We start from the raw sequence: 57,299 nt of genomic DNA, 5'->3' as shown, positions 1-57,299 counted from the left end.
GTTGCGGGAGACGTACTCGCCTTCGGCGATCACCTTCGCCACCCACTGGTGCGCGGACAGGAACGCGTGGAGATCGAGCCAGACCCGGATCAACCGCTCGCGGGGCGGAAGCTCGGGGTCGGCGGTGGGGAACTCGAGCGCGACGTCGTCGACCAGCAGGCCGAGCAGCTCATTCCGATCGGCGATGTGGCGGTACAGCGAGGCCTGCCCCGTCCCCAGTGCGTGCGCCAGTTCCCGCAGGGTGAGCGCGTCGAGCCCGGACGCGTCGGCGATCGCGCGCGCCTTCGTCACGATCAGCTCCCGGCTCAGCTTCGGCCGGGTACCACCTGGGGTCACCACGCGATCACCGTAGCCCACCTTCTCGACGCCGTGTCTTTATTAGGGTAGCCTTCCCTTGATGCGAACGTTGTTCGCATGGGGAGAATCGGGCGTCGAGCAGGGGATTCCATGGATGTGACAAAGGTGGCCGAGGTGTGCCGGCGGCCGGACGGAACGAGCCGGGGCACCGCGATCCTCGTCGCGATGTGTTTCGCGGTGCTGTCGTACTCGCTGATGCAGACGATGCTCGTCCCGACGATCACCACGCTGCAGCACGAGCTGCGCACCACCGCGGCGCTGACCGCGTGGGCGGTGCTGAGTGCGCCGCTGCTGGCGAGCGCGGTGCTGACTCCGCTGATCGGCAAACTCGGCGACCACCACGGCAAACGCCGGATCCTGATCGGGGTGCTCGTGGTCTATCTCGTGGGCACGCTCGGCGCGCTGGTGTCGTGGAACGTCGGCCTGCTGATCGCGTTCCGCGCGGTCCAGGGCGTCAGCCTCGGCCTGCTGCCGCTGGCGTTCGGCGTGCTCCGCGAATCCCTGCCCGCCGATCGCGTCGCTTCCGGTCTCGCGCTGGCCTCGGGATTGGTCGGTGGTTCGGCGGGGCTCGGGCTGGTCTGCGGCGGTCTGCTGGTGGACTACGTTTCGTGGCGCTGGCTGTTCGCGGTCGGCGCGGTGCTCGTCGCGGTCACCCTCGGCCTGGTACTGCGTTTCGTGCCGGAGAGCCGGGAACGGGGCGGTGGCAGGCTGGACGTCCCCGGTGTGCTGCTGCTCGCGACGAGCCTGACGGCGTTGCTGCTCGCGCTGACGCAGGGCCCGGCGCTGGGCTGGACTTCGCCTTGGGTATGGGGACTCTTCGCGGTGGCGGTGCTCGCCTTCGCCGTGTTCCTGCCGGTCGAGAAGCGCACCGCGACGCCGCTGATCGATCCGGAACTGCTGGTGCACCGCCGGATCCTGCCGACCCACCTCACCGCGGTGGCGCTCGGCGCCGCCCAGTTCGTCCTCTTCGTGCTGCTCCCCAAATTCGCCGAAACCCCGCGCGCCGGCGTGGTGGACTACGGGTTCGGGGTGAGCGTCACCGCCGTGGGCCTGATCATGCTGCCCGGCACCCTGCTCGTCCTGCCCGGCAGCTGGCTCGCCGGCCGCATCGACACCCGCGCCGGCCCACGTGTCCCGCTCGCCACCGGCCTCGGCTGTGTCGCCGCGGGTGCCGCCGCTTTGGCTTTGTGGCACGGGAAAATCTGGCAGCTGGTGGTGTTCTACGCCGTGGCCAGCGTGGGCTTCGGCCTCGTGATGGCGGTGCTGCCCCGCTTGGTGAACGCCGCCGTGGCCCCCGGCCAGATCGCCACCGCGAACGGCGTCAACACCGTGGCACGCACCGCGGGCGGTGCGGTGGGCAGCCAGCTCGGCGCGGCGATCCTCGCGTCGATGCCGATCGCGGACAGCACGATCCCGAGCGACACGGCCTACGGTTTCGCGTTCGGCGCCGCGGCCTTGGTGGCGTTGATCGGGGTGGGACTCGCCAAGGGTATCGCGGGTGAGGCCCGGCTTGGGCTTCCGGCCCGCCGGGGGTGAGGGCCGGGGTTCGGTTTCCTGGCGTGTGGCGCCTGACGCTGTGAAGGCCTCCTTACCGGCGTTAGGTGCCGGTAAGGAGGCCTTCGCTACCTCGAAATCGGTACCTTTGGCTTCAGCGCGTGGCTCGCCGTGGCGGGTTCGCTATCGACTGGGAGGGTCTGGGATGGCCAGTAAGTTCACCGAGCTCGCGATCGACTGCGCCGACCCTCAGGGCCTCGCCCGGTTCTGGTGCGAGGTGCTCGGCTACGAGGTGCGGGGCGAAGAGGACGGGCTCGTCACCATCGGCTCGTCCGCGGTGCCCGAAGGCAGAGACCGCGTCGGCCCGGTGCCGCCGACGCTGACTTTCGCGCGCGTGCCCGAGGGCAAAACCGTCAAGAACAGGCTCCACATCGACCTCAACGCGACCGACCGGGAGCAGGACGAAGAGGTCCGCCGCCTGCTCGACCTGGGTGCGAAACACGCCGATGTCGGACAGACGGGTGAGGAGAGCTGGGTGACGCTGGCCGACCCGGAAGGGAACGAGTTCTGTGTCCTCGCGGGCCGTTACCCCTGAACGGGAGCCGCGCCCAGTTCGCCGGGATGAGCGAGGCCCAGCTGGTCGCAGAAACCCGTGTGCAGATCGAGGATCTGCGTCAGCGGCGCCGGTTTGCGCGTGGTGGCGGCCATATCCTCTTGCGCTTCCTGCGACCACGGGAACGGGTACACCGTGATGCCGTCCCGCAAGCCGAGTTCGGCCACCTCCGTGCGCCAGGTCGGCCAGAGCAGGTCGTGGTAGTGCCCCGCGGCGCCGCCGTCCAGCAGCCAGGTGAGCCACTGGCTGTGCCCCATCTCCAGGTCTTCCCAGACCAGGCTGGTGGGCGAGAAGTACACGACGCTGCCGGGCGCGCCGGGCCTGCCGTGCTGTTCGTGCTCCATCCCGTTCAGCGTGAACACGCCACCGAGCACGTCGTGGGCGACGATCAGGCCCGCGGACGGTTGCCAGTCCGGTTCGACCGTTTCGGGGAACCCGTTGACCTCCGCCATACTGGGCAGTCCGGCCGGGCCGCCGCCCGACCCGCCGTAGACGCGCAGCCAGCCGTCGTGCACCAGGATGCCGCCGGTGTTCAGCGCGATCGCGCCCAGCGGCGAGCGGGCGGTCACCTGGAGCTGGAGCAACGTTGCCCGGCATTGCTCCGGATCCGGTGGCAGCACGACATAGCTGGTGAAGCTGCCGGCGAGTGCGTCGGCCAGCATCGGCCACGACGGGTAGGGCACGTCGACAAGTTCGGTGATGTCTCGCACGGCTTCGCTTCCTGGTTCGGCGTCTCGGGACGGAGCGACAGCGCTGTCCACAGTGGATAGTCATGCGCAACCGCGCCGCCCAGCGGCAGAACCTAACGCGGCGGGACGATTCGAGTAACCCCTCCTGCCCGTCGAGGCCGACTATCGTGCCCGTTCTGCCCCGGCAGCCGCGAGCGTGGCCGCGAATCCGATCGGCGAGGCAGCGGTCTGGTGCAGATCGAACACGACGAGTTCGTTGCGGCCCCGCCGCAGCCATGGCGCAGGGCAGAAGAGCCGGTGCTGCGGGCCGATCGTCCAGTAACGGCCGAGGTTGTGGCCGTTCACCCAGACCACCCCCTTGGTCCACCTCGACATGTCGACATAGGTATCGCCCAGTGCGGGCACGTCGAAGGCAAGCCGGAAGAACAGACCCGGCCTGCCGGGATCGCTGATGCGGGCGCGCAGCGTCTCGATGAACTTCGAGTCCATTGGCAGCGGGAACACTTCCCAGCCCGTCAGTTCGGCTCCGCGCAGTGAGACGGATTCGAGGATGCCCTTGCGGTCGACCAAGGCGTGGCCGAAGTTGGTGCGTCCCATACCTTCCACGGCGATGTCGAGCGTCGGTGCACCAGTCCCTGGTGGAAGGGTGAGCGGCGCGTTGTCGTTGGTGACGTTGAGCCGGGCGGCGAGGGCCGCCGGGATACCCGGGCGCGAGAAACCGCCGGTGTAGCGGCCGTCGACGAACACCGTGGCGTAGTCGTGCACCCAGCGGATGTCCAGCTTTCCGCCGGTGTAGCCGTCGAGCTTGGTGCGGTACAGGACGAAGCCGGAGTTCTGCCCGTGGGCCTCCATCGGCTGCGGTCGCGACGAGCGCAGCGGTGCCGGGAGGTTGTCCCACAGGGACGCGAAGGGTGTGGGGGTGAACGTCCTGCCCTCGGAGGTGTACGTCGGGATCGGCGCGGGGACCGGCGGAAGTGGATCGGGGACGGCACCGCCGACGATCGAGCGGTAGGCGTGGTAACGCGGTCCGGCGGCGCCTTGTTCGGTGATCGGCGCGTTGTAGTCGTAGCTGGTGATGTCCGGCTGGTAGGCGCCGGAATCGTCCCGCGCGTTGGCGCCCGCCCAGAAGCCGAAGTTGGTGCCGCCGTGGATCATGTACAGGTTGAACGACAGCCCGCCCGCCATGAAACCCTTGAGCTGCGCCGAAACGTCGCTGTCCTGGCCCGCGAACGCCGGTTCACCCCAGTGCGTGAGCCAGCCGGGATAGACCTCGCCGGCCATGGCGGGGACGTCCGGGAACGAATGCCGCGCACCCGCGATCTGCGCGGCGTCACCACCGCTGAGGCCGATGGCGCCGCCGGGGACAACGGTGTGGTTCTGCCGGACCTGTGCGAGCCCGTCCTGCGTGTAAAAGGGGCCTGGTACACCGTTCGAGATCCACAGCTGCCGGATTTCCTCGAGGTACGTGGCGTCGCTGCCGTACGAGCCGTACTCGTTCTCGACCTGGACCATCAGGATCGGCCCGCCGTTGGCGACGAGCAGCGGCCGGACGCGGCGGCTCAGCGCCTCGACGTACCGCTGCACCGCGGCGAAGTAGCGCGGGTCCTCGGAACGCCGGACCCGGAGCTTGATGTCCTTGTGGCGCAACAGGTAGGGCGGAATGCCGCCGAGATCCCATTCGGCGCAGACGTACGGGCCGGGCCGCAGCAGCACCCACATGCCCTCCGCCGCGCACAGCCGGATGAACGCGGTGACGTCGCGTCGCTCGGTCTCGAAGTCGAAGACGCCTTCGCGCTCCTCGACGTAGTTCCACATGACGTAGACCGCGATGGTGTTCATGCCCATCGCCTTCGCCATCCGGATCCGGTGCCGCCAGTATTCGACCGGGATCCGCGCCGGATGCAGTTCGCCGCTGCGGATCTGGAACGGCTTGCCGTCCAGCAGGAACGCGCTGCCGTCGGAGGCGAAGCCGAACCGGTGCCGTGCCGTTTCGTTCGCGCCGGCCGTGGTGGCGGGCAGCGCCATCGCCGCCGGGGTCAAGGCACTGAGGACCAGGAATTGACGTCGCCGCACGCTGGGCTCCTTTGCCGGGGAAAGGTCGGTTCTTGGTCCAGTCCAATCCTTGATCGAGAGTAACCCCGCCCCGTCGGACAAGGCAATGCGTGACTCGCCGGCTATGTCTACAGTGGACGATGTGAGGCGGCTCTCCCCGCTTCGGCGATTCGCGGTTCGCGATGCGGGGTACCGCCATACGAATGAACGCTTTCGCGAGGAGGTGCCGCCGATGAGGTGGAGTGTTGTTCCGGTTGTGGCCTTCGCGGCCTTTGCCGCGGTCGCTTGTTCGTCCCCGGCGGGCGATTCGGGTTCGTCGTCCGCTTCGACTCCGCCGCAGTCGAGCCCCGAAACCGATGTCGTGCGAGGCCCGGCCGCGAGCGGCGCCGACGCGCAGGTCAACATCGTGTACGCGAAGGGCGAGGTCTCGCCGCGGCCCGGGGTGCTCAAACTGCAGAAAGGTCAGCGAATCAAGATCAACGTGACCTCCGATGTGCACCAGAACATCGATGTGGCCGGGTATCCGGACAAGAGCGCGGACGTCGATCCCGGTGATCCGGAGGACATCGGGTTCACGCCGGAGCACACCGGCGACATCCCGGTGAAACTGCGCGAATCCGGCACGCTGCTCGTGACGATCAAGGTGATCTGACCGGCGATCCGTTACGCACTGCGCTTTTCAGGCGTTCCAAACTAGTCCGTTTGGTCCTGTCGTTTTTCCGGGGCACCTCATTACCCTCCAGTAAGGGTGGCGTCGATCACATCGCCGGTCCGAGGAGGCACCATGGGGTGGCGCGTGCGGCCAGTGATCGGAGACGGTCCGCGCGAGCGCAGGCTCAGACATGTCACCGCGTGCCTGACGTGCACCCTGCGCTGCGCGCACTGCGCGCTTCCGGTGCGGCTCACCGGAAAAGGCGATCACCCCGGCTACGGCGTCGTCGACGAACACGCCGTGGCCGACCTCGGCGGGCTCCCCGATCTGGGACTCCTCCACCGCTTCTGCCGGGACACCCTCGCCAGAAGCCTGACAGCCGAACTCGCCGTCCGGCGCGCGTATCTCGGGCACGTGACCGAGCTGTACGAAACGGGCGGGCGGATCCGGCGGTACGAGCGGCTGGGCGTGTGCCCGCCGCGGCCGGGAAATCCCGAGCTGTACCGGAAACGCTGGCGGGTGGCGAAGATGCGGTACGCGTGCAAGGCGTGCCGGTACTACACCGGCTCGCATTGAGCCACTCGCCGATCGCGTCACGCAGAAGAACCGCCGTGGAGGACTCGTGCTCGTTCGTCTGATTCTCGGTTTGCTCATGACCGTCGCAGGGCTGGCGTTCGCCGGCAGGCGGGTCGCGTTCCTCGTCCGGCTGATCCGGTCCGGCCAGCCGGACACCGGCCGGTCCGACGAGCTGGGCCGCCGCGTGGCCGCGCATCTTCGCGAAGTGTTCGGGCAGCGGAAGCTGCTGAAATGGTCCGTACCGGGGCTCGCGCACTTCTTCACGTTCTGGGGCTTCGTGATCCTCGCGTCGGTGTACCTCGAGGCGTACGGCGCGTTGTTCGACGAGGACTTCCACATCCCCTGGATCGGCCGCTGGTCCGTATTGGGGTTCCTCCAGGACTTCATCGCGGTCGCGGTCGCCGTGTCGCTGGGCGTGTTCGCGGTGATCCGGATCCGGCAGGCCCCGGAGCGCAAGGACCGGGCCTCGCGGTTCTACGGCTCGCACACCGGTGGCGCGTGGCTGATCCTGATCATGATCTTCAACGTCGTCTGGACGATGTTCCTGTTCCGTGGTGCTTCCTCGGCGGCGGGCCATTTCCCGTACGACTCGGGCGCGTTCGTCTCCCTCGGTGTCGGCGATCTGCTGCGGCCGCTCGGGCTCGGCGTCAACGAGCCGCTGGAGACGGTCGGGTTGCTGCTGCACCTGGGCGTGATGCTGTCGTTCCTGAGCATCGTGCTGTACTCCAAGCACCTGCACATCTTCCTGGCACCGGTGAACGTCACCGCGAAACGGTTGCCCGACGCGCTCGGCCCGCTGTTGCCGATGGAGTCGAAGGGCAAGCCGATCGACTTCGAGGACCCCGGCGAGGACGACGTCTTCGGGCGCGGCAAGATCGCGGACTTCACCTGGAAGGGCATGCTGGACTTCGCCACCTGCACCGAATGCGGCCGCTGCCAGTCGCAGTGCCCGGCGTGGAACACGGAAAAGCCGTTGTCCCCCAAGCTGCTCGTGATGGGGCTGCGCGATCACCTCTTCGAAGAGGCGCCGTATGTCCTGAGCGGCAAGGAGAATCCGGAAGCACGACCGCTGGTCGGCACCGCCGAGGAGAACGGCGTGATCGATCCGGACGTCCTCTGGTCGTGCACCACGTGCGGGGCGTGCGTCGAGCAGTGCCCGGTGGACATCGAGCACGTCGACCACGTCGTCGACATGCGGCGCTATCAGGTGATGATCGAATCCGCGTTCCCGAGTGAGCTGGGCGTCCTGTTCCGCAATCTGGAGAACAAGGGGAATCCCTGGGGCCAGAACAACTCCGAGCGCCTGGCGTGGACCAAGGATCTCGGGTTCGACGTCCCGGTGTTCGACGGTGAACTCCGTGAGGACGTCGAGTACGTCTACTGGATCGGCTGCGCGGGCGCGTTCGACGACAACGCCCGCAAGACCGTGCGTGCGACCGCGGAACTGCTGCACATCGCCGGTGTGGAATACGTCGTGCTCGGCACGGACGAGTCGTGCACCGGCGATCCGGCGCGGCGTTCGGGCAACGAGTTCCTGTTCCAGATGATGGCGCAGCAGACCGTGGAGACGTTGAACGCGGTGTTCGAGGGCCGGGAGCCGCGGCTGCGCAAGATCGTCACCACCTGCCCGCACTGCATGAACACCCTGGGCAGGGAGTACCCGCAGCTCGACGGGCACTACGAGGTCGTGCACCACACGCAGCTGCTGAACCGGCTGGTGCGCACGGGCAGGCTGACGCCGGTGAAGGCGGTCGATGACAGCGGCCCGAGCGTCACCTACCACGACCCGTGTTATCTGGGGCGCCACAACAAGGTCTACACGCCGCCGCGGGATCTGGTCGGGGCCGCGGGCGCCACGCTCGCCGAGATGCCACGGCACGCGGACCGGTCGCTGTGCTGCGGCGCGGGCGGGGCGCGCATGTGGATGGAGGAGCAGATCGGCAAGCGCATCAACCTCGAACGCGTCGACGAGGCCCTCACGACCGAAGCCGAGACGATCGTCACCGGCTGCCCGTTCTGCCGCGTCATGATCTCCGACGGACTGGTGCAGCGGCAGAGCGAGCAGCGCGGTGAGAACGTCGACGTCCGTGACGTCTCCCAGCTGCTGCTGGAGTCGGTGAAACGCGCGACGGCCATGCCCGAGGACGCCCCCGTCGTGCCCTGAGCGTGGGCTCAGCGGAAGGCTTCGGCGTGATCGGTGGCCCAGTCGGCGAAGGTGTGCGGGTCGCGGCCGGTGAGTTCGCGGAACGCCGGTGAGACCGTCTCCGGGTGCTCGACCATGTCCGCCCAGGCGTCGAGGACGGCGTCGACCAGCGTGCCCGGCCAGCCCTGTGCGAGCAGGTCCTCGCGGGCTTCGGAGCGGGACTGTTCCTCCCAGCGGACCGGGGTGCCGATCGCCTCGCCGATCGCGCGGACCTGGTCGCGCTGGCTGAGCGGTTCGGGGCCGGTGAGCGCGTAGGCCTTGCCGACGTGGTCATCTGTCGTCAGCGCCAGCACTCCGATGGCGGCGAGGTCCTTCTCGTGGACGAGTGTGCGGACGGCGGCGCCGTACGGCCAGTGGACGACGCGGTCCTCGCGGATCTGCGGTGCCCAGCCGAGCGCGTTGGCCGCGAAACCGCCACCGCGCAGGAAAGTCCACTGTAGACCGGAAGCGCGGATGACGGCTTCGAGCGCGGCGTGGGAGCTGGTGATCGGGTCCGCCGCGTCGTCGACCGCCGAGGACGACAGGTAGACGACGCGGGTCGCGTGCTCGGCGATGACGTCCACCACGGGCCCGGCCTGCTCGGCGGGGTGCAGCGGCCACACCAGGAACACGCTGTCGACGCCGGTCAGCGCGGTGTGCAGGCTCGCGGGGTCGCTCAAGTCGCCGCGCACCGCTTCGACGCCGTCCGGGAGCTTCGCGGCCTCGGGGCGGCGCACGAGGGCGCGCACGGTCACGTCCTCGCGTCCCGCGAGCTGGGCGACGAGCGCGCCGCCGACGGTTCCGGTGGCGCCGGTCACGAGAATCGTTTTCCTGGTCATTTCCCTGTTCCTTCGTCCGTTGGCTTACTCCGGCGAAGGTAGGACTTAAAGGGAACTTGAAGTCAACGCGACGCGGCCAGCTCGCCGCGCGAGCGCACCTTGAGCTTCCGCAGCACGCTCGCGACGTGCTGTTCCACCGTGCGCCGTGAGAGGAACAACACCTCGGCGATCTCCCGGTTCGTGTGTCCCTCGGCCAGCAGCCGCGCGACGTCGCGCTCGCGTGGAGAGAGTTCGTCGCCGTAGCCGCGCCGACCGCGTCGTGACGGCGTGACCGCGCCGGTCGATCGGTAGGCGTGGCGGCAGCGGGCGGCGTCGCGGGCGGCCCCGAGCCCGTCGAACACCTCGGCCAGCTTGGTGAACGTGGCGGCCGCGGCGGGATCGCCTTGGCGAAGCCGGCAGTGGGCGAGCCGCTCGGAGGCCAGCGCGGCGTGGTACGGCGCGGGCAGCCGCTCGTACTGGCCGCGGGCGTCGTCGAAGGATTTGACCGCATCCGGCAGTTCGCCGTGGTGCGCGGCCACGATGCCGCGGCAAGTGGCCAGCGCGGCGTGGGCCATCGGCGCGTCGAGCGTGCTGATCTCGCGTTCGAATTCGCCGAGCAGCGCACGGGCCGCGTTCGACCGCCCGCCGAGGCAGTACGCGTCGGCGGCGACCGGGAGCAGGTCACCGGCCCAGGCCCAGACACCCTTGGTGCGCAACAACTCCAGCCCGCGATCGGCCTGCGTCACCGCGGCCTCGACGGAGTCCTGGGCGAGCAGCATCGCGGCGATCCCGCCGTGCGCGGCGATCACCACGGGGGTGAAAGCGTTTCCCGGTTGGTCGACGGCGGTCGCGGTGAAATGCTCGGCCGCGCGGTCCCAGGCACCGCGCGCGGCGGAGAGCAGGCCGAGGATGAGGGACAGCTCGCTGGTCACCGGGAGCAGATCGCGGTATTCCTCGATCAGCGCCTCGGCGCGTTCGTCGAGCCCGGCCCAGTTGCCGGTGAGCCAATCCGTGTGCACCCCGGTCGACCGCGCGGTGCCCACGACATACGGTGCGCCGCAGTCGGCCGCGAGCCGCATTCCGCTGCGCAGCAGCCTTTCCGCTCGCTGATGGTGCCCGATCCACGAACACGCGTCGGCGACGTTGCAGTGCAGCCGGGCGAGCTGCCGCTGCTCCTCGGCGCTTCCGACACGGGCCGGAGCGGCGGCGAGCATGGTCCACGCGTGCGCGTCGCCGGTGTGCAGCCGCGACGCGACGTTGTTGGCCATCAGTGTCAGCGCACGGCCGCGGTCACCGGACGACGCCGCCGCCGCGATCAGCTCGTCGACGCGGTCCATCCAGCGCCGATGCTCGGCCAACGGCGTGTCGCTCACCCAAGGCTGGGCGAGCACCGCCATCCCGCGGCCGGCCAGCGCGGGCCGGTCGCCCAGCGCGGCGATCGCCAGCTCGATCTCCACCCGCGCGGCCTCCAAGCTGCCCGCCTGGCGGATCAGCATCAGCCCGAGCGTCAGCCGGACCTCGCCGGACAGCCGTCCGGACAGCCGCTCGTCGGACAGCAGCCGCTCCAGTGTCGCGACGACGTCCCGCTGGGACAGGCCGTTGCACGCCACCGTGCTCAGCTTGACCGCTAGTCTGTCCACATCGGACGGAGTGAGATCGGGGCCGGCCAGTGCCGTGCGGAGCAGGTCGATCGCGGCGGCGAGATCGCCCAGCGCGCCGGCCTGGTCGGCGGCGGCTTCGCCGTAGCGCAGCGCGCCCGCGTGGTCCCCGGCCTTGCGGCAGTGCTCGGCCAGCCGCACCAGCGGCGCCGGATCCCGGTCCCGCAGCAGGCGGACGGCGCGGCGGTGCAGCTCCTGGCGGTCCGGGCCCGCCAGCGTGTCGTACACGGCCTGCTGCGCCAGCGTGTGCCGGAAACCGTAGTGACAGTCGGCGGTCTCGACGAGGATGGCGCGGTCGAGCGCACGCACCAGCGCGTGGCGCGCACGGGCCTGGGCGAGGCCGGAGATCGCCGTCAGCAGGTCCAAGGGCGCCGGTTCGGCGAGCACGGCGGCGGCCTCGGTGATCCGGCGCGCGGCCAGCGGCAGCGCGGTGAGCCGTTCGACGATCGTGTCCCGGAGCAGGGCGGGAACCTCGACGGCGTCGAGAAGTCTTCGCGCCGCCGCGCCGTCCGCCTGCACGGCGCCTTCCGGATCGCGCAGCGCGTGCACGGTTTCTTCGACGGCGAACGGAAGTCCGGCCGTGCGTTCGTGCAACCGGGCGGCGAACTCGGCCGAGACGGCCGGGGTGCCGAGCAGCGCGCCGGTCAGCTGCCGGACGCCGTCGCGGTCGAGCGGTGCGAGCCGGACGAAGACGCTCGCACTGCCCGGCGCCGGCCGGTACGCGCTGCCCAGCGGGAGGCCGCCGGGCACCTCCTCGCCGCGGTAGCTCAGTAACAGGCTCAGCCCCGGCGGGGGATCGCCCATCAGGAACCGCAGCAACTGCCGTGATCCGTCATCGGCCCAGTGCACGTCCTCGACGACGAGCAGCACCGGGCCGAGCGCGTCCAGCAGCGCGCGGACGGCGCGGAACAGCCGGTGCCGGTCCGCCCGCGGATCGCCGAGCGGTGGCGGCGGAGCCGGGAGGTGGGTCAGTTCGGGGAGGTAGGGGGCGAGCGCGCCGGTGAGCGGGCTCAGCGGCCCGGCGGGCACGCCGTCGACGCCGCGCAGCGCCTCGATGACGACGCCGTAGGGAAACGGCTCGCGCAGCGGCTGGCAGCACCCGAGGAGGACCCGGTGCCGTGCCGTCTCCGGCCGCGCGACCAGCTCGCTCACCAGGCGCGTCTTGCCGACACCCGCTTCTCCTTCGAGCATCAGCACCGCGGGTGGCGCGGCGGCGGCGCGGGCCAGCGCGCGCAGTTCGGCCGCCCGTCCGATGAGGACCGGGGAACTCGTCCGGCACACGATCCCGTTGGTCATCGCCCTGCTCCCGATCTAGCGCACCCGAAAGCGGTACAGGCCCAAACCACCTTGTCCGGGTGAACGCAGCTTAGGTCGCGCGGCACCCGTCACGGAACAGATCCGAACGGTCACAGAACTTTCGTAGGGGGTAACGAGCCGGCATTAGTTAGGTAGCCATACGGGCCGCTACCTCGCTTGTTCCCGTGAGTGATTGTCCCCGACAGTGAGACCGAGGTGGCTCTCGGTCACCGCCGGAGCGCGGCCCGTTCGCGCTCCGCTTCTTCTGTTCGAGCGAACGGAGTTGGGTATGCACAACGTCTATCGCAAGGCGGCCCCCGTGGTGGTGGCCGCCTGCGCGATCTCGCTGGGGCTGGCCGCGCCGGCGCAGGCGCAAACCGGGCAGATCCGCAACGCGGGCGTCCCGGGCGCGATCGAGGGCAGCTATCTCGTCGCGCTCAAGTCCGGCGGAGCGCTCACGGCGGCCGCCGGTGACCTCACGCACCGCTACGGCGGACGGGTCACCTATACCTACGACACGGCACTGCGGGGCTTCGCGGCCTCGATGACCGAGGCACAGGCCCGCAAGCTCGCCGCCGACCCGGGCGTCGAGTACGTCGAGCAGGACGGGATCGCGCACGTCACCGGCACCCAGACGAACCCGACCTGGGGCCTCGACCGCGTCGACCAGAAGGACCTGCCGCTGGATCAGAAATACACCTACCCGAACACCGGGAACGGCGCCACGGTGTACGTCGTCGACACCGGGACCGACTACAAGCAGGCGGAATTCGGTGGCCGCGCGTCGAGTGGCCACGACTTCATCGACAACGACGACGACGCGTCGGACTGCCACGGGCACGGCACGCACGTCGCCGGGACGGTGGGCAGCAAGACCTACGGCGTGGCCAAGGAAGCCAAGATCGTCGCGGTGCGGGTGCTGAACTGCCAGGGCCAGGGCTCGTGGGCGCAGGTCGTCGCCGGGATCGACTGGGTGGCCAAGAACGCGAAGGCCCCGTCGGTGCTGACCATGAGCCTCGGCGGGGCCGCCAGCTCCACTGTGGACAATGCGGTGAAGAAGGCGGTGGCCGCGGGCGTCACGAACACCGTCGCGGCGGGCAACGACAACAAGAACGCCTGCAACACCAGCCCGGCGCGGGTGCCCGAGGCGATCACCGTGAACGCCTCGGACAACAAGGACAGCAGGGCGTCGTTCTCCAACTTCGGTAACTGCACCGACATCTTCGCGCCGGGCGTGAACATCACGTCGCTGCGCAACGGTGGCGGGACGCAGCAGATGAGCGGGACGTCGATGGCCACGCCGCACGTCGCGGGCGCGGCGGCGCTGTACCTGACGGCGCACCCGACGGCCAAGCCCGCCGAGGTCGAGAAGGCGCTCACCGGTGGCGCGAGCGCCGGCGTGGTGAAGAACCCGGGCAGCGGTTCACCGAACAAGCTGCTCAACGTCTCCTTCATCGGTACCGGGGCGATGTTCTGATGCGGCGCGGGATCCTGGCCCTCGGCGCCTGCGTGTCGTTGCTGGCACTCGGTGCCGGGCAGGCAGTCGCGGCCGAGGCGGAAGGTGTTGTCGTACCGGCGAAACAGCACTACGGCGACCAGTACATCGTGGTGCTCAAGGATGCCGGTGCGGCGTCGGCCTCGTCGGCGACGCTGGCCCAGCGGTACGGCGGCGAAGTGCGTTCGACCTACGAGCGGACGTTGCACGGGTTCTCGGTACGCGCGATGACGGACAAGCAGGCGCGGCGACTGGCCGCCGACCCCGCGGTGAAGGCGGTGTACGAGGACGGCACCGCCCGGATCGCCGACACCCAGACGAATCCCACCTGGGGCCTCGACCGCATCGACCAGAAGAACCTGCCGCTGGACCAGAAGTACACCTATGCCAACAGCGGGGCCGGGGTCACCGCGTACGACCTGGACACCGGTATAAACCCGGACAACCCGGAGTACGGTGGCCGCGCGTCGATCGGCAAGGACTTCGTCGGCGGCGACGGGAAGGACTGCAACGGGCACGGCAGCCACACCGCGGGCACCATCGCCAGCAAGACCTACGGGGTGGCCAAGCAGGTCAAGATCGTCGGGCTCAAGGTGCTCGGCAACGACTGCACCGGCAACGGGCCGGACTCCGCCGCGGTGGACGCGATGGAGTGGGTCACCGCGAACGCCGTCAAACCGGCCGTGGCGAACATGAGCCTCGGCATGGATCAGGTCGGCGTCGGCGACGACGCGCTGAAGAAGTCCATCGCCGCCGGGATCGTGTACTCGGTGGCGGCGGGCAACAGCTCGACGGACGCCTGCTCGGTCAGCCCGGCGCGGGTGCCCGAAGCGATCACAGTCGGCGCGACGGACAACCAGGACGGCCGTGCCTCGTTCTCGAACTACGGCACCTGCGTCGACCTCTTCGCGCCCGGCGTGAACGTGACGTCGCTGAGCACGTCGAACGGCGGAACGGCGAACATGAGCGGGACGTCGATGGCGACTCCGCACGTCACCGGCGCCTCGGCGCTGTACCTGTCCGCGAACCCGGGCGCCACCGCGCAGCAGGTGCGGGACGCGCTGGTCTCGAACGCCACCGACGGCGTGGTGAAGAACCCGGGCAGCGGTTCGCCGAACAAGCTGCTCAACGTGTCCTTCATCGGCGGTGGCACACCGTCGAAATGCGGCGTCAAGTCGAACACCACCCCGGTGTCCATTCCGGACGCCGGGGACGCGGTGACCAGCTCGGTGACCCAGGATTCGTGTGACGGCGCGGCTTCGGCCTCGCTGCCGGTGAAGGTGGACATCACCCACACCTACAGCGCGGACCTGACCATCGACCTGGTCGGCCCGAGCGGTGCGGTGTTCTCGCTGCAGAAGCCGGGCGGCGCGGTCTCGGCGAGCGGCGTGCACACGACCTACACGGTGAACGCCGCCGCCGAGCGGGCCAACGGCACGTGGACGTTGCGGGTCAAGGACGTCTACCGCTTCGACACCGGCACGATCGACGGATTCTCCATCACGTTCTGATCCTGCCACCGAGCCCCCTTCCCGAGGGGAGTCCGTGCCCCCGGCCACTTCCGGCCGGGGGCACGGCTTTACTCACGTAATCACGCGAGTTCTCCGTTCACGCACGCGAGACCTCTGTACATGCACGCGAGATCTCCGGCGGATCACGACGCCGGGGAATGCCGTGAAGGCCACCTTACGGGCATCAGATGCCCGTAAGGTGGCCTTGACGGAACGGAACCGCAGTGTCCTTATTGGACGGTCAGGGTGAAGGTGGTGGTGGCGGTCTTTCCGGTGGAGTCCTTCGCGGTGATGGTGATCGGGTAGGTGCCGGGCTGGAACGGGGCACCCGCCTGCATCTGCGAGCTGCCCCCGCTGGACACGGTGACGGGGCTGAAGAACGGCGCGAACGGCAGTCCGGAACCGGAGGCCGACAGCGTGATCGTGCCGGTCCCGCCGGAGGCGGTCACCGTGGCCGTGGCGAAGAATCCGGGCCGCACGGTGCCGCTGCCCGGGTTCACGCTCACCTTCAGGTCACCGGCGGGTGGTTCTCCCTTGCCCACGACCAGTTTCAGCGTCGCCGTACTCGTGTCGGTCGTGCCCTTGCCGGAGATCGTGACCGCGTACTCCTTCTCCGGCGTACCTGAAGCGGTTTCGATGGTCACCTTGGCCGTGTCGCCGGAGTTGATCGTCGACGGCTGGAACGTCGCCTTCGCGCCCTCGGGCAGGCCGGACGCGCTCAGTTCGACCTTCTCCGCGCCGTTCTTACCCGCCTTGCTGGTCACCGTCGCCGACACGTACTTGCCGGGATCGACCTTCACCGAACCCGGCGTCACGCCGACCGTGAACTTGTCCTGATCCGGTACCGAGCCGATCTGCTCCTTGACCCAGTCACCCATGTCGTTGTTGAGCCGGCCGTAGACGCTGTACCACTTGAAATCGCTGCGGCTCCACGACGCGACCCCGGTCACCTTGCCGTCCACGATCAGCGGGCCGCCGCTGTCCCCTGGCAGGATCGTGACGTGGCCGTCGCTGTAGCCACTGCAGATCATCGTGGCGTCCTGGAACCCCGCCCCGACACCCTGGCAGTTGCTGCCCGCCACGATCGGCAGGCTGAACTTGTGCAGCGTGACGTCCTTGGTGTCGTCGTTGAAGTCCTTCTTGCCGTAGCCGAGCCCGAGACCCGTCTTGCCCGGTTTGTTCAGGTCGGTGTCCGCGGACGTCGCGACCTTCGCGTACTGCCCGCCGGGCACCGGGATGTCGGCGTCGGTGGTCACCACGGCGACGTCGTAACCCTGATCGAAGTTGACGTACTTCGGGTGGGTTTCGTAGCTGACGACGCCGATCCGCGTGCCGCCGCCCGCGTTGAGGTCGTCAAGGCCGTAGAGGAAGGTCTTCTTGCCCTCGGCGGCCTTGCAGTGCGCGGCGATGAGGATCTTGCGCGGGGCCACGACCGATCCCGTGCAGGTCTCACCCTGCGGCCGTGGCCCGCCCTCGCGCAGCCCGGCGATGATGAACGGGTAGTCCTTGACCGACGCCGGTGTCCCGCCGATGGACGAGGGCTGGACGTCGCCGCCGGGGACGGTGGTGCCGCCCAGCGGCGCCACCGCGGGCGGGTTCCCCGGCGCGGCGGCCGCCACGTTCGGCCACGGCGTGGCGAGGACGGCGAGGCCGACGGCGAAACAGCCCAGTATGCGGTTTCTTCTGCTCACGACAGCTCCTTCGGTTCGAGTAGCTGCCCGTCACTTTCCGGTGACCGCTGGTGGGGTAACAACCCGGGAGCACACCCGTATGGGTACGGAACTATTGCGGCGAAAGGGTTTCCCGCGTCAGCCGAGCGCGCCGAGTACCGTGATGGCCGCGAGGCTGAGGCAGATGCCGAAGTTGACCACCTTGTGGTCGAGGAAGACCGCGACGAACTCGCGGATCGTCGCGCTGGGCCAGAAGTACCACGCCGTCGGCGCACCGATGACCTGGCCGTCGACCTTCGCCCGCCGGGCGGTGAGCGCGGCACGCAGGACGTGGAAGTTGTTGGTGACCACCACACACCGGTAGCCCGGCCGCAGGCCCGTCATGATCTCGCGGCTGAACGTGAGGTTCTCCCAGGTCGTCTTCGACCGGTCCTCCAGCAGGATCCGCTCGCGGGGCACACCTCGTTCGACGAGGTAGTCGGCCATCGCGTGGGATTCGGGCACGTCCTCGTCGGGGCCCTGACCACCGGACGTCACGAGCAGCGGCTGTCCGCCCCTGGCCACGCCCGCCTCGAAGACCGCGCGGGCGCGGTCGAGCCTGCTCGCCAGCAGCGGCGGCACCTTGGCGCCGATCAGCCCGGAGCCGAGGACGACCACGAAATCGACGGCGCGGCGTTGCCGGATCCGGCCATACACGATGGCGTACAGCAGAAAGCAGACGAACAGGAACGACACGTACGCCAGGATCAGCGTCAGCACCGTCACCGCGACCTTCGCCGGGGTCCACGGGATCCGGTTGATCGCCGCGGTGAACGGGAGGTAGGCGAGGATCCCCGCACCGAGCAGCAGCGAGAGCAGGTTGGCCAGGCGCCTGCCTTCGCGGCGGATCATGGTGACGCCGTTGAAGACCAGGAAGATCGCCAGCGCCAGGATCGCCAGCGGGATCAGCAGGAACCCCGACACGACCACGATCTCCGCGGCCTGGGCCGACACCGAGGCCAGCGAGGCCACCGTGCCGAGCGCGGCGAAGAACAGGGTCATGAACAGGTAGACGCCGTTGCGGAGGCGGCGACGTTCCTTCAGGAAGCTGATCAGGAAGAACAGGAACCACACCGCCGCGATCCCGAAGATGACGTAAGCGATCCTCACGGGCGGGGATTAGACCATACGGTCCAGCGCCGACGAGGGAGAACCCGCCGACGCGCCTGGCTGACGGCGGGTACCGACACACAATGGATTTGACAGGGAAAGGTGCCGCGGATCATTTCGTGGGCTTGGCGCGCCGCAGCAGGTACCAGGTTATCGCGGCGGGCACGGTCGCGGTGAGCACGGCGCCCAAGGTGATTAATCCCGGCGCGGTCAGCCGCACGCCGATGACCATCACCACGAGGCCGACCGAGAGCAGCACGAGCAGGCCCAGTCCGGCCGCCACCAAGGTGATGAGGTGGATCGGCCGGAACTCGGCGAACCGCCGTGCCATGCGCGGGTTCTCCTCGACGAGGTGTTTCTCGATCTCGTCGAGTTTTCGCTGTTCGTAATCGTGTAGCGCCATGTTCCAGCACCACCTGAATCATCGTGATCCAGCGTTTCGAGGTGGGAACATGATACGACCTCGGCGGCCGGAAAATCTTCTCCAACCCGATGTCCGGTCACGGCCGGATCTCGTGGCGGGCCGGAATTGAATCGGCCGACCCACCGGAAGCGTGCTGAGCAGGCAAGGAGTAGTCACGCCACCTGGCCCGCCGAGATGATGTCGTGACCACGGTGCGGGACCGTCCGGCCGCACCGTGGACGTCGTCTGTCCATTGGGGACGCACCCGGCACGGGCGGACTCCCTCCCGCCCGTGCCTTCCTCGTCAGTGGTGCTGCTTCCCGTCGACCGGGCGGAGCTCGACGCAGCAGCCTGCCCCCGGCGCGAGCGCGGCCTCCACCGTGTGCGCGCCCAGCCCGCTGAGCACCCCGGTCAGGAAGGCGTGGTTGATTCCGCAGACGAGGCCGGGCGCCTTGGCCGCCAAGGGCTGGAACGGGCAGTTGCGCAGCTGGACGCGGTCCGGTGCCGGGCGGCTCGGCTCGAACCCGTACCGGGTGAGCACGGCCTCGGCGAGGGTGAGCGCCCGCTCCGTGCCGAGCCGCCCCGGCCGGGCCAGGTCCCGTTCGAGACTTCCGGCCCGTTCGCCGTGCTCGGCGGCGATCCGCATCGCGGCCGCGCGGGCGGTCTCGTCGCCGGAGTCCGCGAGCACGGCGTCGGCGAGGATGTCGGCGAGGATCTCGTGCCGCCGGGCCGGGATCCCGACCTGGATCTCGGTGTCGGCGGGCCGGTAGAGCTTCGGCTTGCGGCCCACCCGCGCCACGCCGCCGACGGTGTCGTAACCGAACGTGAGCAGGCCGGTGCGGACGAGCTTGTCGAGGTGGAACGCGGCCAGCTTCCGGGAGATCCCGGCCGCTTCCGCCGCCTCGTCGCGCGCGACCGGGCGCCGCGCCTCCCGCACGTAGGTGTACAGACGGCGGCGCAGGTTGTCCTCGAGGGCGGCGACCGCGGTGACAGCGGCGATGTCCAGTGTCTCCCGCGGCCGTTCGGAAGCGGTCACGTACTCAGCGTATCGGCTATCACAGTTGGTCCAACAGCCACATGTCGGGATCGACACTGGTCACTTGACCTTCCGCAACATAACGCCAATACTTTTTGGTGAAACCAGGAGCCGAAAGCCAGGGTGAAGTGATGTCGAGTTCAGCACTGCGGGTCGTGCACCAGCCGGAGGTCGGTCCCGACCTCGAGGCGGCGGAGGCCGCGGCGGCCGAGTTCCTCACCGCCCTCGGCATCCCGCTCGACTCGGAGAGCCTGCGCGGCACCCCGGGCCGGATGGCGCGCGCGTACGCGGAGTTGTTCGCCCCGCGCCCGTTCGACCTGACGACGTTCCCGAACGACGAGCAGTACGACGAGCTCGTGCTGGCCCGCGCGATCCCGGTCCGGTCGGTCTGCGAACACCACCTGCTGCCGTTCGTCGGCGTCGCCCACGTCGGCTACCTGCCCGGCGAGCGCATCCTCGGGCTGTCCAAGCTCGCCAGGATCGTCGAGCACTTCGCCTGCCGCCCGCAGGTGCAGGAGCGGCTGACCAAGCAGGTCGCGGACTGGCTGTGCGAGCACCTGAACCCCAAGGGCGTCGGCGTAGTGATCGAGGCCGAGCACTCCTGCATGACCTTGCGCGGGGTGCAGGCCGTCGGCTCCAGCACCGTGACCTCGACCCTGCTCGGCACGTTGCGCCAGGACGCCCGCTCGCGCCAGGAGTTCTTCGCGCTCACCGGCGTCAACTCCTGAACCGTCCACAAGGGACGGTCTAGGGCGACGGCCGCGAGCCCAGCAGCAACAGGCACAGTACCGCGACGGCGGTGACCACCCCGGCGACGAGCAGCATCGGGTCCAGCGAGGGCGCGGTGGCCGGTGCGGCCTGCTGGACCACGGAAGGCGCCGACGAGGGCGGCGCGGCGGCCGGTTCGGTGGCGGGTGCGGAACTTGCCAACGGCGCGGAGCTGGACGGCTGGACCGACCCCGGCGCGGAAGGCGCGGCAGTCTTCTTCGACGGCACGGGTGCGGCCGGTGCCGGGCGGGGCGGCGGAGCGGGCGCGGCCGTGGTCGGCGCCGCCAGGACGGTGACGGTGGCCCGCATGTCGGGATGCACCGAGCAGTAGTACGAATACGTGCCGGGCTGGGTGAACGTGTAGCTCCAGCTCTGGCCCTGCGACAACTTCGGGCTGCGGAAGGCCACCGGCGCGCTCGTGGTGACGACGTCGTGCGGGGCTTCGTCGTGCTGCATCCAGGTCACGGTGTCACCGGCTCGGACGGTCAGCGCGGCCGGGCCGTACGCGTAGTTCTCCATCATCACCTGCTGGGCCGCGGCGCCGGCGGAGCGGGGCGCCCAGGCCAGGACACCGCAAGCGAGGAGAAGACCGGCGAGGACGATCGCGGTCCGCCTCATCGGACGAACTCCATCGCGATCTCGACGTGCACGCGGCGGCGCGCGAACCGGGCCTTCCGCCGCGTCTTCGGCAGAATTCCCTTGGCCCACAGGATGATCCGCTCGTCGTCGACGTACCGCAGGTCGCCGCGCAGCCGCAGGTCGCGGGTCGTGCCCGGCAGGACGACCCGGCAGACGAGGTCCACGACCCGGTCGGCACCGAGGAGTACCACCGGTGCTTCGACCACGACGTCCGGGTGGTCGGCGGTGGACAGACCGCGCGGTCCTGTCAGGAACCTGCTGAGAAAGGGGACGCCGACCCGCAGCGACGCGGCGTCGAGCACCACGGTCAGCTCGGGCTCGGCGACGTCGAAATGCCCACCCGAGGCGGAGAACCGGCCCCGCAGCACCGGAAAGCGCAGCAGGCGCAGGGAAGTCTCGATCACGCAGCGGTCGCGGCGCAGCGTGTACACCTCTCGGCGCACTCCGTCGGGGAGGAGAGCGGGCAGGACTTCGGTGTCGGGCATCGGCGGGTGCCTCCCGGGCTGGATGGGGATACTGGGCGGGTGGCCCGGCCGAGTGCGTTTCGGCCGGGCCACCCGTTTCGAGCGGGCGAACAGCTGGTCGGGGTCAGCAGGTCGCCTGGTTCAGCAGCGGTGTGAGCACGGATTCGAGCCACACCGTGTGGGTTTTGATGTACTGGTCGAGGTTGAGCAGATCGGTGACCTGCTGGCCGAGCGATTCCTCCAGGTGCGCGCTCTTGAGGTGCGCGACGATCGGCGCCAGCGTGTCGGCGACGACCTTGTCGGCCGACCCGTTCAGCACCGGGGCGAGCACCGTTTCCAGCCACACCGTGTGGGTTTTGATGTACTGGTCGAGGTTGAGCAGGTCCGTGACCTGCTGGCCGGGCGACTCCTCCAGGTGCGCGCTCTTGATGTGGTCGAGGATCGGCTGCAGGACTCCCTTCGGCACGCACGCGCCGCCGCCGGGCGGGGGCGCGGGCATGGTGTGGGTCGGGCTCGACGGCGGCGCGGAGGTCGGCGTGCCGGGAGTGGTGGGTGGCGCCGGTGAGCTGGTCGGCGATCCGGTCACGGTGAGGGTGGCCTTCATGTCCGGGTGGATCGAGCAGTAGTAGGAGTACGTGCCCGCCTTCGTGAAGGTGTGGCTGAAGGTCTGGCCGTTCTGCAGCGTCGGCGAGGTGAACTTCTCCGGGCCGTCGGTGATGACGATGTTGTGCGGCGCGGTGTCGTGGTTGGTCCAGGTCACCGTGTCGCCGACGGCGATGCTGACGTTCGCCGGGGTGAACTTGTAGCCCATGGCCTCGACGGACTTGGCGGGCGCCGCCTGTGCCGCGGGTGCCGCCCCGCCCGCCTGGGCCTGGGACAGGCCCTGGTAGAGCGGAACGGCCATCGGTCCCTGCTTGGCCAGCGCCGCCAGATCGACGTCGGCGCGTCGCGGCGCGGCCTGCTCGGTCTGCCCGCCCCGCAGGGTCGCCAGGCTGAACAGGGCCGCGGCGAGCGCGACGATCGCCACCGCGAACGGCCACCGCCGGGCGCGGGGCGCCGGTGGCGGTGCCTCGGTGGTGATTTCGGGGTTGTCCATCAAGGACTCCTTTCGGATCCGGTCACCGGCCAGGGCTGGCCGTGACGAGGAAGCTCGCCGCGAAGAGGACCACGAGCACGAGCGTGGTCTCGGCGGCGACGGAATAGACGAACGGGCGGACGACGGCGGCGTCGCCACGCAGGACCACGGCGAAGTCGAGACGCCGTGCGACCCAGCTCTTGCTGCCCTGCGCGATCAGCAGCACGACGGCGAGCACGGCCAGTTTCACCAGCAGGATCCGCCCGTAGCTGGTGGTGAAGATACGGCCGACCGGCCCGATGGTCTCCAGAGCCAGCACGACACCCGCGACGATCACCAGGAGCACCGACACCATCGCGAGCTTCGAATAACGGGGGACGACACGGGCGAGTTCGTCGGAGTCCCGGCGTGCCAGCACGCCGAACAACAGCACCGCGAGCCCGCCGATCCAGGCGGAAATCCCCGCCAGGTGGACGAAATCCGCGAGCTGGGTGAGCAGCGGCCGCTTGCTCTCCACCGCGTGGCCGGTGAGCCCGGACGCACGCAGCAGGCCGAGGACGACCGCGCCCGCGCCGACCCGCCAGGCGGTCGTCGTCGCGGCGGCCCGGCCCCGTTGCAGCACCCAGGCGAGCGCGACGCCACCGAGCAGCCACAGCAACGCCTTCGCGAACCAGACCTGTCCGAAGTGGACACCCAGAACCTGGCTGATCAGCTCCCAGCTGAAGAGGTCACCGGCCGGGCGCTGGGCCGACCACGCGCCCTGCAGCCCGATCCCGGCGAGCGTGCCCGCGAAGCCCAGCACCCAGCCGGTGGTCAGAACCCGCCGCGTACCACGGTGTCCGGCTCCCGCGGGCCAGAGCACGGCGAGGAAGAACAGCCCGCCGGCGAAGAGGGTCAGGCCGAAGTAGTCGACGCAGCGGGCGAGGACGTACCACGCCTTGGCCGGGGTCAGGTCCATGGCTCAGTGGCTTTCCGGCGCGGGGATCATGGCGAGTTCGAGGGAGCCGTCCGGGGCCTTGCAGTAGCCCAGCAGCACCGCGCCGAGCCCGTTCGAGCCCGTGACGCCGAGGCCGGTGGTCACCGCGCCGAGTACCGGCAGACCGCCCACGACGTCCAGAACCTGTTGGGGCACACCGGGTTGACACGAGGGGACGTCCGATCCCGGGGGTGGCGGAGGCGGGATCGGGGTGGTCGGCGGCACGGAGGGCGAGGGCGACACGGGATCGGTGGCGGACGGCGGCGCGGGGGAGGGCCGGACCTCGATTCCGCCCGGCATGGTGGGGGATGGTGGCTGCTGCTCCACGGGCGGCAGCACCGGGACGGCGGGCAGCGGCGAGATCGGCACTCCCGTCGGTGGCCCGCCGGAGGGCAGTGGTGGCTCGGTCGGCGACGCCGGTGCCACCGGGTGCCCGCCGTCGGCGAGCGGTGGGGTGGCGGCGGCCGAACCCGGTCGTAAGCCGATCCCGGACGCGTAGCCGACGACGACCACGACGGCCCCGGTCAGGCTCGCCGCGATCAGGTGCTCGCGACGTGGACCTCGCACTGCCACGGTCAGGTCCTCCTCGTGGGAGAGAGCGGTTCCGGAATCGCCTCGCGGACGAAGGGAACCGGGAAAGGGAAGACGTCCTCGTCGACGTCGAAGAAGGCACAATGGCGAAGGAAAAGAAGCCCTTCGGTCGGCGAGAAGAAAACCAGCCGCCAGGTTTCGGGGTGTGTTCCTGACATGAAGACCAGGTAAAGTCGCCCGCCGTCCGGTAATGGTTCGCCGGTGAGATCGGCGGCCGGACGCCGGAAAATCTACGCCGTTCGGGTGACCAGAGGCTGCGCCGAGGGGCTCAGGGGGCTCGGCGGCGAGAAAGATGATCATGCGAGTGAGAATTGCTTAACAGACATCTTTCATTTCTCGCGGCGCCGCGGCGCTAATGTCGGCTGCCTCAGGCGTACCCGATCCGCCGGATTCGGCGCGTACCCGATCGATCGCGAGGAAATCATGATTCTCGATGAACAGCGGTGGCTCGAAGACGCCGGTCACCGGTTCGCCGCGCGCGTGGCCGTCCTGCTGACGGTGGTGGTGCTCGCCTTGCTGCTGTGGACGCCGGGAGCGCACGCGCACAGCGTGCTGGTGTCGAGCACTCCGGCGAAGGGTGCTTCGATCGCGACCTCTCCCGAGCAGGTCGTCCTCGAGTTCAACGAGCCGCTGGAGAAGGGATTCACCGAGCTGACGGTCATCGGCCCCGACGGCGGCACTCACTGGGAAGGCGGTCCGATGTCCATTGTGGACGCCAAGGTGTCGGCACCGGTGCACCCGCTCGGCTCGTCCGGGGCGTACACGATCCACTACCGCGTGATCTCCGCGGACGGACACCCTGTTTCCGGGACCGTCCCGTTCACGCTCACCGTGCCGGGACCGGCGAACGCGGCGCCGGTCACCTCGGCGGCCGCCGCGCCGGTGGCGGCACCTTCGGTGTCCTCAGTGGACAGTGGGGTCCCGCTGTGGCCGTGGATCACCGGTGGGGTGGTACTGCTTCTCGCCGGCTTCGCCGTCGCGCGCCGGATGGCCCGCGCGCCGGAGCGCGCGGGCCGCTGAGGTCAGCGCAGGCGCTGTGCCCGCAGGACGGTGTCGCGGTGGTGCGGGTTGCCCTCGGGCACGTGGGCGCGCTCGCGGGTCTCGTGGACCAGGATCTTCCAGTCGTCATCGAGCAACGCCGCGACCTCGGACGGTTGGTAGAAGTCGCGCGGGTCCGGACCCTGCCCGCCGTTGTGCTCGTGGTGCTCCAAAGCGCCGTCGAAGTCGTGGCCGACGAAGAGCAGGGTCCCGCCCGGTGCCACCGCGGCCAGCAGGCCACGCACGGCGCTTTCCTTCCGGATGGGGAAGTAGTGCGCGGAAACGAGGTCGAACGAAGCCGCGGGCGGGGAGGACACCGCGAGGTCGGTGCGGACCCAAGCGACGTTCTCACCGCCGTGCGCGGCGGCCCGTTCGAGGGCCACCTGCGAGACGTCGATCGCGGTCACCCGCCAGCCCTTTTCGGCCAGCCACCGCGCGTCGGCACCTTCGCCGCAGCCGACGTCGAGTGCCTGCCCCGGTGTCAGGCCGGCGACCTCGGCCACCAGCGTGCCGTTCGTGGCCCCGCTCCAGAGCGAGTCCTGCTCCCGGTACCGGCCGTCCCAGAATTCCGCGTTCACGTAGTTTTCTTCGCTCACAGTGCGTTCCGCCGTTCGGTCAGTGCGTTCTGGACATCTTCGGAGATGAGGTCGGCGTTGATGGCGCCTGCCGCGGTGGCACCGGCCGCCGCCGACGCGAGGACCTGCAGCCGCGGGTCGGTGACATTGCCCGCGGCCCACACGCCCGGCACCGAAGTCCGGCCGTCGGGGTCGGCGGCGAGGTAGGTGCCCATGCCCGTGGGATGCGGCGCCGGTTCCAGCCCGAGCGGTGCGAGGAATCCGGCACGCGCGGTGAACCGCGGCGCGATTACCAGCGCGCTCAGCGGGATCGCCATGCCGCTCGACAGCCGTACGCCGCTGAGCCGGTCGTCGGTGACGGTCACGGCCGTCACCTCGTCCGGCACGACCGGGATCTCCAGCGCGGTGAGCTGCTCCAGTTCGTCGTCGGCGGGTTTCGCGGCGGTGTGCAGCAGGAACGTCACGTCCGCCGACCACTGCCGGAACAGCAGGGCCTGGTGCATGGCCATCGGCCCCGTGGCGAGGACGCCGATCGGCTGGTCGCGGACCTCCCAGCCGTGGCAGTACGGGCAGTGCAGCACGTCCCGGCCCCAGCGCTCGGCGAGCCCGTGGATCCGCGGCAGTTCGTCGGTCAGCCCGGTCGCGACGAGCAGGCGTCGCGCGTCCACTGTGGACCCGTCGTCGAGTTCGACGGTGAACTCCCCGGAGGCCCCGGCCACCGACACGACCTGCCCGGTGACGATCTCGCCGTCGTATCCCTCGACCTCCCGTCGCCCGATCTCCAGCAGCTCGCCCGGCGGCATCCCGTCGCGGGAGAGGAATCCGTGCATGTGCTCGGCGGGCGCGTTGCGCGGCTGCCCGCCGTCCACCACCAGCACCGAGCGCCGCGCCCTGCCCAGCATCAGCGCGGCGCCGAGTCCCGCACCGCCGCCCCCGGCGATGACCACGTCGTAGCGGCCCCGTGTCTTGGTCATGGTGACCACCTCCGCGATCCACCATGCGGGAGACTTCGCCAAGTTGACAAACTTCTTTGCCGAAACTGCAATAAGGGGATGAGCGACGACTTCGAAGAGGTGCTCACCGCGGTCGGGCCTCGCCTGCGTGAGCTGCGCAAACGTGCCGAACTGACGCTGACGGACCTGGCGGAGGCGACCGGCGTCTCGGTCAGCACGCTGTCCCGGCTCGAGTCCGGCAGCCGCAGGCCGAGCCTGGAACTGCTGCTCCCGCTGGCGAAGGCCTACGGCGTCCCGCTCGACGAGCTGGTCGACGCCCCGTCCACCGGCGATCCCCGCGTCTATCCTCGCCCGTTCAAGCGGCACGGGATGACCATCATCCCGCTGACCCGCAGGCCCGGCGGGGTCCAGTCGTTCAAGCACATCATCCCGGCGGGGCCCGACCGCCGGGAGCCGGATCCGCGGACGCACGAGGGTTACGAATGGCTGTACGTCCTCAATGGACAGCTGCGGCTGGTCCTCGGCAAGCACGATTTCGTGCTGCGCGCGGGCGAGGTCGCCGAGTTCGACACCCGGGAGCCGCACTGGTTCGGCAAGGTGGACGAGCGGCCGGTGGAGTTCCTCAGCCTGTTCGGGCCGCAGGGCGAGCGGATGCACGTCCGCGCCCGGCATCGCCGGGACTGAGGCGGTTCAGGTGGCGTCGGGATCGACCGGCGGGCGCTCGCCGGGCCGCAGTGGCGTGGGCGGCGGGGTGACCGGTGCGCCGTTCGCCACGGGCTGGGCCGCCGCGGGGGCGGGCTCGTCGAGCAGGTAGCTGGTGACGACCGTCTTCGGGTTGAACTCGCGGAGGCTCTGGAGGTCCTGCAGGGGCTTGCGGAGCTGGTCGAACTCCGGGCCGAGCTCGGACTTGAGCTGCTCCTGCGCGCCGCTGGCATACGCGCGGACCTTGCGGATCGACTGGCCGAGCCACTGGAGCGCGCCCGGCAGCCGCTCGGGGCCGAGGATGAACAGCCCGGCCACTACCAGGACCAGGATGTGCTCGATGCTGAGGCCGAACACGCTTCACCTCCGGACCCATTCGTCGGATTTCGCCCGGTTACGCGGAAAACACGCCCGTGCGCCTACCCGATCCTACCGGCGAACGGTGAACGACCGGGGGGCTCCGGATGCCGGATCGGTCACCGGGTGCCGCTTCTCAACGGGACGCTGTCCTCGCCCCAGGTGTTCACGATCGGGTGTCAATCCTGTGCTCTGGGTGAGATGAAGCGGTGATCTCCGTGCGCTATCACCTGCGTGCTACGTCGAATGGGGGTGTGTGTTCCGCCATTTGAGGGTAGTCAGACGGACACGGAACGCCTACTTTACTGGCAAGTAGAGAATCCGCTGAGTCCTGAGGACGCTGCGTCACGTCACGAACGTGAGGAGGCGGGATGGCGACCGACTTCGACCGTGCCGGTGAGCACCGGCGCGAGGAACTCGGCGGGCTGCTGGAACAGGGCCCGTTCAACGTCGCGTTGCGCGCGGCGATCGTTGCCAGGGGGCTCAGCCTCGACCGCATCCAGGACCGGCTCGCCCGCAAGGGTGTCCAGGTCAGCCTCGCCACGCTGAGTTACTGGCAGTCGGGCCAGCGCCGCCCGGAGCGGCCGACGTCGTTGCGGGCACTGGAACATCTCGAGAACGTGCTGGAGGTCCCGCCGAACTCGCTGCGGAACCTGCTCGGCCCGCCGAGCCCGCGTGGCAGGCGCGGCGGCAGCCTGCCGGGGCTGGCCGATCTGTGGCCGGCGAAACCCGAGGTGGCCGGGCTGCTCGGGGATGTGCCGACCACCCCGGACCGTTCGCTGCGCAGGCTCACCCTGCACGACCGGGTGCTGGTCGGCCCGGACGGACGGGAACGCGCCGTGCGGTGCACCCAGGTCATGCGCGCCGACTGCGGTGGCCCCGACCGCGCGCTGCTCGTCTACGACTGGGACGGGAGCGCCGGCGAGGAGCCGGTCGTGACCGGGCTGCGGAACTGCACCCTCGGCAAGGTGGTGACCAGCGAGGTCAGCAGCCTTTTCGCCGCCGAGCTGCTGTTCGAACGTCCGCTGACCAAGGGCGAGCACGTCCTGATCGAGTTCGAGGTGCACAACCCGCGCCGGGAACACGCCGAACCGGCGACCACCGAGGCCTACTTCCGCCGGTTCCGCCGCTCGGTGCGGGAATACCTGCTCGAGGTCTGCTTCGACCCGGCCGCGGTGCCCCGCCGCTGCCAGCACTTCACGTCACCGCCGGGCGACACCTCCGCCGAGACCGCGCAACTGCTCAAGCTCGGGCTGTCCGATTCGGTGCTGGCGCTCGGCCGCGACGTCGGCCCCGGCCACTTCGGCATCCGCTGGTACTACTGAGTTTCGTGGACTCCGGTGTCGCGAACGACGCGTACGGGACGTTGAGCGTCGCCACCGCGTCTTTCGCGACGTCGTCCTTTGTAGACCGATGTCCGGCGAAGGGAACATCCGTGGCGTCCAGCGCTCTGAAGGCCCCCTTCAGAGCGCTCCGGGAATCACCGCACGGAGCGCACCGGGGCGATCGCCGCCGCCCCGGCGAGCGCGCACGCCGCGGCGAGCAGGTAGAGCGGTGAGTACCCGCCGAGCTCGGCGATCACCACGCCCGCGATGGCCGGGGCGAGCGCTTGCGGGGCGGTGTTGGCGAGGTTGACGACGCCGAGGTCGCGCGCGTGCGCGTGGGCCGCGGGCAGCACCTGGGTGATGAGCGCGTTGTCCACGGCAAGGTAGACGCCGTAGCCCACGCCCATCAGCGCGGCCGCGAACAGCGCGGCGGAGAACGTGTGCGCCAGCGACAGCACCACCATCGCGGCGGCGACGACGGCCGAGGAGACCACGACGAACGGTTTCCGCAGCCCGCTGCGGTCCGACCATCGCCCCGCGACGACGCTGGTGAGCAGGATCCCGGCGGTGTAGACGACGATCAGCAGGAACACCGCCCGCGCCGGGTCCTCGTGGTGGACGACGTCGCGCAGGTAGTACAGCAGGTACAGCGTGCCGACGGCGTTGGCGAGCTGGATGCCGAGGCGGCAGCCGAAGGCCCAGCCGAGGTCGTGGGTGAATTTCGGCGGCCCGGCGGGACCGCGCTCGATTCGCGGCGTGTCCGTCGGCAGGAGCACGAAAGGGACGATGAGGACAAGCAGCAGTCCCGCCAGCAGGCAGTACCCGGCGACCCGGCCGGTCACCACCGAGCTCACCAGAAAACTGCCCAGAATCAACGAAAGCGGTAGCGGAAGCCCGACGAACGCCGACACCACACCCCGTTGGCGCACCGGCACGAGATCGGGCACGGACGCGGTGAGCGCGGCGTACATCGCGTTCGTTCCCGCCTGCACCACGCACCAGGTCAGTGCCACGCCGAGGATCGTGTGCTGCAGGCCGAGCAGGACGAGCCCGGCGGCGCACACCAGGCCGCTGCCCAGCACCCACGGCCGCCGCCTGCCGAACCGCGAGGCCGTGCGGTCCGACAGCGCGCCCGCGACCGGGCACACCACCATGGAGAGCACCGCCGCGACAGCGGTGATCCAGCCGAGGTTCGCCACCTTGCGCGCCGGGTCGATCGCCTCGATCTGCAGCGGCAGCAGCACCTGGATCGGCGTCAGCACCGCGATCGACATCCCGAGCGTCGCGGCCGACAGCGCGGCGATCCACCCGGGACGGACCGCCGCCGTCGGCTCGGTCACGACGCCGGTCATCGGATCTTCACCCACGCGGTGCCGCTACGGTCGCCGAGTCGCAAGGAGAACGCCAGACGCCCCTCCCGGTCGGCCAGGACCGTGCCGGGCCGGGTGCCCGAAGGGTCTTCGACATGGACGGTGTAGCGCAGGCCCGGTTCGTACCAGGCCGCCGTGCGCACCCGTGCCGTCCCGCTGCCGGCGAGGGCGAAACCTTCTCTGTCCACATGAGACAACACGGCGAACTCCCGGTGGGAACGGGAGAAACTCACCGACCAGTCCCATACGGAGAAATCGGGCTCGGCCGAGGTGTAGGAGAACGGGTCTGGAGTGGACGGTGGATCGGCGAGGGTCTCGGCCAGCAAGGGGACCGTCGCGCGGAGATCGTCTATCCACTGTGGCCAGTCGTGGACGCCGCGCCGGTGGTACCAGCGGTGGCCGATGCCCAGCGTGGTGAGTTTCCGGTGCATCCGCACCGACTGGTGGTACACGATCGCCTCCACCGGGTCGGGGCGGCGGTGGTCCCGGTCGGCGGGCACGCCGTTGCCGGTGTGCACGGCCAGCGTCATGCCCCGCAGGTTTTCCGCCAGGTCCCACGGGTTGTGCGCGCGCCAGCGGGCCGCGCGGGTGAGCCGGTCGCCCCAGATCGCCCCGAACCCGCCGCCGTCCCGCCGCGCCGCGATCTCGGTGATCCACGAGTACCGGTTCGTGTCGAGCACCCCGGAGAAGCTCGCCGCCGCCACGAACAGATCCGGATGCCTTGCCGCATAGGAGAACGCGCCGAACCCGCCCATGGAAAGACCGGCCGCCGCCCGTCCTTCGCGACGCGCGATCGTGCGGAACGTGGCGTCGACCCAGGGCAGCAGTTCGCCGAGGTGATAGGTCTCCCAGCGGGGCTTGCCGAGACGGCCGGGCTTCTCCCAGTCCGAGTAGAAACCGTTACGGGCGTCCGGCATCACGACGATCAGCGGGAACTTCTCGGTCGTTTCGGCGGCCTGGCCCTTGTCGGTCCACGAGCGGTAGTCGTCGTCCCCGCCGTGCAGCAGATAGAGCACCGGGAACCGCCGATGGGTGTCCACTGTGTACTCAGTGGGGAAGAGGATGCGCAGGCTGGTCCGGCCGCCGACCGCCGTCGAGTCCACTGTGTACTCGACGAGCCGCGATCCCAGTGCCTGCCGGGAAACGACGGCCAGCCCGGTCCGCGTGGGTGCGGCCGTCACCGGTGCGTGGCCAGGCGTTCGGCGCGCACGGCCGCGCGGCGGACCTTGCCCGCGTCGTCCCGCAGCGGCTCGTCCACTCGCTCGAAAACCCGGGGTAGCTTGTACGGCGCCAGCCGGGACCTGAGATGTTCCAGCAGTGCCACCTCGTCGAGCGGTCCGTCGGTCTGCACCACCGCGTGCACGATGTTGCCGTAGTCCTCGTCGGGAAGCCCGATCACACAGCTGGACAGCACCGACGGATGCTCGTCGAGCGCCGCCTCGACCTCGGCGGGGAACACGTTCGCGCCGCCGACAAGGATCATGTCCGGTTTGCGGTCGGCGAGGTAGAGATAGCCGTCGGCGTCGAACCGGCCGACGTCGCCCTGGGATTCCCAGCCGCCGGGCAGACTCGTCGGGGTATCACCGAGATACCGGTAGGTCGCGGGCGCGCCGGGCGCGGACCGCATCCAGATTTCCCCGGTCTCGCCGGTCGGGACGTCGCGATGTTCGTCGTCGAGTACGCGGATTTCGCCGGCCGCGACCTTGCCGACGCTGCCCGGGTGGGCCAGCCATTCCTCGCCGGTGATCAGCGTGCCCGCCTGCGCCTCGGTGCTCGCGTACAGCTCGTGCAGCCGTTGCGGGCCGATCCAGTCGAGCCATGCCTGCTTCAGCCAGACCGGGCACGGTGCCGCGCCGTGCAGCACGACCCGCAGGCTCGACAGATCGGCCGCGTCCCGCTCGGCCTCGGGCAGCCGCCACATCCGGTGCATCATCGTCGGCACCAGGAAAGCCCAGTCCACACGGTACTTTTCGATGGCCCGCACGGCTTCCGCCGCGTCGAACCTGGGCAGCACCACGACGTGGTTGCCGGTGAACAGCGCCGACGCGGACATCATGAACGGCGCGTTGTGGTACAGCGGCCCGGCGGCCAGATGCACGCCGTCCGGTGTCATTCCGAACAACGCCGCCACCCCGGCCAGGACGTCGGCGTATGCGGCTTCTCCGGCGACGATGATCTTCGGACGGCCGGTGCTGCCGCCGGAGGCGGGCGCCTTCCACGGACCGGGTTCGACGGCGGGGAGCGGTTCGTGGTTCTCCGGCGGGGTGAACCCCGGCGGCACGTGTTGCCGTCCCGCCACCTCGGGCCCGACGACGAGCGCCGGATCGGCGAGCGCGAGCACCGCTTCCAGCTCGGCGGCCGGGAGCCGGTAGGACAGCGGCTGCGGGGTGGCGCCGAGCTTCCACGTCGCGAGCGCGGCGAGGACGAACTCGATCCCGTTGGGCAGTGCGATGGTCACCAGCGAACCCGCGCCGACCCCGAGATCCGCGTACGCGTGCGCGAGCGCGGTGCTGCGCAGGTCGAGTTCCCGGCGGCTCAGCGTCCGGCCCCCGCAGGTGAGCGCGGCGCGGTCGGGGGCGGCAGCGGTGAGGTTGGCGAGGCGGGCGGCCAGGGTCGTACGGTCCATATGGTCAAACTCCCCATCATCGCGTCGTGTCCTCCCGCCGATGATCGTCAGAATGGGATTTTGTGACAATGAAGCCCGGGCAACGTTGTACTCGAGGCGCGTCTCCGTCCCCGTTCGCTGGAGGTTTCCACCATGACGGCTCCCGCACTGGACGAGCTGCTCGGCGATCCCGCGCGGCTCGACGCGATCGTCGACCGGCTCGTCGCCCGTATTCGCGAGGCGGTGCCCGAGTACGCCGCCGTCACCGACGAGGCACTGCGGTCGGGGAACCGGCGTATCGTCGCCACGGCGTTGGCGCACCTGCGCGAGCACCGCCTGCCCGACACGGCCGAACTGCGGGAAATCACCGAGATCGGGGTCGCACGGGCGAGACAGGGTGTCAGCCTGGCCGCGGTACTCGCCGCCTACCGCGCCGCGGGCGAGACCTGCTGGGACCTGATCGAGGCGCGGGCGCGGGAACACGGCGCCGACGACGCGGCATTGCTCGTCACGCTGGGACTGGTGTGGCGCTGGTTGGACGTCGTCACGGTCGCGGCGGCGACGGCGCATCACGAGGTCCAGCTGCGGGTCGCGCGGGAGGACGAACAGCGGATCGGCGACTCCCTGCGCGCGCTGCTCGCGCCGACGACGTCCCCGGCGTCGAGCCGCGGGCACCTCGCCGGCCTCGGCCTCGACCCGGACGGCAGGTACGCGGCGGTGCGGGGCAGGCTGGCGCCGGGCGTCACGGTGTCCGTGCTGCGGGAGTCGGTGCCCTCGGGGGTGGTGCTGGCCGCGGTCGGCAGGGAGGACGTGGCGGGCGTGCTCGGTGCCGGGGTGTCGCTGGAGACCTCGCTCGGCACGTTCGGGATCGGGCCGGTGGTGGCGCCCGAGGAGCTGCACCTGTCCGCGCGCTCGGCGGGCCGGGCGCTGGCCGCGGCGTTCCGGCTCGGCATGGGCGGGGCCCACGAACTCGCGACACTGCGGCTCGCAGCGGTCGCCTCCGCCGACGAGGAGCTGACCGCCATCCTCGCCGAGCGGCTGCTGGAACCCTTGCGGGACAAGGGACGTTACGGTATGGACATCTGGAGTTCGGTCGTCGGCTACCTGGAACACGGACTGCGGATCGACGAGGCCGCCGCCGCGTCCCCGGTGCACCCCAACACCTTGCGGCGCAGGCTCGCCCACTTCGCCGAGTTCACCGGTGCGGATCTGCGCGACCCGGCCGACATCGCCGAGCTGTGGTGGCTCGTCCGGCTGGGCCGCACCCCGGCGCACTGACCCGCACGGGTGGGTGAGAGCCGGACCACAGCGTGTGATATTCACAGTTTCACAGTCCGCGTACTTGCAGGTGAAAGACCTGGCAGAGCGCGGTAAACGGAGTGCGCCGGTCACCAGGATGGGTACTGCCGTACCGATCCGGGCGAGGAAACTTCCCGCTCGCAAGGTGCTGGCTGGTTGCTTGCCGCCGCACGCACCTGGTGAGCTGTGGCCTGTACGGGCGTCCCATTCTTGCAGTGCTTCTCCGCCAATGCTTTCCGAGCTCCCCGAGGTACTCCCATGAGTCTGCGGCTGGCCAACAAGAACGAGACCGGTGCCGGGCCCACGAGGGTGCGGCGGCGCTGGCTCCTGCCCGCGATCATCGCGCTCGCGTGGCTGGCGTTCGGCGTGCTCGGCGGGAGTTTCCCCGGGCTGCTCTCGGAGGTGCAGAAGAACGACGGCGCTTCGTTCCTGCCCGCCGGTGCCGAAGCGACCGAGGTCGCCCATCTCCAGGAACGCTTCGCCGGCGGCAAGATCCAACCCGCGCTGATCGTGTACAGCCGGGACACCGGGATCACCGAGGCCGACCGGGCGGCGATCGCGCGCTCGGCGACGGCCGTCGGGAAGCTCGGCGGGCTCACGGGCCCGGTCAGCCCGCCGATCGACTCCGACGACAGGAAAGCCGTCCAGCTCGTCGTTCCCGTGTCCGGTGTGGACGGTTTCGCCGCCGGGGAGACCGTCCGGGAGATGCGGGACGTCGTCCATGCCACGACGCCGCTGGGGCTGTCGGCCGCGATCACCGGGCCAGGCGGGTTCAACGCCGACTTCAGTGAGGTGTTCGGCGGCATCGACGGGAAACTCCTGGTCATCACCGCGATCGCCGTCGTCGCGATCCTCGTGCTGGTCTACCGCAGCCCGTTGCTGCCCATCGTCGTGCTGGCCAGTGCCGGGCTCGCGCTGATCGCCGCGTCGGCGGTGGTCTATCCGCTGGCCAAGCACGGTGCGCTGACGCTCAACGGACAGACCCAGGGCATCCTGTTCATCCTGGTTTTCGGCGCCTCGACCGATTACGCCCTTCTTCTGGTGGCGCGATATCGGGAGGAACTGGCCCGCAGAGACAACGCGCGTTCCGCGGTCGTGGTGGCACTGCGGGCTTCGGCGGAGTCCATTGTGGCCTCCGCGGGAACCGTGGTGCTCGGCCTGCTCTGCATGCTGTTCAGCGAACTGACCTCGAACCGTGGCCTCGGCCCGGTGGCCGCGATCGGCATCGCCGCTTCCTTGCTGACGTCGCTGACCTTCCTGCCCGCGATGCTCGCGTTGCTGGGCCGCGCCGCCTTCTGGCCCGTGCGGCCCGCGGCCGGTGCGCGACACGGGCTGTGGTCGCGGATCGGGGCGCTGGTCGGCCGTCGCTACCGGTGGGTGTGGGCGGGGACGGCAGTGGTGCTCGCCGCGCTCGCCGCCTTCGCGCCGACCCTGAAATCCGACGGGGTGAGCCAGGCCGACGTCTTCCTCACCAAGGTCGAGGCGGTGACCGGCCAGGACACGCTCGCCGAGCACTTCCCCGGCGGGGCGGGCAATCCGGTGGTGATCGTGGCCAGGCAGGAGGCGGCCGAACGGGTCGCCAAGGCCGTGGGCGTGGTGCCCGGGGTGGACGGCGGCGCGCGGGTGAGCCTCGATCCCGCGACGGGGCGGCCGAAGGTGCTCGACGGGCTGGTCGAGATCGACGCGACGCTGCACGACCCGGCGGATTCCGCCGCCGCGATGTCCATAGTGGACAAAGTGCGGGACGTGGCAGGCGCGGTGCCCGGCGCGGAGGCGAAGGTCGGCGGTCAGACGGCGATCCAGCAGGAGATCCGCGACGCCGCCGAGCGGGACCGCGGGGTGATCATCCCGATCGTGCTGCTGGTCATCTTCGGCGTGCTGGCCCTGCTGCTGCGCTCGCTGCTGGCGCCGCTCATGCTCATCGCGACGGTCGTGCTCTCCTTCGCCGCGACGCTGGGTGTCGGCGCGCTCGTGTTCAACCACGTGCTGGACTTCCCCGGCTCGGACCCGTCCGTGCCGCTCTACGCGTTCGTCTTCCTGGTGGCACTGGGCATCGACTACAACATCTTCCTGATGACCCGCGTCCGCGAGGAGGCGTTCAACGACGGCACCCGGGCGGGCACGCTCGAGGCGCTCGCCGTCACCGGCGGCGTGATCACCTCGGCAGGCGTGGTGCTCGCCGCGACGTTCGCCGCGCTCTCGGTGCTGCCGATCCTCTTCATGGCGCAGATCGCGTTCCTGGTCGCCTTCGGTGTCCTGCTCGACACCCTGCTCGTGCGGTCACTGCTGGTCCCCGCCCTCAGCGTCCACATCGGACGGAGAGTGTGGTGGCCCGGCAGGCTCCGGCACGGGGCGGCCTGAGCGGATCCGGACCGCGACCACCGCACCGGCGATGACGACCACGGCCGCGACCGCCGCCGTCGCGGCGAACCCGGAAAGGAAGGCGAAATGCGCCTTGCCGGGATCGGCGCCGACGGGCACCAGACCTTGGGTGACCGCTTCGTCCGGGAGGACTTCCTTGGCACGCCACGACATCACCACACCGAGCACGACGATCCCGGCCACGCCACCGAGCTGGGTGGCCACCTGTTGCAGCGCGGAGGCCAGGCCCGACATGGCGACCGGCGAACCGCCGATGATCACCTGGGTCGAGGCGATCAGCGCGATCCCGGTGCCGAGGCCGAGGACCAGCGACGCGGGCAGCGCGTCGGTCCAGCCGGTGTCCACGTCGAGCAGCGTGAAGCCCAGCATGCCGACCGAGACCAGCACGAATCCCCAGATCGCGGGGCGGCGCGGGCCGAACCTCGCGGCGAGCGCGCCGCCCAGCGGGGCGCTGAGCACGACCACCACGGTCACCGGGAGCAGCCACAGTCCCGCGGCGACCGGGTCGAGGCCGCGCACGTTCTGCAGGTACAGCGTCAGGAAGAACAGGAGGCCGAACAATGAGAAATAGCTCAGCACCGTGAGCACGGCACCGATGGCGACGCCGGGCGCGCGCAGCAGGGAGGTCACCCGGAGGCGGCCGCCCGCCGAGCGCGATTCGGCCACGGTGGCCAGCGTCAGCAGCGTGGTGAGTCCCGCGATCGGCGCGTTGACCAGGAACACCGCCTGCCAGCCCGACCACTGCACCAGCAGGCCCGCCACGATGGGCCCGGCCGCGATCGACGCCGCGGACGCCCCGCCCCAGACACCGAGCGCCAGCTCCAGCCGGTGTGGCGGGAAGGCCATCCGCAGCAGCGCGAGCGCCGCGGGCTGCAGCATCGCGCCGCAGATCCCCTGCAACGCGCGGAGCGCGATCAGCATGGCCACCGTCGAGGCCATGGTGATGAGCACGGACACCGCGCCGAACCCGATGACCCCGGTGAGGAACACCGCCCGCCTGCCGTACCGGTCGGCGATCCGGCCGGCGGGGAACAACGCCAGCGCCAGTGCCAGCAGGTACGCGGTGGTGATCCACTGCAGGCCGGACAGCGACGCGCCGGTGTCCTTGCCGATCTCGGGTCCCGCGATCGTGAGTGCCGTGCCGTCGAGGCCGACCATGGCCCCGCCGAGCGAAACCGCCAGCAGTGTCCACCCGGGGTTTCGCGAGAATCCCACCTTCTGGGAGGAGTCAGAATATGTCATGAAACGACCTTCCCGGTACCGGCGATGAGGGTGCCAGAAGCGGAAACGCGTGTTCGGTGTCCGTTTCGGGCCCGCCTTGTTCCCACGATAGCGGCGACCGCTTTGCGGGCAAACAGGGAGACCGGAGAAAATGTATACGGACGATGAAATCGAGGTAACCGCCGAAACGTCGCCGTCGCCGAACCGGATCGACCTGGCGCTCCGCTCGCGCGCGCTCGACAGAACCACCTCGGCGTTATTGCTGACGCCGCGTGGCTGGTCCCCGGATTCCCGGCGGACGTGGCCGGTGCTCTATTTGCTGCACGGCGGTGACGACGGGCCGGAATGCTGGCTGACGCGGACCGATATCGCGCGGCGGGCGTTCGACGACGACGTCCTCGTCGTGCTGCCGGACGGTGGCAGGGCCGGCTTCTACACGCGCTGGCGCGCACCCGACCAGTTCGGCACGACTCCGGACTGGCCGCGGTTTCACTTGGTGGAGCTGAGAAATCTCGTCGAACGGTGGTATCGCGGGAATGCGGTGCGCGCGGTCGCCGGGGTGTCGATGGGCGGATACGGCGCCCTCGTCTACGCCGCCGGGAACCCCGGCCTGTTCGCGGCCGCGGCCTCCTACAGCGGCATGGTGCACACCACCAGGCCCGGGACGCCGCTGCTGCTCCGGCGTTATCTGCACACCGTCGGCGAACGGATGGACGCGATGTGGGGCAGCCGCTGGCTCGGCCGCGATCGCTGGCTGCGCAACGATCCCTACCACCTGGCCGACGGTCTGGTCGGCACTCCCGTCTATCTCGCGGCGGGGGACGGGAACCGCGTGCGAGGTGATCCGCCCGCGCCGGGGGACCGGCTGCTGGAACGGATAGTCGGCCCGGCGAGCCACGATCTGGCGCGGCGCCTGGCGTCGCTCAGCTGGCCCGCGACAACGAGTTTCGGTCAGGGGACCCATGATTGGCCGTCGTGGCAACGAGAATTGACGCGGTCCTGGCCCTTTCTGCTGGACGCGCTGCGGTCGCCAGGCCCGTGACGGACAACGGATCGACGCGGCGCGTCAGGGGCGCCCGCGGCTGTCGATCAGTGCTGCCCGAAACCGCGTTCGGGTATCGTTAATAATGAATGTTCGCCGTCTCGAATACCGCGACTGTGAATACTGTGAAAAAGCACCTACGGTCGTCTGGATTTCCTTGCGGTGCACTGGAGAACCCGCATTTCCGGTGCAGGTGGCCCGGCTCACAACAGTTGCGCTCTTGCGTGAGTAAAAGTGCGGCCGGTAACGTCCCTGCCGCCTTGCAATGTCGCTTGCACACACAGGCTGTGAACTGGCAGATCGGCGTGTAGTCGGGGCCGCCGCACGCGGTTCGCCGCTTTCACATCCGGAAAGTCCGCTCGTCCGGCCATGCCGGGCGGATTCGAAGAACGCACAAGGTGGGAGCGTCATGTCCAACCAGGAAATCGATTTCGTGGCCGAATTCAGCCCGCTGACCGCCGCGCTGGCGGCCCGCCGGGACTCCGACCGGCCCGCCTTCACGTTCGTCGACTACGGCGACGAGCGGGACGGGGTGGAGACGACGCTGACCTGGGCGGAGCTGGACCGGCGCGCCCGCGCCGTCGCGGCGAGGCTGAACCAGGTCACCGAGGCGGGTGAGCGGGTCGCCGTGCTGTGCCCGCAGAACCTGGACTACGTCGTCGGCTTCTTCGGCGCGCTGTACGCGGGTGTGATCGCGGTGCCGCTGTTCGCGCCGGAGGTGAGCTCGCACGGCGAACGCCTCGTGGGAGCGCTGGCCGACAGCGACCCCGAAGTGTGGCTCACCTCCAGCTCGGCCGTGTCCAGCATCAAGGAGCTGATGAACGCGCATCCGGTGCCCCAGCCGAAACAGCTCATCGCGGTGGACACTGTGGACAGTGCGCTCGCCGACGGGTTCGAGGCCCCCGCCGTCGAACCGGACCAGCCCGCGTACCTGCAGTACACCTCGGGCTCGACCCGCCGCCCCGCCGGCGCGGTGATCACCCACCGGGCGATCTCGGCGAACGTCCGTCAGGTGGTGGCGGGCTTCGGCGTCGGCGAGGACAGCACCTGCGCGGGCTGGCTGCCGTTCTTCCACGACATGGGCCTGATCCAGCTCGTCGCGCTGCCGGCGCACACGGGGGCGCACTCGGTGTTCACCACTCCGTTCGCGTTCACCCGCCGCCCGGTGCGCTGGCTGAAGCTGATGAGCGGGCGCAACGACGTGATCACCGCTGCTCCCAACTTCGCCTTCGAGTACACCGCCGCGAAACTGTCCAAATCGGACGGCGCGGCGGAGCTGGACCTGTCCGGCGTGCGCTCGGCGATCAACGGCAGCGAGCCCGTCCGCGCGGAGACCATCGCGGGATTCCTCGACGCGGCGGGCCCGCTCGGCTTCCGCGCCGAGGCGCACCGGCCCTCCTACGGTCTGGCCGAGGCGACAGTGTTCGTCAGCACCACGCCCCAGCGCCCGCCGCGGGTGGCGATCCTCGACCGCGCGGAACTCGGTGCGGGACGGGCGGTTCCGGTGCCCGAGGGCGACGACCGCGCGCTGCGGCTCGTCTCGGCCGGGGTTCCGGTCGGCCAGCAGGTCCGCATCGCCGACCCTGCCATCGGCGCGCCGAGGATCGACGGCGAGGTCGGGGAGATCTGGATCCACGGTGCCAATGTCGCGGACGGATATTGGCGCCAGCCGGAGCGTTCGGCGGAGACTTTCGACGGGCACCTCAAGGGCGCGACGCCGGAAGGGGGCTGGCTGCGCACCGGCGATCTCGGCGTGTTCCTCGACGGCGAGCTGTACATCACCGGCAGGCTCAAGGACCTGATCATCATCGACGGCAAGAACCACTACCCGCAGGACATCGAGGCCACCGCCCAGGAAGCGCATCCCGTGCTGCGGCGGGACCGGCTCGCGGTGTTCAGCGTGACCCACGACGGCCGCGAGGCGCCGGTGGTGGTCGCCGAGTACTCCAACCACGTGGACGCCGGGGAACTCGACACCGGTGAGGTCGAACGCGCGGTGCGCGCGGCCGTCGCCAAGCACCACGACCTCCGGCTGCACGCCTTCGTCCTCGTCCGGCCGGGCTCCGTCCTGCGCACGTCGAGCGGCAAGATCGCCCGCTCGGCCACCCGGGCCCGTTACCTGAAGGGAGAGCTCGCATGACCAGAGCTCAGCTACGCCACTGGCTGGCGGGACGCCTCGCCGAGATCTGCGGGCTCCCGGTGTCCGATGTGGACGTCGACCGCCCGCTGCGCGAGTACGGCCTCACCTCCCGCGACGCGGTCACGCTGACCGGTGAGCTGGAGGACGAACTGGACCGGGAGCTGCCCACCCAGCTGTTGTGGCAGCACCCCACGATCACCGCGCTGGCGGCCGCGCTGGTGCCGGAACCCGAAGGGGAGACGTCGATCTCCTCGTCCGCGTCGGCGGGCGCGGAGATCGACGCCGCGGCCGAGCCGATCGCGGTGATCGGCGTCGGCTGCCGCCTGCCCGGCGGCGTCAACGGTCCCGACGAACTGTGGCGGCTGCTGATGGCCGCGGAAAGCGCGATCTCGAAGGTGCCCGAGGGCCGCTGGGAGCAGTTCGGCCACGACTCGCCGGAGCAGGCCGAGGCGCTGGCCCGCACCACCCGCTGGGGTGGCTTCCTCGACTCGGTGTCCGAGTTCGACGCCGAGTTCTTCGGGATCTCCCCGCGCGAGGCGAGCGCCATGGACCCGCAGCAGCGGCTGTTGCTGGAGGTCGCCTGGGAGGCGCTGGAACACGCCGGGATCGCGCCGGACCGCCTGCGCGGCAGTCCTGCCGGCGTGTTCGTCGGGATCAGCGGCAACGAGTACGGCCAGCTCACGTTCGGCGACGTCAGCCGGATCGACGCCTGGAGCGGAACGGGTTCCGCGCTGAGCATCGCGGCGAACCGGCTCTCGTACGTGCTCGACCTGCGCGGCCCGAGTGTGGCGGTCGACAGCGCGTGCTCGTCCTCGCTCGTCGCGGTGCACCTCGCGATCCAGAGCCTGCGGGCGGGCGAGAGCGACGTCGCGCTCGCCGCCGGGGCGAACCTGTTGCTGAGCCCCGGGGTCACGGCCAACTTCGACCAGATGGGGATCACCTCGGCCGACGGGCTGTGCAAACCGTTCGACGCCTCCGCCGACGGCATCGCACGGGCCGAGGGCGCGGGTGTCGTCGTGCTCAAGCCGTTGAGCAAGGCACAGCGCGACGGCGACCGCGTGCTGGCGGTGCTGCGGGGTTCGGCGGTGAACTCCGACGGCCGTTCCAACGGCCTCACCGCGCCGAACCCGGCCGCGCAGCAAGCGTTGCTGCGTGCCGCCTGCACCGCATCCGGCATCCAACCGTCCGAAGTGGACTACGTCGAGGCACACGGCACCGGCACCCTGCTCGGTGACCCGATCGAAGCGAGCGCGCTCGGCGCGGTGCTCGGCGAGGGACGTCCCGCGGACCGTCCGCTGCTGCTCGGTTCGGTGAAGTCGAACCTCGGCCACCTCGAAGCCGCCGCCGGGATCGCCGGCCTGATCAAGGTCGTGCTGGCGCTGGCGAACCGCCGCATCCCGGCGAGCCTGCACTTCACCGAGCCGAACCCGCACATCCCGTTCGAGGACCTGCGGCTGTCCGTGGTCGCCGAGCAGCAGCCGTGGCCGGGACAGGGCAGGCCCGCGCGGGCCGGGATCTCCGGGTTCGGCTTCGGCGGCACCAACGCGCACGTCATCGCCGAACAGGCACCCGTCGCGCCGCACGAGGAACCGGCGTCCGGCGGCCTCGGCCAGTACCTGCTCGCCGCCGCTTCGCCGGAGCGCCTGCGCCTGGCCGCCGGACGGCTCGCCGACTGGCTGAGCGACTCCGGGCACCTTCCACTGGCCGATGTGGAGCATTCGCTCGCCCGCCGCGCCAGTGGGCGCCACCGCGTGGTGGTGACCGCGGGCGATCACGACGAGCTGGTCTCGGGTCTGCGCGCGTTCGTCGCGGGGACAGTCGTTCCCGGCGTCTCGACCGGACGTGCCGATGCCGCCGGTCCGGTCTGGGTGTTCTCCGGGCAGGGCTCGCAGTGGGCGGGCATGGGACGGCGGCTGCTGGCCGACGAGCCCGCCTTCGCCGCCGCCGTGGACAAGGTCGACGAGGCGATGCGCGGCGAGGGCCGCTCGATCCGCGCCGTGCTGGAGTCCGGGGTGGAGCCGGTGGGATTCGCCGCGCTGCAGCCGGTGTTGTTCGGGATCCAGGTCGCGCTCGCCGAACTGTGGCGCCACTACGGCGCCGAGCCCGCCGCGGTGATCGGGCATTCGCTCGGCGAGGTCGCGGCGGCGGTCGTCGCCGGGGCCATCTCGCTCGCCGACGGTGCCCGCATCGCCGTACGCCGGTCGAAGCTGCTGGCCACCACCGCGGGCAAGGGCACCATGGCCCTGCTGGAACTGCCCGCCGACGAGGTCGCCGAACTCCTGCGCTACTACCCGGACGTCGATCTCGCCGTGTACAACGCGCCGGGCCAGACGGTGGTTTCCGGTGCCCCGGAACAGATCGCGTCGCTCGTCGAGACGGTCGGGCGGCGCGGGCTGCTGGCCAAGGCGATCAATGTCGACGTCGCCAGCCACTCCCGGATCATCGCCCCGGTCGTCCCCGAACTCGGCGCGGAACTGGCCAACGTCTTCGCGCACGAGCCGTCGGTGCCGGTGTACCCGACGGCCGTCGAATCGGGCGCTGTCGAGTCGAACACCGTGCGTTTCGACGCCGGCTACTGGACGGCCAACGCGCGTAACCCGGTCCGGTTCACCCAGGCCGTCGAGAAGGCTCTCGGCGACGGCTTCGGCACGTTCGTCGAGATCTCGCCGCATCCGGTGCTGCACCACGCGATTCTCGAAACCGCGGGCGAGCGCGCGGTGACCGTGCTCGGCACGCTGCGCCGAGGCGAGGACGAACGCCGCCGGTTCCACATCAACCTCGGCGCCGCGCTGGCCGCGGGCGACCGGCGGCCGCGGACCGCGGGCAGGCTGCTCGATCCGCCGACCACGCCGTGGCAGCACCGCGAGCACTGGGCGCCGAAGCTCGCCCGGCCGGAGGTGGCCGGCACGCATCCGCTGCTCGGCGTGCACGTCGAACTGCCGGACGCCGACACCCACCTGTGGCAGGCGGATCTCGGCACGGAACGCAGGCCGTGGCTGGCCGATCACCGGATCGACGGCACTGCGATCCTGGCCGGCGCCTGCTACGTCGAAATGGCGTACACGGCGGCGTCGACCGCGCTCGGCCGCCCGCCGGAGCTGCTCGAACTGCGGGGTCTCGCGCTGCACGCGCCGCTGCCGCTCACCGAGCACACCCGCGTCACCACGACGTTCACCACCGCCGACGGAAAGCTGCGGGTCCACACCCGCGGCGAGGACGGCTGGATCCTGCACTGCAGCGTGATCGTGGCCGAAGCCGCGGAAACCGAACCGGCGCGGGAGTCCGGTTGCGAGCCGGAGACGTCGCTGGCGCCCGCGGAGCTGTATCACCGGTTGCGCTCGCTCGGTGTCGACTATGGACCGTCGTTCACCGGCGTCCTCGATGTCAGCGTCGGCGAATGGTGTGCGACCGCGACCGTGGAGGCGCCGGAAAGCGTTCCGTCCGGCGGATTCTTCGTGCATCCGGTGGTGCTCGACTCGTGCCTCCAGACGTTCGCCGCCGCGCTGTCCACAGTGGATTCCGACGACGCCTACCTGCCGATGGAGTTCGGCGCGGTGCGGGTCTTCGGCGATCCGCGGACCGGCATGACGAGCCACGTGTCGGTGGAGGCGCCGGAGCCGGGTGCCGGTGGCGTGCTCGGCAGGCTGCGGCTGATGGACGCCGACGGCGTCGTCGTGCTGGAGATCGCCGACGTGTTCGCGCGGAAGCTGTCCCGGAACTCCGTGCCGCTGAAGGAAAAGCTGCTGACTCACGAATGGCGTCCCGCCGAGCGCCCCGACCGGTGGCCGACAGGTCCGGTCGCCGTCCTCGGCGGCACGCCCCGGGTCGACGAGGCCGTGCGGGTCTTCACGACGGCCGGAATCGAGGCACGGCGCGTGGACGACACGGCCGGGTGTGCCGGTGCCGACCACGTCGTCGTGGTGGTGGACGACGAGTCCGCCGACGGTCCCGACGCCGGGGTGCGGGCGGTCGGTGAGGCCGCGGAGCTGATCCGCGTACTCGCCGAAACCGGTGGCACGCCACGGGTCTGGCTGGTGACGTCGTCGGCCGCCGCGGTCGAACCGGGGGAACCCGGCAAGCCCGGCCTCGCCGCATTGCGTGGCCTGGTGCGGGTTTCGGCCTTCGAGCACCCCGCCCTGCGGGTGACCTGGCTCGACGTGGACACGTCCGAGGCGCTGGTCGGCGAAGTGGCCGGTCAGGCGGCCGAGGACGAGGTCGCCTGGCGCGGCGAACAGCGGTACGTCGCGAGGCTCGCGGCGACGTCGTTGCCCTTGCCGGGTGAGGAGCCCGTCGTGCGGCCGGACGGCGGCTACGTCGTGACCGGCGGTCTCGGCGGGCTGGGTCTGACGCTCGCCACGCGGCTCGCCGCGCTCGGCGCCGCCAAGATCGTCCTGAATGGACGGTCGGCACCGAAACCCGCGGCGCAGGCGGTCATCGAGGAACTCACCGCGGCGGGCACCCTGGTCGAGGTCGTGCTCGGGGACGTCGCCGAACCCGGCGTCGCCGAACGGCTGATCGCCGCGGCGGGCCGGGACGCCGTCGCGCGCGGTGTGGTGCACGCGGCCGCGGTCTTCGACGACCGGACGGTGTCTCGTTTGGACGATGGTACGCTGCGGAAGTCATGGCTGCCCAAGGCATATGGTGCCTGGCGGCTGCACGAGGCCACTGTGGACACCGAGCTGGACTGGTGGCTCGGGTTCTCTTCGGCGGCCGCACTGCACGGCCTTCCCGGGCAGCCCGCGTACGCCTCCGCGAACGCGTATCTGGACGCCGTCGTCGCGTTGCGGCGGGCGAGTGGTCTCCCAGGGGCCACGATCAACTGGGGGACCTGGGCCGAGGTCGGCGCCGCCGCCGGGCTGGAGGTTCCCTGGCTCACCCCGATCGGCCCGGACGAGGGGCTCGGGCTGATCGAGGAGGTCCTCTCCGCCGGTGGCGGCGCTTTCGGCGCGCTGCGGCTGAACACCGCCCGGCTCGCCACCGCGTTCCCCGACCTCGTCGCGGTGCCGTTCTTCGGTGACCTGCTCGCCGGGCACACCGTGTCGGCACCTTCGACCGACTGGCCGGGACTCGACGCCGTGCGGGACCGCGCGCCCGCCGAGATCCGGGTGCTCGCCGGTGAGCAGCTGCGGGCGCGGATCGCGTCGGTCATGGGCATGGAGCCCGGCGGACTGGCCGAGGACCTGCCGCTCACCAGCCTCGGGGTCGATTCCCTGCTCGCGGTCCGCATCGGCAACGGCCTGCAGCACGATTTCGGGGCCGTGCCCCCGGTGTCGCTGCTGCTGCGCGGCGCGTCACTGGCCGATCTGCGTGAGTGGCTGTTCGGCGAACTCGGTGTCGCGGGAGCGGCGCTGCCGTCGCCGCGCAAGCCGTCGTCGGTGCGGGTGCCTCCGCGTGACGCGGCGGAGCGGCTCGTCGTGTCGGTGTGGGAAGAGGTGCTGGGCGAGCCGGTCGGCGTCACGCAGGAGTTCGGCGGCGACACCGCCGCGGCCGAACGGGTCGCCGAGCTGCTGAGCGTGCGCGCCGGACGTCCGCTGAGCCGCGCGGAGCTGTTCGAGCGGCCGACGGCGGAGCTGATGGCCGAACTCGTGCGGGACGCGGTCGCGCAGACCGGCCCGGTCCGGGTCCTGCGGGAGGGCGGCGCCGAGCCCCCGGTGTTCTTCTTCCACCCCGGCGGCGGGGACACCGCGGTGTTCCGGCAGCTCGTGGACCTGCTGCCGGGCGACGTGCCCGCGTACGGCTTCGACCGCGTCGACGGCACCGGAACCGTGGAGGACCGTGTCGAGGCGTATCTGCCGCGGTTACGCAGCGTGCAGCCATTCGGGCCGTACCGGCTCGGGGGCTGGTCGTTCGGCGGATTCCTGGCGTTCGAGGCGGCACAGCGGCTGACCGCGGCGGGCGAGCGGGTCGAGCTGCTGGCCATGGTCGACCCGATCCTGCCGCTGCCACAGGACTCCGGACTGTCCGAAGTGGACGAGCTGGAGCGCCGGTTCGAGCGGTTCGGCGAGTTCCTGCGGACGAGCTACGGACGGCCGGTCGAACTGCCCTACGCCGAACTGGCCCGGCTCGACGACGAGGGCCAGGCGGACCTGCTCATCGAGACGATCCTCGCCGCCGGCGTCATCGACTCGCGGGTGAGCGGCGCGATCCTGGCGCACCAGCGCAGCTCGTTCCTCGACGCGCGGCTGCTGGAGCGCTACCAGCCGTCGGCGTATCAGGGCCGGACGGTGTTCTACAGCGCCGCCGACGCCGTCCCCGGCGGGCTGCGGGATCCGCGCTTCGACCGGTCCGATCCGGTGCGCGGCTGGGACGCGGTGTGCCGGGACCTGGAGGTGGTGACCGTGCCGGGGCATCACCTGTCGGTGCTCGACCCGCCGAACGTCGAGGTCATCGCGGCCCATCTGACCAGGGCACTGGCGAGCGGCACCGCTCGGCAGCGTCCCGTCACGGCACGACGGGAGTCTTGATCGGAACTCGCGCCGTGTCGTGCAGGCCTCCTTCCCCGTGTCCCGCGCGGGGAAGGAGGCCTATGTCATGCTGACGGACCAGCGCGTACCCGCCGAACGGAGCAGTCACGAGGCGCACGTCACACGAATCCACCCGATGTGGTGAAAACGGAGTAACCCAGGCGGGTGCGGTGCAGTTGGGCCAGAATGATCCTCTGCCTATCGGCTGGGTGGTGATGGGACACGTGCTGCGTGCTGTTGACGTACCGAGGATTGCGGATTCGCTGCTGGTGGAGGTGACCACGTATGTGGGCCGCCAGGCGGAGCTCGCCGAAGCGGCGCGGCTGATCGAGACGGCGTCGCTGGTCACGCTCACCGGGCCGGGCGGGGTCGGCAAGACGCGCCTGGCCCAGCGCGTGGCCGAGGGTGCGCGCGGGTCGTTCCGGGACGGGGTGGTGTTCGTCGGGCTCGCGGAGCTGGGCGAGCCGCAGTTGCTGGTCAACATGGTCGCCGACCGGTTGGGGCTGGGCGACCGCTCCTCGGGCCCGCCGATCGACCTTGTCGTGGACCAGCTGCGCGACCGGCGGCTGCTGCTGGTGCTGGACAACTGCGAGCACCTGGTCGAGGCGTGCGGCAGGCTGGCCGACACGCTGGTCAGGTCGTGCCCCGACGTCGTGGTGCTGGCGACGAGCAGGCAGTCGCTCGGCGTCGAGGGGGAGCGGGTGCTGCCGGTGCCGCCGCTCGCCGTCCCGCCCGCCGGGGAGCCCGCCGAATCGGCGCGGTACGACGCGCTCCAGCTGTTCGTGGACCGCGCGACGGCGGTCGTGCCCTCGTTCGCGGTCACCCCGGACAACGCCGAGGACCTGGCCAGGCTGTGCCGCGCGCTGGACGGCCTGCCGCTGGCGATCGAGCTGGCCGCGGTCCGGCTGCGGTCGCTGTCGGTGCGGCAGCTCGCCGAGCGGCTCGACCACCGGTTCACGCTCCTGACCAGGGGCTACAAGGGCGGCCCGAGCAGGCACGAGACGCTGCGGGCGCTGATCGACTGGAGCCACGAGCTGTGCACCGAGCGGGAGCGGCAGTTCTGGTCGCGGGCGTCGGTGTTCTCCGGGAGTTTCGATCTCGACGCCGCCGAAGAGGTGTGCTCGGGGGACGGTCTCGACCGCGCCGCGGTCCTCGACGTCATCGACGGGCTGATCGACAAGTCCTTGCTGCTCCGCGAGGAGGAGCAGGGCGTCGCGCGCTACCGGATGCTGCAGACGGTCCGGCAGTACGGCGAGGACCGGCTGCGTGCCGACGACGATCTCACGCGGTGGCGGCGCCGGCATCGCGACTGGTGCCGGGAGCTGACCAGGGGGTTCGAGGCGGGTTGGTTCGGCAGCGAACAGGGTGCCTGGATCGCCAAGCTCCGGGAGGAGCACGCCAACCTGCGGGCCGCGCTGGACTTCTGCGCGAGCGACGCCGAAGAGGCGGTCGTCGGGCTGCGGATGGTGTACGCGGTCAAGGAGTACTGGGTCCGAAGCCTCAACACCGAAGGCCGGATGTGGCTGAGCAAGCTGCTGGAGGCGGCGACACCGGACGCGCCGGGGCGCGCGGCGGCGCTGTGGATGTACGCCTTCCTCGCGCTGGTCCAGGCCGATCGGGACGCCTTCGAGAGCGCACTGGCCAAGGCCGCCGAGATCGCCGAACGGACCGCCGACGCGAAAGCGCTCGCCTTCGTCGACCACGTCCGCGCCTACTCCCTGCTGATCGACAACCGCAGCGAGTGTGCCGCGTCGTTGTTCGGTGCCGCCGCCGAGCGGTTCCGCGAGCTGGGCGACGAGGCCGCGGAGCTGTGGTCGACCTACAACTACGGGCTGGCGGTGAGTCTGACCGGCGATCGCGACCAGGGCCGTCGCGTGCTCCAGGAGTGCATCGAGCGCTACGCCGCGCGCGGTGAGATCTCCTGGCGCTGCTGGGCGCTGTGGTCCCTCAGCGCGGCCGAATACCTGCACGGGGACATGGAAGCGGCGACCGTGGCGGGGCTGGAGCTGCTGAGGCTGCAACCCGGGGGCGACCGGACGATCGTCGCGTTCGCGCTGACGGTCATGGCGGGCTGCGCCACGCACACCGGGCAGCCGCGCCGGGCGGCCAGGATGTTCGGCGCCGCGGCCGAAATCTGGCGTTCGGTCGGCGCCTCGCTGAACACCTACGCGGCCTTCGAAGAGCCGATGCAGCGCGACATCCAGCTGGTCACCGGCGAACTCGGCCTCGAAGAGGCGGCGCAGGAGTTCCTGCGCGGGACCGCGCTCACGATGGACGAAGCGGTGGCCTACGTGCTCGACACCGGGTCGCCGGACGACGATCCGCGGCCCGCGGACAACGCCGACGTCGTGCTCACCAAACGCGAGGCGCAGGTCGCCGAGCTGGTCGCCGAGGGCATGACGAACCGGGAGATCGCCGAAAAGCTGGTGATCGCCCGCCGCACCGCCGAGACCCATGTCGATCACATCCTGACCAAACTGGGGTTCAGCAGCCGTGCCCAGATCGCCGTCTGGGTGGTCTCGCGCCGGTCATGACGCCGTGCCCAGCCGGAGCAGCTCGACCCGCACGGCGATCTCCAGCTCGAACCGGGCTTCGGCGCACGCGAGGCTCTCGGTGAGCTGACCGCTGAGCTTGGTGACGCGGTGCCGCAGCGTCTGCGGGTGGACGCCGAGCCGCCGCGCCGCCTCGGCGATGTTCCCCCTGGCCGCCAGCCATTCGCGCAGGGTCACCAGCTGGGCGGTGCGATCGCGGCCGCTCAGCCCGTCCAGTGGCGCGAGCCGTTGCTCGGTGAGCCTGCCGAGCAGCGCGTCGTCGGCGAGGAGGATCAGCGTCTGCAGGTGATCCGCGCAGTCGATCAGCGGCCGGGCGGGGAGCAGACCGCGGTTGGCGAGGTCGAGGGCCCGCCGGGCGACCCGGAACGCCGCGGCCGCCTTGGCGAGCGGCGCCACCGGGCCGATCGCGATCCGCCAGCCGGGCAGCGCGGCGGCGATCTCCCCGGTGTCGAGGCGGTCCGCGGCCATGAGCAGCGCGGGCCGCGCGGACGTCGGATCGGCGAGCACCGCGCCGTCGAAAGTGTTGGGGGGCAAGGATTCCGCGTCAGCCGGCGCCTGGAGCGCGACAACGACGACCTGCTCGGGCAGTGGCCATCCGGCGGCCGCCGCGGCTTCGGCGAGGTCACTCCCGCCAGGTGGCTGCTCCGCCACGGCCAGGCGGAGCAGCCGGATCCGGGGGGTGGTCGCGGCGGCCTCGGCCGCCGCGTGCCCTTCCTCCGCCCACGAGGACAACATGCGGACGTGCAGGGAGATCGCCTCGGCGCAGCGGGACAGTGTTTCGGTGCTCAGGCCGTGGTGACGGGCGTGGTCGGAGAGGCAGCGCCAGGCGATCTGGCCGCCGACCCGGCAGGCCGTCCGGAGCGCCCGCGGCGAATGGCCGCGAGCGAACTCGGCGCGGCCGAGGTCGCGGAACAGCGCGGCCGACTCCTGGCCGGCACCGGGCCGCGAGGGCGCGTCGAGGCAGCGGACCAGCAGCGTCTCGACGGCGGTGGTGAACACGCCGCCGAGCGGCCCTTCGAGGAGGCTCGTGTACTCGGGGACCGACCGCCGGATACCGCCGATGATCGACCGGGCCAGCGTCCCCGCCTGCGCCCGCAGTGCGTCGACCACGGAGGGCGGAAGCAAGGCCCTGCCGTGGTCGACGGGTCGGTCATCGACACGCTGCGCTGTCTTCACGTCATGCAGAGTGCCCGTCCGGCGGCCGGGCATCATCCGTAGATCTACGGAGAACGCTACGTATTCAGTACTCGGGGGCGTCCCGGACCACTGAAATCGGTCCAGAACGCCCCCGAGTGGGGTGCTCAGGGCAGGGTCAGCCCATAGGCGGACAGCGCCGCCGGGACCGGCTGGAAGAACGTCTCGCCGCCCGAGTTGCAGTCACCGCTGCCGCCGGAGGTGAGGCCGAGGGCGGTGGAGCCGTCGTACAGCGAGCCGCCGCTGTCGCCGGGCTCGGCGCAGACGGTGGTGTCGATCAGGCCGGTGACGGTGCCCTCCTCGTAGTTCACCGTCGCGTTCAGCGCGGTGACCGAACCGGAGTGGACCCCGGTGGTGGAGCCGCTGCGGGTCACGTTCTCCCCGACCGTGGCCTCACCGGCGCTGGTGATCCGCGTACCGTCGTTGACCGCGCTCGGCGCGTCGACGCCGGAATCGTAGGCGGCCCACGAGTAGTCGTGCCCGGGGAAGCTGGCGTCCTGCGTCTGGGCGATGTGCTGGGAATTCCCGGAGTCCGCCCACCAGTCGTTGGTCGCCACGCCGCAGTGCCCGGCGGTCAGCATCGCGGGGTTGCCGCTGCGGTCGTGGACGTTGAAGCCGAGCGAGCACCGCAGGCCCTGGCCCCAGATCGCGTCGCCGCCGCTGATGAACGTCCGCAGCTTCCCCGCGGTCCGCTTCAGCTGGGCCTTGGCCCCGAAGCCGTCGACCACGCCGGTCAGCTTCGCGAGGGCGGCGCCCGTGACCGTCGAGTCGGCGGTCACCAGGACGTGCCCGGAGCGGGGGTCGACACGCCACGCCGTGCCGGGGATCCGGGCCGAGCGGTCGAGCTCACCGGTGACGGCGGCCAGCTCGGAGGCACGGTAGGCGACGAGCTTCGGCACCGCGCCCGCCGCGCGGACCTGGTCGGCACCGGCGGCGTCGGTGACGGTGACGATCAGCCGCGAACTCGCTTGGTCGTAGTAGGAGCCGACGGTCCGGTCACCGAGACCGGACGTGACCTTGGCGGACAACGTCGTGGCGCCGCGGGCGTCGAGCGGACCCGCCGCCGCCGGACCGGGTGCGGCGAGCACCACGCCGGTGACGAGTCCCGCGGCGGCACAGACGACGATCCCTCGTCTGGCCCGCCGGTGGATGCGTGCTGTGGACATGGTCATCTCCGTCCTCTGGGGATTCGAGCGATGACACACCGGTGCGGACGAGCAGGAATTGGCAATGTGCGCGCGACGACCAGGTTACGGTTTCACGAAATACCGCTCCACCCACGAAAGTCGCGAACCCCGCCGGTTCGCACAACGTGCGAACCCTTCGACGTTTTCCTTGTGCGCCACGGTTTTTGTCCGATTCTACGGCAGCATGAGGCGGGCCGGGTGCTGAAGGGCGCTTTCAGTGCGTTCGCCGTGCTGAAGGACGCCTTCAGCGCATTGAGTGCATCGAAGGCGTCCTTCAGCATTTGTCCGGCGTGGCCTCCCAGGCACGGGCGAGCTGAGCGCGCAGCAACGGAAGCGGGCTGTCGTCGGTCCCGTATACGCGGTCCGCGAGCCGGATCAGCGTGTCACAGCGGGCCAGCAGCAGGGCTCGTGCGCACAGTTCGGGATCGTGCCCGGCGAGCCGCGCCACCCGCAGAGCCGCGGCGGCGCCGACGGAGATGACGAGCCCGGCGACGTCCTCGGCCGGGTCGCCGAAAACCGCGTCCGTCCAATCGAGAACGCCGCTCACCCGTCCCGTCTCGGTGACCAGGAGATGCTCGCCCTTGAGGTCGTGGTGCAGCAGCGTCGCCGGGGCCGCCGGGGGAAGCGGGCAGGGGAGCCGGTGCGCGAGATCGGAGCCGACAGCGCCATCCTCGGCGAGTCGGACGGCGGCGCGCACGGCTTCCCCGCTGAGTTCCGGCAAGGACCGGGCGGGTGCCACCGGTACGTCCACCGTGGCCGCCGGGACGGACCGCAGTCCGGTCAGCAGTGCGGCCAGATCCTGTTCACCGGCCGCGGAGACCGGCTGTTTTTCGGCCGACACCCCGGAAAGCCGCGTGTCCAGCGTGTAACCGAGCCCGGGGGCCCACTCGCCGTGGGCGACACTCCGGGGCACGTCGATCGTGAGGTGGGGACGGATCGCTTCGCGCAGCGCGACTTCCCGGCGCTGGCCCGCGGTGCTGTCGACATCCTGAGCCATCCGCAGGACGTGACCGGTGCCGACCCACCAGGTGGCGTGGTCACCGCCCTCGTCGACACGGCTCATTCGCGGTTCTCCTGGCAGTACGCGGCGGAGCAGGTGCCGCACGGCGACGGGTTCGGGTGTGGTCATGGTCAGCCGATCATGACAGCGCGCGCACCGCGGGCGCGAACGGATTTGCGACCTTCGCGAATCCCGTGCTAGCTTTTTCTCGCGCCCCGTATGGGCCTACGCATGGAGGTAGTGGTTTCTCCGCGGCGGAAGCCGCGCAATCACCTTGGTGAACGGCACGGTTTTCCCGTGCCCGCTGCCTCCTGCGCGCGTAGGCCACGGGGTTTTCCTGTGTCCGTTCCCGGGTGCCACCCTCCGATCTTTCATCGGATCCGGAAAGGACTCAATGACCGAGGAAAAGCCAAGCGAGACCTTCGACGTCGGTGCCTTCCAGCGCCGGGTCATCGACGAATTCCGTGCCAACGCGGGGAAAGTCGCCATGTTCGGCGACGAGGCTTCGTTGGCGCTGGTGACCACCACCGGGGCGAGCAGCGGGCTGCCCCGTACCGTTCCGCTGTCCTATGTGGACGTCAAGGGGCAGAAGGTGATCGTCGCCTCCGCGATGGGCGCGCCCCGGAATCCCGCCTGGTACCACAACATCCGGAAGAACGCGAGGGTGACCGTCGAGACCGGCACCGAGACGTTCGAGGCGCTCGCCGCGATCCCGGACGGGCCGGACCGGGACGCGCTGTTCGCCGAGGTGGTCGCGATCGAACCGGGTTTCGGGGAGTACCAGGCGAAAACCACGCGGCCGATCCCCGTGGTCACACTGCATCGCGTCGACGAGGGTGCCGACCGGGTGCGGGGCATGGGCGACTTCGTCGTCGAGGTCCACGACTGGCTCCGCAAGGAGCTCGCCGAGCTGCGCGGCCAGGCGGACGAGATCGCGGACGGCAAGGCCACGACGTTCACCAGGACCGCGGACCTCGGCCGGGAACTGCGCGAGCACTGCCTGAACTTCTGCGAGGCGCTGAAACACCACCACCACGGTGAGGACGCCGGCGCGTTCCCGATGCTGGCTCGCCGATTCCCTTCGCTCGCACCGGTTCTGACGAAGCTCGCCGAGGAGCACGCGGTCGTGGCTCGTGCGCAGGAAAGAATTCGCGTACTCGTCGAGGCGTATGTCCCGGGGGAGGACGATCCGGCCCGGCTGCGAGAGGAACTCGGCCGGCTGGCCACCGGCCTCGAAGCCCATTTCGCGTACGAGGAACGGTCGATCGTGGCCGCGCTCAACACTCTGGGCCCCGCGCCGGAAATACCCTGACGGTGCCGCTGTCTTGCAGTGCCGGGCCCCTGTCCCGAACGCGTCGTCGGCAATGGGCCACTCGCGACATCGCAAACTTGCTCGCTGAGAAAATTTTCTCGGCGAGCAAGTTTTTCGTGTATCGTCGGGGACATGGCAGAGGACGGGACGCTGGGCCTGCGGGAGCGCAAGAAGCTGCGAACCCGCAAGGCGCTGAGTGACGCGGCGCTGGACCTGGTCTTCGAACGGGGACTGGAGAACATCCGGCGCGAGGACATCGCGGAGCGGGTCGGGGTGTCGGTCCGGACGTTCAACAACTACTTCGCGAGCAAGTACGAGGCGCTGGCCTACCGGCAGATCGAGCGGATGAAGCGCAGTGTCGAGGTGCTCCGGTCACGCCCGGCCGACGAGCCGGTGTGGACGGCGATCTCGCTGGCCTTCACCCGTCCGCTCGAGGAGGACGGCGGGGCGGACAGCGTGCCGAGCCCGGCGCAGCTGGCCGCGGTGCGCGAACTGATGGCCGTGCCGGAAATGCTGGCGGTGGTGCAGAAGGCGGTGCTCGGCGCGGATGGCGAACTGGTCGCGGTGATCGCCGAGCGTACGGGCACCGATCCGGCCAGGGAACTGTATCCCCGGCTGGTGGCGGGCGCGATCGGGGCCGCCTGGCAGGCGGCGGCCGACGTGTACCTGCACTCCGATCCGCCGGTGCCGATCGTGTCCCTGCTCCGGCGCGCGATCGAGGAGATCGCCGCCGGGCTGCCCGATCCGTCTGCCTGAACAACTCCGAAACAATCGAGACACGGAAACAGGGGGTTTCTTGTCATGCCCGAAAACAGCACGCCCGAAAACACTGTCGTGCCCGAAAACACTGTCGTGCCCGGAAACGCCGAGGTGGTCATTTCCGGAGCGGGGCCGAACGGCCTCATGCTCGCCGCGGAACTCGCGCTGGCCGGAGTCCGGCCGATCGTGCTGGAGCGGTTGCCCGAGCCCAGCGACGAACCGAAGGCGAACGGGATGGTCGGTCAGATCGTGCGGTTCCTGGATCAGCGGGGACTGTACGAGGAGATCAGCGGCCGGGCGGGCCCGCCGCAACCGGCTCCGGCGTTCTTCTTCGGCGGGATGACCATGTCGTTCGCCGAGGTCGTGGACAACCCGCTCCACCTGCTTCCCGTGCCGCAGCCGAAACTCGTGCGCCTGCTGGACAAACGTGCCCTCGATCTCGGCGTGGAAATCCGGCGGAGCCACGAGCTGACCGGACTCGTCCAGGACGAGAGCGGCGTAACTCTCACCGTGTCCGGCCCACGGGGCGAATACGAGCTGCGCACCCGGTTCCTGGTCGGCGCGGACGGCGGGAAGAGCTTGGTACGCAAGCAAACCGGCATCGCGTTCCCCGGGGTCACCGACACCAAGGGGGTCACGCGGCTGGCGCAGGTCAGCCTGCCGGGCCTGCAGCGGACGGCGGACGGCGGCATCGACATCCCGGGCGTCGGCCCGCTCGGTTTCGGCTTCAACCGGCTCGAACGCGGCACGTTCGTCTTCGCGGAACTCCAGCCGGGCAAGACGCTGATCGCGACCGGCGAACTCCGCACCGGGCCCATTCCGGACGGCACGCCCCTGACGCTGGACGAACTGCGGGACAGCGTTCGCCGCGTGCTCGGCGTCGACCTGGGGTTCGGGCCGCCGGAGGGGCCCGGCCCGCATCCACTGCGCAGGATCACCACCCAGAACACCCGGCAGGCCGAAAACTACCGCGCGGGCAACGTCTTCCTCATCGGCGACGCGGCCCACGTACATTCCGGGATGGGCGGCCCGGGGCTCAACCTCGGCATGCAGGACGTGGCGAACCTGGGCTGGAAACTCGCGGCGTACCTACGCGGTCACGCGCCCGAAAGCCTGCTTGACACTTACCAGAGCGAGCGTCATCCCGTCGGCGAACGCGTCATGATGCACTCGCTCGCGCAGGCGGCCCTCATCGCACCCGGCCCCGAGGTCACCGCGCTCCGGCGGTTGTTCGGGGAAATGGTGCGCAAGCAGGAGAACTCCGCGTTCATCGCGCACCTGATGGCCGGGTCGGACGTCCGGTACGACATCGGGGACACGCATCCGTTGTCGGGCCGGATGGTCCCGGACCTCGCCGTCGGCTCCCGGCGCGTCACCGAACTCCTGCGTACCGCGCGGCCGGTGCTCGCCGACTTCACCGGCGGCACGGAAATCGGTGCGGCCGCAGTGGGCTGGGCCGATCGCGTCGACCTGGTCAGCGAGTCCACTTCGGACACCCCGGTCGCGGCGGTGCTGGTCCGCCCCGACGGCTACGTCGCCTGGGCCACCGACAGTCCACAAGAGACGGATGGCCTCCAGGAGGCGCTGACCCGCTGGTTCGGCGCCGCAGCCTGAGATGCCGTCAAGGCCACCTTACGGGCGTCTGACGCCCGTAAGGT

General features: G+C 70.4%; 44 protein-coding genes (1 of these 44 running past the window's edge). 20 read left to right on the top strand and 24 right to left on the bottom strand.

What is annotated here, in order from left to right; translation table 11 throughout:
* A protein-coding gene (locus tag ACFW0G_RS35990) for a TetR/AcrR family transcriptional regulator (protein WP_378329958.1) crosses the window boundary here: on the bottom strand, positions 1-339 show its 5' portion. 246 nt of this gene lie to the left of the window's left edge; 339 of the gene's 585 nt are visible here — the first part of the coding sequence; it begins with the start codon at positions 337-339; the stop codon falls past the left edge of the window.
* 108 nt (positions 340-447) lie between these two features.
* On the opposite strand from ACFW0G_RS35990, the gene ACFW0G_RS35985 reads away from it, so the two are divergent.
* The gene (locus ACFW0G_RS35985; protein ID WP_378329957.1) at positions 448-1,893 is read left to right on the top strand and encodes an MFS transporter; all 1,446 of its coding nucleotides are present in this window, start codon (positions 448-450) and stop codon (positions 1,891-1,893) included.
* 163 nt (positions 1,894-2,056) lie between these two features.
* Positions 2,057-2,446, top strand: a complete 390-nt coding sequence (locus ACFW0G_RS35980; RefSeq protein WP_378329956.1) for a VOC family protein — start codon at positions 2,057-2,059, stop codon at positions 2,444-2,446.
* Here ACFW0G_RS35980 and ACFW0G_RS35975 read toward each other — a convergent pair.
* A complete protein-coding gene (locus ACFW0G_RS35975; RefSeq protein WP_378329955.1) occupies positions 2,437-3,174 on the bottom strand; it encodes a DUF2625 family protein in 738 nt (245 codons plus the stop codon). The genes ACFW0G_RS35980 and ACFW0G_RS35975 overlap by 10 nt on opposite strands.
* A gap of 141 nt (positions 3,175-3,315) precedes the next feature.
* Positions 3,316-5,226 carry a beta-galactosidase gene (locus ACFW0G_RS35970; RefSeq protein ID WP_378329954.1) on the bottom strand — a complete coding sequence of 637 codons (1,911 nt, stop codon included), beginning with the start codon at positions 5,224-5,226 and terminating at the stop codon, positions 3,316-3,318.
* A gap of 211 nt (positions 5,227-5,437) precedes the next feature.
* Between ACFW0G_RS35970 and ACFW0G_RS35965 the strand changes: the two genes are divergently transcribed.
* The 3 genes from ACFW0G_RS35965 to ACFW0G_RS35955 all read left to right on the top strand — a co-directional run bounded on the left by ACFW0G_RS35965 (position 5,438) and on the right by ACFW0G_RS35955 (position 8,597).
* Positions 5,438-5,857 (top strand): hypothetical protein, encoded by a 420-nt coding sequence (locus ACFW0G_RS35965; protein ID WP_378329953.1) that lies wholly within the window; start codon positions 5,438-5,440, stop codon positions 5,855-5,857.
* A 132-nt stretch (positions 5,858-5,989) separates the two neighbouring features.
* Entirely contained in the window at positions 5,990-6,433 is a 444-nt protein-coding gene (locus tag ACFW0G_RS35960; protein ID WP_378329952.1) for a hypothetical protein, read from the top strand.
* Positions 6,434-6,479: 46 nt separating this feature from the next.
* A complete protein-coding gene (locus tag ACFW0G_RS35955; RefSeq protein WP_378329951.1) occupies positions 6,480-8,597 on the top strand; it encodes a (Fe-S)-binding protein in 2,118 nt (705 codons plus the stop codon).
* An 8-nt stretch (positions 8,598-8,605) separates the two neighbouring features.
* On the opposite strand, the gene ACFW0G_RS35950 is transcribed toward ACFW0G_RS35955, so the two are convergent.
* Positions 8,606-9,454 carry an NAD(P)H-binding protein gene (locus ACFW0G_RS35950; protein ID WP_378329950.1) on the bottom strand — a complete coding sequence of 283 codons (849 nt, stop codon included), beginning with the start codon at positions 9,452-9,454 and terminating at the stop codon, positions 8,606-8,608.
* 62 nt (positions 9,455-9,516) lie between these two features.
* Positions 9,517-12,387 carry an ATP-binding protein gene (locus ACFW0G_RS35945; protein WP_378329949.1) on the bottom strand — a complete coding sequence of 957 codons (2,871 nt, stop codon included), beginning with the start codon at positions 12,385-12,387 and terminating at the stop codon, positions 9,517-9,519.
* A gap of 289 nt (positions 12,388-12,676) precedes the next feature.
* Between ACFW0G_RS35945 and ACFW0G_RS35940 the strand changes: the two genes are divergently transcribed.
* Together ACFW0G_RS35940 and ACFW0G_RS35935 are read left to right on the top strand one after the other, a co-directional pair.
* A complete protein-coding gene (locus tag ACFW0G_RS35940) occupies positions 12,677-13,864 on the top strand; it encodes a S8 family peptidase (RefSeq protein ID WP_378329948.1) in 1,188 nt (395 codons plus the stop codon).
* Complete coding sequence (locus ACFW0G_RS35935; protein WP_378329947.1) at positions 13,864-15,393, top strand: S8 family serine peptidase; 1,530 nt, start codon at positions 13,864-13,866, stop codon at positions 15,391-15,393. Before ACFW0G_RS35940 ends, ACFW0G_RS35935 begins: the two co-directional genes overlap by 1 nt.
* A 230-nt stretch (positions 15,394-15,623) precedes the next feature.
* Here the strand turns inward: ACFW0G_RS35935 and ACFW0G_RS35930 are convergent, their stop codons facing one another.
* The 4 genes from ACFW0G_RS35930 to ACFW0G_RS35915 all read right to left on the bottom strand — a co-directional run bounded on the left by ACFW0G_RS35930 (position 15,624) and on the right by ACFW0G_RS35915 (position 19,651).
* Positions 15,624-17,084 (bottom strand): trypsin-like serine protease, encoded by a 1,461-nt coding sequence (locus ACFW0G_RS35930; protein ID WP_378329946.1) that lies wholly within the window; start codon positions 17,082-17,084, stop codon positions 15,624-15,626.
* A gap of 117 nt (positions 17,085-17,201) precedes the next feature.
* Positions 17,202-18,212 carry a YdcF family protein gene (locus ACFW0G_RS35925; RefSeq protein ID WP_378329945.1) on the bottom strand — a complete coding sequence of 337 codons (1,011 nt, stop codon included), beginning with the start codon at positions 18,210-18,212 and terminating at the stop codon, positions 17,202-17,204.
* A gap of 112 nt (positions 18,213-18,324) precedes the next feature.
* The gene (locus ACFW0G_RS35920; protein WP_378329944.1) at positions 18,325-18,615 is read right to left on the bottom strand and encodes a DUF3040 domain-containing protein; all 291 of its coding nucleotides are present in this window, start codon (positions 18,613-18,615) and stop codon (positions 18,325-18,327) included.
* 304 nt (positions 18,616-18,919) lie between these two features.
* On the bottom strand, positions 18,920-19,651 hold the full coding sequence (locus ACFW0G_RS35915; RefSeq protein WP_378329943.1) for a helix-turn-helix transcriptional regulator: 732 nt from the start codon (positions 19,649-19,651) through the stop codon (positions 18,920-18,922).
* Between the two features lie 131 nt (positions 19,652-19,782).
* Between ACFW0G_RS35915 and folE the strand changes: the two genes are divergently transcribed.
* Complete coding sequence (gene folE / locus ACFW0G_RS35910) at positions 19,783-20,379, top strand: GTP cyclohydrolase I FolE (RefSeq protein WP_378329942.1); 597 nt, start codon at positions 19,783-19,785, stop codon at positions 20,377-20,379.
* A gap of 19 nt (positions 20,380-20,398) precedes the next feature.
* On the opposite strand, the gene ACFW0G_RS35905 is transcribed toward folE, so the two are convergent.
* From ACFW0G_RS35905 to ACFW0G_RS35885, 5 genes are all read right to left on the bottom strand, one after another.
* Entirely contained in the window at positions 20,399-21,037 is a 639-nt protein-coding gene (locus ACFW0G_RS35905; RefSeq protein WP_378329941.1) for a cupredoxin family copper-binding protein, read from the bottom strand.
* Positions 21,034-21,543: a hypothetical protein gene (locus ACFW0G_RS35900; RefSeq protein ID WP_378329940.1), complete on the bottom strand. Its 510-nt coding sequence runs from the start codon at positions 21,541-21,543 to the stop codon at positions 21,034-21,036. The genes ACFW0G_RS35905 and ACFW0G_RS35900 overlap by 4 nt, the downstream gene beginning before the upstream one ends.
* A 103-nt stretch (positions 21,544-21,646) precedes the next feature.
* Positions 21,647-22,618 carry a plastocyanin/azurin family copper-binding protein gene (locus tag ACFW0G_RS35895; protein ID WP_378329939.1) on the bottom strand — a complete coding sequence of 324 codons (972 nt, stop codon included), beginning with the start codon at positions 22,616-22,618 and terminating at the stop codon, positions 21,647-21,649.
* 22 nt (positions 22,619-22,640) lie between these two features.
* Entirely contained in the window at positions 22,641-23,555 is a 915-nt protein-coding gene (locus tag ACFW0G_RS35890) for a copper resistance D family protein (protein ID WP_378329938.1), read from the bottom strand.
* 3 nt (positions 23,556-23,558) lie between these two features.
* A complete protein-coding gene (locus ACFW0G_RS35885; RefSeq protein ID WP_378329937.1) occupies positions 23,559-24,146 on the bottom strand; it encodes a hypothetical protein in 588 nt (195 codons plus the stop codon).
* Between the two features lie 441 nt (positions 24,147-24,587).
* Between ACFW0G_RS35885 and ACFW0G_RS35880 the strand changes: the two genes are divergently transcribed.
* Complete coding sequence (locus ACFW0G_RS35880; RefSeq protein WP_378329936.1) at positions 24,588-25,184, top strand: copper resistance protein CopC; 597 nt, start codon at positions 24,588-24,590, stop codon at positions 25,182-25,184.
* Between the two features lie 2 nt (positions 25,185-25,186).
* On the opposite strand, the gene ACFW0G_RS35875 is transcribed toward ACFW0G_RS35880, so the two are convergent.
* Both ACFW0G_RS35875 and ACFW0G_RS35870 read right to left on the bottom strand, forming a co-directional pair.
* Positions 25,187-25,798: a class I SAM-dependent methyltransferase gene (locus tag ACFW0G_RS35875; protein ID WP_378329935.1), complete on the bottom strand. Its 612-nt coding sequence runs from the start codon at positions 25,796-25,798 to the stop codon at positions 25,187-25,189.
* Complete coding sequence (locus tag ACFW0G_RS35870) at positions 25,795-26,751, bottom strand: NAD(P)/FAD-dependent oxidoreductase (RefSeq protein ID WP_378329934.1); 957 nt, start codon at positions 26,749-26,751, stop codon at positions 25,795-25,797. The genes ACFW0G_RS35875 and ACFW0G_RS35870 overlap by 4 nt, the downstream gene beginning before the upstream one ends.
* Before the next feature lie 78 nt (positions 26,752-26,829).
* Between ACFW0G_RS35870 and ACFW0G_RS35865 the strand changes: the two genes are divergently transcribed.
* Complete coding sequence (locus ACFW0G_RS35865) at positions 26,830-27,414, top strand: helix-turn-helix domain-containing protein (RefSeq protein WP_378329933.1); 585 nt, start codon at positions 26,830-26,832, stop codon at positions 27,412-27,414.
* A 6-nt stretch (positions 27,415-27,420) separates the two neighbouring features.
* On the opposite strand, the gene ACFW0G_RS35860 is transcribed toward ACFW0G_RS35865, so the two are convergent.
* Complete coding sequence (locus ACFW0G_RS35860) at positions 27,421-27,789, bottom strand: twin-arginine translocase TatA/TatE family subunit (RefSeq protein WP_378329932.1); 369 nt, start codon at positions 27,787-27,789, stop codon at positions 27,421-27,423.
* 371 nt (positions 27,790-28,160) lie between these two features.
* Between ACFW0G_RS35860 and ACFW0G_RS35855 the strand changes: the two genes are divergently transcribed.
* Entirely contained in the window at positions 28,161-29,114 is a 954-nt protein-coding gene (locus ACFW0G_RS35855; RefSeq protein ID WP_378329931.1) for a helix-turn-helix domain-containing protein, read from the top strand.
* A 155-nt stretch (positions 29,115-29,269) separates the two neighbouring features.
* Here the strand turns inward: ACFW0G_RS35855 and ACFW0G_RS35850 are convergent, their stop codons facing one another.
* From ACFW0G_RS35850 to ACFW0G_RS35840, 3 genes are read right to left on the bottom strand one after another with little or no spacing between them, the layout of a single operon-like run.
* Complete coding sequence (locus tag ACFW0G_RS35850; RefSeq protein WP_378329930.1) at positions 29,270-30,466, bottom strand: MFS transporter; 1,197 nt, start codon at positions 30,464-30,466, stop codon at positions 29,270-29,272.
* Positions 30,463-31,665, bottom strand: a complete 1,203-nt coding sequence (locus ACFW0G_RS35845; RefSeq protein ID WP_378329929.1) for an alpha/beta hydrolase — start codon at positions 31,663-31,665, stop codon at positions 30,463-30,465. The genes ACFW0G_RS35850 and ACFW0G_RS35845 overlap by 4 nt, the downstream gene beginning before the upstream one ends.
* Complete coding sequence (locus ACFW0G_RS35840) at positions 31,662-33,110, bottom strand: AMP-binding protein (protein WP_378329928.1); 1,449 nt, start codon at positions 33,108-33,110, stop codon at positions 31,662-31,664. The genes ACFW0G_RS35845 and ACFW0G_RS35840 overlap by 4 nt, the downstream gene beginning before the upstream one ends.
* 132 nt (positions 33,111-33,242) lie before the next feature.
* Between ACFW0G_RS35840 and ACFW0G_RS35835 the strand changes: the two genes are divergently transcribed.
* Entirely contained in the window at positions 33,243-34,367 is a 1,125-nt protein-coding gene (locus ACFW0G_RS35835) for a PucR family transcriptional regulator (RefSeq protein ID WP_378329927.1), read from the top strand.
* A 279-nt stretch (positions 34,368-34,646) separates the two neighbouring features.
* The gene (locus ACFW0G_RS35830) at positions 34,647-36,749 is read left to right on the top strand and encodes an MMPL family transporter (RefSeq protein ID WP_378329926.1); all 2,103 of its coding nucleotides are present in this window, start codon (positions 34,647-34,649) and stop codon (positions 36,747-36,749) included.
* On the opposite strand, the gene ACFW0G_RS35825 is transcribed toward ACFW0G_RS35830, so the two are convergent.
* The gene (locus ACFW0G_RS35825; RefSeq protein WP_378329925.1) at positions 36,669-38,012 is read right to left on the bottom strand and encodes an MFS transporter; all 1,344 of its coding nucleotides are present in this window, start codon (positions 38,010-38,012) and stop codon (positions 36,669-36,671) included. The genes ACFW0G_RS35830 and ACFW0G_RS35825 overlap by 81 nt on opposite strands.
* Positions 38,013-38,142: 130 nt before the next feature.
* Here ACFW0G_RS35825 and ACFW0G_RS35820 point away from each other — a divergent pair, with 130 nt between their 5' ends.
* From ACFW0G_RS35820 to ACFW0G_RS35805, 4 genes are all read left to right on the top strand, one after another.
* The gene (locus ACFW0G_RS35820; RefSeq protein WP_378329924.1) at positions 38,143-39,033 is read left to right on the top strand and encodes an alpha/beta hydrolase; all 891 of its coding nucleotides are present in this window, start codon (positions 38,143-38,145) and stop codon (positions 39,031-39,033) included.
* A gap of 409 nt (positions 39,034-39,442) precedes the next feature.
* Entirely contained in the window at positions 39,443-41,173 is a 1,731-nt protein-coding gene (locus tag ACFW0G_RS35815) for a fatty acyl-AMP ligase (RefSeq protein WP_378329923.1), read from the top strand.
* Positions 41,170-47,637, top strand: coding sequence for a beta-ketoacyl synthase N-terminal-like domain-containing protein (locus ACFW0G_RS35810; protein ID WP_378329922.1), 6,468 nt, complete (start codon positions 41,170-41,172; stop codon positions 47,635-47,637). Before ACFW0G_RS35815 ends, ACFW0G_RS35810 begins: the two co-directional genes overlap by 4 nt.
* Positions 47,638-47,912: 275 nt before the next feature.
* Entirely contained in the window at positions 47,913-50,171 is a 2,259-nt protein-coding gene (locus ACFW0G_RS35805; protein WP_378329921.1) for an ATP-binding protein, read from the top strand.
* Here ACFW0G_RS35805 and ACFW0G_RS35800 read toward each other — a convergent pair.
* The 3 genes from ACFW0G_RS35800 to ACFW0G_RS35790 all read right to left on the bottom strand — a co-directional run bounded on the left by ACFW0G_RS35800 (position 50,166) and on the right by ACFW0G_RS35790 (position 53,699).
* Positions 50,166-51,365 (bottom strand): helix-turn-helix domain-containing protein, encoded by a 1,200-nt coding sequence (locus ACFW0G_RS35800; RefSeq protein WP_378329920.1) that lies wholly within the window; start codon positions 51,363-51,365, stop codon positions 50,166-50,168. The two genes, ACFW0G_RS35805 and ACFW0G_RS35800, sit on opposite strands and share 6 nt — an antisense overlap.
* 125 nt (positions 51,366-51,490) lie before the next feature.
* On the bottom strand, positions 51,491-52,549 hold the full coding sequence (locus tag ACFW0G_RS35795; protein ID WP_378329919.1) for a S1 family peptidase: 1,059 nt from the start codon (positions 52,547-52,549) through the stop codon (positions 51,491-51,493).
* Positions 52,550-52,844: 295 nt separating this feature from the next.
* Positions 52,845-53,699, bottom strand: coding sequence for a phosphotransferase family protein (locus ACFW0G_RS35790; protein WP_378329918.1), 855 nt, complete (start codon positions 53,697-53,699; stop codon positions 52,845-52,847).
* A gap of 265 nt (positions 53,700-53,964) precedes the next feature.
* On the opposite strand from ACFW0G_RS35790, the gene ACFW0G_RS35785 reads away from it, so the two are divergent.
* The 3 genes from ACFW0G_RS35785 to ACFW0G_RS35775 all read left to right on the top strand — a co-directional run bounded on the left by ACFW0G_RS35785 (position 53,965) and on the right by ACFW0G_RS35775 (position 57,255).
* A complete protein-coding gene (locus ACFW0G_RS35785) occupies positions 53,965-54,882 on the top strand; it encodes a nitroreductase/quinone reductase family protein (protein ID WP_378329917.1) in 918 nt (305 codons plus the stop codon).
* A gap of 132 nt (positions 54,883-55,014) precedes the next feature.
* A complete protein-coding gene (locus ACFW0G_RS35780) occupies positions 55,015-55,638 on the top strand; it encodes a TetR/AcrR family transcriptional regulator (protein WP_378329916.1) in 624 nt (207 codons plus the stop codon).
* Between the two features lie 78 nt (positions 55,639-55,716).
* Positions 55,717-57,255, top strand: coding sequence for an FAD-dependent monooxygenase (locus ACFW0G_RS35775; RefSeq protein ID WP_378329915.1), 1,539 nt, complete (start codon positions 55,717-55,719; stop codon positions 57,253-57,255).
* Positions 57,256-57,299: the final 44 nt, after the last annotated feature.

It is taken from the genome of Amycolatopsis sp. NPDC058986 (assembly GCF_042741125.1).
Taxonomy (GTDB): Bacteria; Actinomycetota; Actinomycetes; order Mycobacteriales; family Pseudonocardiaceae; genus Amycolatopsis.
Note: the sequence above shows the minus strand (reverse complement) of the source record. Positions and strands in the feature narration are given on the sequence as shown.

What these genes read in the sequence shown, in the direction of transcription:
- ACFW0G_RS35810 (WP_378329922.1), top strand. Translation starts at nt 41,170, where the DNA reads ATGACCAGAGCTCAGCTACGCCACTGGCTGGCGGGACGCCTCGCCGAG.
- ACFW0G_RS35865 (WP_378329933.1), top strand. Translation starts at nt 26,830, where the DNA reads ATGAGCGACGACTTCGAAGAGGTGCTCACCGCGGTCGGGCCTCGCCTG.
- ACFW0G_RS35985 (WP_378329957.1), top strand. Translation starts at nt 448, where the DNA reads ATGGATGTGACAAAGGTGGCCGAGGTGTGCCGGCGGCCGGACGGAACG.
- ACFW0G_RS35880 (WP_378329936.1), top strand. Translation starts at nt 24,588, where the DNA reads ATGATTCTCGATGAACAGCGGTGGCTCGAAGACGCCGGTCACCGGTTC.
- ACFW0G_RS35940 (WP_378329948.1), top strand. Translation starts at nt 12,677, where the DNA reads ATGCACAACGTCTATCGCAAGGCGGCCCCCGTGGTGGTGGCCGCCTGC.
- ACFW0G_RS35855 (WP_378329931.1), top strand. Translation starts at nt 28,161, where the DNA reads ATGGCGACCGACTTCGACCGTGCCGGTGAGCACCGGCGCGAGGAACTC.
- ACFW0G_RS35960 (WP_378329952.1), top strand. Translation starts at nt 5,990, where the DNA reads ATGGGGTGGCGCGTGCGGCCAGTGATCGGAGACGGTCCGCGCGAGCGC.
- ACFW0G_RS35980 (WP_378329956.1), top strand. Translation starts at nt 2,057, where the DNA reads ATGGCCAGTAAGTTCACCGAGCTCGCGATCGACTGCGCCGACCCTCAG.
- ACFW0G_RS35795 (WP_378329919.1), bottom strand. Translation starts at nt 52,549, where the DNA reads ATGTCCACAGCACGCATCCACCGGCGGGCCAGACGAGGGATCGTCGTC.
- ACFW0G_RS35890 (WP_378329938.1), bottom strand. Translation starts at nt 23,555, where the DNA reads ATGGACCTGACCCCGGCCAAGGCGTGGTACGTCCTCGCCCGCTGCGTC.
- ACFW0G_RS35850 (WP_378329930.1), bottom strand. Translation starts at nt 30,466, where the DNA reads ATGACCGGCGTCGTGACCGAGCCGACGGCGGCGGTCCGTCCCGGGTGG.
- ACFW0G_RS35820 (WP_378329924.1), top strand. Translation starts at nt 38,143, where the DNA reads ATGTATACGGACGATGAAATCGAGGTAACCGCCGAAACGTCGCCGTCG.
- ACFW0G_RS35945 (WP_378329949.1), bottom strand. Translation starts at nt 12,387, where the DNA reads ATGACCAACGGGATCGTGTGCCGGACGAGTTCCCCGGTCCTCATCGGA.
- ACFW0G_RS35905 (WP_378329941.1), bottom strand. Translation starts at nt 21,037, where the DNA reads ATGAGGCGGACCGCGATCGTCCTCGCCGGTCTTCTCCTCGCTTGCGGT.
- ACFW0G_RS35965 (WP_378329953.1), top strand. Translation starts at nt 5,438, where the DNA reads ATGAGGTGGAGTGTTGTTCCGGTTGTGGCCTTCGCGGCCTTTGCCGCG.
- ACFW0G_RS35895 (WP_378329939.1), bottom strand. Translation starts at nt 22,618, where the DNA reads ATGGACAACCCCGAAATCACCACCGAGGCACCGCCACCGGCGCCCCGC.
- ACFW0G_RS35835 (WP_378329927.1), top strand. Translation starts at nt 33,243, where the DNA reads ATGACGGCTCCCGCACTGGACGAGCTGCTCGGCGATCCCGCGCGGCTC.
- ACFW0G_RS35830 (WP_378329926.1), top strand. Translation starts at nt 34,647, where the DNA reads ATGAGTCTGCGGCTGGCCAACAAGAACGAGACCGGTGCCGGGCCCACG.
- ACFW0G_RS35780 (WP_378329916.1), top strand. Translation starts at nt 55,015, where the DNA reads ATGGCAGAGGACGGGACGCTGGGCCTGCGGGAGCGCAAGAAGCTGCGA.
- ACFW0G_RS35825 (WP_378329925.1), bottom strand. Translation starts at nt 38,012, where the DNA reads ATGACATATTCTGACTCCTCCCAGAAGGTGGGATTCTCGCGAAACCCC.
- ACFW0G_RS35790 (WP_378329918.1), bottom strand. Translation starts at nt 53,699, where the DNA reads ATGACCACACCCGAACCCGTCGCCGTGCGGCACCTGCTCCGCCGCGTA.
- ACFW0G_RS35840 (WP_378329928.1), bottom strand. Translation starts at nt 33,110, where the DNA reads ATGGACCGTACGACCCTGGCCGCCCGCCTCGCCAACCTCACCGCTGCC.
- ACFW0G_RS35870 (WP_378329934.1), bottom strand. Translation starts at nt 26,751, where the DNA reads ATGACCAAGACACGGGGCCGCTACGACGTGGTCATCGCCGGGGGCGGC.
- ACFW0G_RS35900 (WP_378329940.1), bottom strand. Translation starts at nt 21,543, where the DNA reads ATGCCCGACACCGAAGTCCTGCCCGCTCTCCTCCCCGACGGAGTGCGC.
- ACFW0G_RS35935 (WP_378329947.1), top strand. Translation starts at nt 13,864, where the DNA reads ATGCGGCGCGGGATCCTGGCCCTCGGCGCCTGCGTGTCGTTGCTGGCA.
- ACFW0G_RS35785 (WP_378329917.1), top strand. Translation starts at nt 53,965, where the DNA reads ATGACCGAGGAAAAGCCAAGCGAGACCTTCGACGTCGGTGCCTTCCAG.
- folE (WP_378329942.1), top strand. Translation starts at nt 19,783, where the DNA reads ATGTCGAGTTCAGCACTGCGGGTCGTGCACCAGCCGGAGGTCGGTCCC.
- ACFW0G_RS35920 (WP_378329944.1), bottom strand. Translation starts at nt 18,615, where the DNA reads ATGGCGCTACACGATTACGAACAGCGAAAACTCGACGAGATCGAGAAA.
- ACFW0G_RS35815 (WP_378329923.1), top strand. Translation starts at nt 39,443, where the DNA reads ATGTCCAACCAGGAAATCGATTTCGTGGCCGAATTCAGCCCGCTGACC.
- ACFW0G_RS35950 (WP_378329950.1), bottom strand. Translation starts at nt 9,454, where the DNA reads ATGACCAGGAAAACGATTCTCGTGACCGGCGCCACCGGAACCGTCGGC.